This is a genomic window from Paenibacillus sp. FSL R5-0378 (genome assembly GCF_038009285.1).
Classification (GTDB): Bacteria; Bacillota; Bacilli; order Paenibacillales; family Paenibacillaceae; genus Paenibacillus_AQ; species Paenibacillus_AQ favisporus.
The window spans coordinates 978,187-1,034,967 of the sequence record NZ_JBBPAY010000001.1 but is presented as its reverse complement, the minus strand read 5'-3'; the positions used below and the strand labels follow the sequence as shown (position 1 = coordinate 1,034,967).

Below are 56,781 nucleotides of genomic sequence, written 5' to 3'. Positions count from 1 at the left end.
TCCCGCATATGCGGCAGCACGGCCCCGATCCCATAGAGCACACCCTTCACGTTTACATCGATCATCCGGTCCCACTCTTTGATCTTCTTCTCGTGCAGATAAGACAGCGGCATGATCCCTGCATTATTCACCAGCACGTCGATTTGTCCGTATGTGTCAAGGGCGAGCCGGGCCAGCTCCTCCATCTGCGACTGCACGCTCACATCCGTCACTTGGTACACCGCCGTGCCTCCTTCCTGCTCAATCGCCGACTGTAGCTGCTTGAGCCGTTCTCCGCGCCTTGCTGCGAGCACCATTTGGGCTCCGCTTCGGGCGAGGACCCTGGCCGTAGCTTCTCCGATACCGCTGGAGGCTCCTGTTAAAATAACCACTTTTCCTTGCACCGCGTTCATGATCATGGGGACCATCCTTTCTTTACGGGTAAGATGGTTCCCAGTATAGGACCTTGAGCGCGCTCTAGGTCAAGGCTTTCTGGTCATAGGAAAAAGACAGGTGTTTAACATATCGAATCCAGCGGTTTAGGTTTATCCCGCTTGAATTTGGCTCCACATCGTCACCATATCGATCCAGCCGCGATGCTCCGCGATTTTTCCGTCCCTAAGGCGGTACTGGCGGTACAGCGTCACATTCATCGTCCGTCCGGTCGGTGCGGTGCCGAAGAACACGCCCTGATGGGTGCCACGGACCGTCATTCGAACGAGAACCTTCTCATTCTCGGCGATGATTTCCTCTACCGTATACTGCTTATCCGGGAAGGCCTCCAGGATTTTGGCTGCAAACTGCTTCAACCCTTCTTTCGATTGATAGCTGAGCTCCCGGTAATCTTCAGTCGTAAACGTATCCGCTGCACTCAGATCGTTGCTGTTCCAGAACGCCTGAATAAAAGCTTCAACCACCTCGGTATTTTTTTGCTCCATCGTTGTCATAGGATCCATCTCCTCTAATTTATATTGGCCGTATCATACAGGTCATGTCAGGCACCAGTTTGCAGCTGGGGGAGCATCGTACCGGTGTCATACCATCCGAAGCGATGAACGATCCGCCCATCGTTCACCGTGAATTCGTGGAACTGCGTGATCCGTACCGTTTTTCCCGTAGCGGGAATTCCTGCGAATATTCCGGTGTGCTTGCCCGTGATGACCACCCTTGCGATGACCTTCTCTCCCTGGACCATCACGTCATCCACTTCGTATTGCCGGTCCGTAAATGCCTCTTCCAGTTGACCGATGAATGCTTGCCCCGTTTGGCTCAGCGTCCCTGCCTTCCATGCCTCTTCGATCCATTTTACTGCCGCTTCCACCTGCTGCTGCCGCGTTGTGCTCATAGCGATCCGTCTCCTTTTTTGTTGGTCATATTCAAAATACTCCGGCGCACTCGTCTAATCGTTGCAAATTCATAATGTTACCATTTGGTCACGTGTTGTGTAAAAAAATATGCTGTCTATCCGGTTACCACTGCCGTCTCAGCTGAAAGCAGCCGGGTCATCTTTATAAATTGTTCGATAACTGTGCTGACCCTCTCTCTCACCCCTGCATCCAAAGGCGCGCCATCCGGGCCAAATTCATTCGAACCGTACCCTACGGAAATCCATTCCGGGCAATTGACGCCATGCAGGTTGCGGACGATCGTCTGCAGATGCGTCAGCGAGCTGATGCCAAGCGGCCCGCCTGCCGAGCTTACGGAAAGAACCGGCTTGCCTTCCACATGTCCCGGCGTCAAATAATCCAGGGCATTCTTCAGCGCTCCCGAGATAGATCCGTGGTATTCCGGTGTGGCCAAAATCAGCGCATCTGCATGAATGATCTCATTTTGCAGACGTACAGCCTCCGGATTTTGCCCTGCTTCCGGCGAATACAGCGGCAGCTGGAGCTCCCTCATGTCCACGAACGAAACCGTAATTCCGCTGCCGGCCAGTTGGCTTTCCAAATAACGAAGGAGCCTGGTGCTTACGGATCCCGCATCGTTGCTTCCGGCAATCAAAGTCATTTTCATTTCCTACATCCTCCTTTGGATTCCCCGGCGCTGCATCAGCACTTAAACACCTGCCGGCTGACAAACGATTTGGGGTATGATAATATGTGACTATATTGTCACTCTTGATGGGATTATAATACGTTACTATATGGTAACATGTCAAGGGCATTGCTCCACTTTTTCAATGCACGAGGTAAAGGAGGTGTTACGATTGGAGGACAATCTAATATTTAAAGCCCTCGCCGACCCCACGCGCCGCACCCTTCTGGACCTGCTGCAGGCGCATGACGGACGGACGCTGAACGACTTGTGCGCCCCGCTCGACATGTCCCGGTTCGGCGTGATGAAGCATTTGAACCTGCTGGAGGAAGCCGGACTCATTACGACTAGGAAGGTCGGCCGGGAGAAGCTGCACTACCTTAACGCCGTGCCCATCCGCCAGATATACGAACGATGGGTCAGCAAATACGCCGAACCTTGGGCGGCAGGATTAACATCACTTCAATTCGAATTGGAGCGTGAGACGCAAATGGAAAACAGACCGAAGCATGTCAACCGGATCGCCATTAAATCGAGTCCCGAGCAGGTGTGGCAGGCGATTACCGACCCGGCCAAAACGTCAAAGTTTTGGTTCAATTGTGCCATTCAATCCTCCTGGGAAATCGGCTCTTCCTTTGAACTGCTGGGCCCGGAGGGGGAAAAGAAGGTCAAGGGGGTCATCCTTGAACTGGATCGCCCGCATAAGCTGGCCGTGAGCTGGCAGTTTGTCAATCTGCCCGGTACGGAGAACGATGCGCCTTCCCGCGTCACGTGGGAGATCGCACAGCACGCGGAAATTCCCGGCGTCACGCTCGTTACGGCCGTCCATGACGATTTCGAACAGGCGCTCCCTACCGCGGGCGTGCTGGAGAACGGCCTGCCGCTCGTCCTTTCGGGAATGAAAACGTTCCTGGAAACAGGGTCTACGCTGGCGGATATGTAAGGAGTTTCAGCAAGCAGCGAAGCGGCGTACAGGTATCACGAAAGCATACTCCGCCTCGTATTGCCGGAATTAAACATGAAGCTTTTTCAAGGCCCAGTCGCGACTGTCCGCGAGTGGGTTTTTTCATGCCATCTGATCGACAAGCATGTTAATCCAAGCCCATAGGCGGCAAACTTCTCCGTACTTCTCTAACTTTTGTGCTTCCAAGGCGTTGTTATAAATAGATGTCAACGAGCGTCCTTTATAAGCTGTGTGATCTCCACCCTGCTTATATAGCAGATAACCGATAGCGATGGAGAAGGGAGATGAAATGCTATGATGAGTGGTGCTAGCATGATAGGTATGGGCGGCGTGGTAGCCGTCCTGATAATGTGGGGAGTTATTTTAGCAATTTTCTTTTTGCTGGTCCGGCTGGCCGTGGATAAATCCAATATGCGTACCGAGCTGCGGCATTTGCGCCGGGAGGTTCGAGAGCTGAAATCCTTGGTTCAGAACCAGCGGAACGATTCTATCAACCATGTTGAGAATTTCACCTATAACCATCCCGAAGATGATTAATAAAATAGCTTGTAAAAAAGGATGCCAGCTACAACCGGCATCCTTTTTGTTTTATTCAAACCAACGTTTCTCCGCTCGGCCTTCCCGCATTCTGCAGCAGCCACTCGTCCATCTGTTCGATATTCATCGGTTTGCCGTAGAAATATCCCTGCATCACGTTGCATCCGGATGCGCGGAGAAAATCGATCTGCTCCCTCGTCTCCACGCCCTCAGCTACCAGCTCCAGATGAAGCTTGAGCGCCATATCGATGATGGCGCCCACGATCGCCCGTTTGGAGGGTGAATCGCTTTCCCGGACAAACAGCTGATCGATCTTGATCGTGTCGATCGGAATTTGATCCAGGGATCCGAGCGAGGAATACCCCGATCCGAAATCGTCCATCGATATCCGCACTCCGATCTCGCGCAGCTCATTCAGCTGCCGGATCATATCGGGCACATCGTACAGCATCGTCGATTCGGTGATCTCCAGCTCCAGGTACCGGGCCGGAAGCCCGGTCGTCCGAAGCGCATGTTCTACCATGTACAGAAGGTGCTGGCTTTCGAACAAACGCACAGACACATTGACCGACACGATCATCGAAGGCATGCCTTTGTCGAGCCACACCTTGTTTTGGCGGCAGGCCTCTTCCAGGATCCACCGGGTCATCGGGATGATCAGTCCCGTTTCTTCGGCGATCGGGATGAATTCATCTGGTGAGACGACGCCGAATTTGGGGTGCGGCCAGCGCATCAGCGCCTCGAGTCCGACGGGAGTATCCGTCTGGGCATCCCACTTCGGCTGATACACGACATAGAACTCCTGGCGTTCCGACGCTCCACGCATATCCTTTTCCAATTCCAGCCGGCGCAGCAGCCTTTTATCCATGTCGTCATCAAATACGCAGTACCGGTTCTTGCCGGCATTCTTGGCATTGTACATGGCCGTATCCGATGTTTTCAACAGTGACGCCCGGTCCGTTCCATGCTTGGGCGCCAGACTAATGCCAATGCTGGCCGTAATGTACAGCTCATTGCCCTGCAGGACGAACGGTCGGGTGACGACCTCCAAAATGCCGGACGCAAGCTCCTCTGCCAAGGCCTGACCGCAGTTTTCCGCAACTACGAGAAATTCATCACCGCCTAGGCGAAACACCTTCTGGCCTTGCTGCAGATACCCGCTTAGACGTCTTCCCACCTCCTGAACCAGCATGTCGCCGATGTCATGGCCCAGCGTATCGTTGATCGTTTTGAATCGATCCAGGTCGATAAACAAAACGGCGGTTTCCTTCGAGGTGTCGACTCCCTCGCCAAGCAGCCGGTTCAGGTCATGCCGGTTAGGCAGCCCGGTTAACGGGTCGCTGTAGGCCATTTTCTCCAACACGTGACGGTCGAAAAACATCGCTCCCCACGAAACCATCAGGATAAAAAACGTCGTGATCGTCACACCGGCCAGCAGTAAAAGGTTCATTTCCCCGGCATCGGTAGAAATAATCGCATTCGGGTTCCCGCACCAAAAATCGGCCGCCTTCATGCCGGTAAAATGCATGCCGCAAATGGCCAGTCCCATGATCAGAGCCGAAGCCCACTTCCACCAGCTGACCTCGGTATGATCGCGAAAGCGGAGGAACAGCAGCAGCGCCACGTAAGAAGCCGCCAGTGCAATGGCTGCCGAGAGCAGCCAATAAGACCGGTCATAGATAATCTCGGCCGGAAGACGCATCGCGGCCATTCCGGTATAATGCATCGCCACGATGCCGCTGCCCATGCAGAACCCGCTCAAGGCAAACTTGCCCCAGTTCACGCCTTTGGACAGCAGCATTTGGAATGCAATAAAGGACGCCACAATGCTGCACAGCATTGATAGCAGCGTAATCGGAATGTCGTAATTCACAGGCACGTTCAAATGGAAGGCAAGCATGCCGACGAAATGCATGGACCATACCCCGCTGCCCATGACGCAGGAGCCGGCTACCAGCCACCATTTCTGCGTCCTGCCCCGCGACCTTGATATTTTGGCCGCTAAGTTGAGAGCCGAATAGGACGCAAATATGGCGATGATGAACGAGAGCATAACGATCCATAAATTATATGATTCATGTAGCAGGACGATGGGGCTCACTCCTTGTTGTCAGCGCAGTAAAACTCATAGAGCAAGTATAAAGGAGCGTCCCGCCAAAACGAAAGAAGTATTTTAGCAAAATTCGCTAATTTTCGCCCACCTTCTGCACGAGTTTTACCGCCTATCGACACGGCTCTGTGACCCCGATAGCCTGCTGTCACTCCCCAGCCGGATAGGTTTCTAGCAAATGCTTTACCGACTGCCGGATCAGCGCCTTCAGCACGTCTGCATCGATATCCGCAACCTTGTTGATATAGACGCAGCCTTTGCCGGAGGTATGCTTGCCCAAATTCTTCAGGAGGGCTTCACGCTGTTCTTCTCCAGGGGCGAAATAGAGGCTGATCTTGGCTTTGCGGGGTGAAAAGCCGACGAGCGGCGCATCCCCTTCGTGACCTGACGCATACTTGTAATGGTACGAACCGAAGCCGATGATGCTCGCCCCCCACATTTTCGCAGGATACCCCGTCGTCTCTGTAAAAATGTCCAGCAGCCAATACGCATCCTGCTTCTTGCCGGGATGCTCCACCTGTTCGATGAAGTCGAGCACACTGTCATCGGTTTCTTTCGTTTTCAGCTCATACATGGTCACTACTCCTTTAGGCAGGAAAATAAAATGGCCTGCCCGTTTACCCGGGCAGACCAACGGAATCGGTTTATTTTACCGAATAAACCCCTTCCTTGTAGGTCAAGGTGTACACCAAACCTTCATCCGTAAGCTTTGCCGTTTGAATCCGGTCGGATACCAGGCGGGCGCTCCCCTTCGCGTCAATCTTGTATATTCCAGGATCGTAGCCTTCCGACAGGTAGTAAATCGCATTCTTTCCAATGTAGTACGAGCTTACCGGCTTGTCGCTGCGCTTGATTTCCTTGCCAGTCGCGAAGTCATATTGGTACAGGATGCCCGGATCGTAGGAACTGCCGGCATCGTTCGAGGTGTAGTACAAGCTGCCATTCAACAGCTGGGCATTAAGCACCTTTCTGGAAATCACGGTTTTTGGCTCCGCTCCGTTCACATCGGTCTTGGCCAAATAACCGGTCGCACCGTCCACATAATAAATCTGGTTATCCACCATCCAGAACGGACCGGCGGCAGGAGTAAGCTTCACCTGCGTCTGGTCAGACGGGTTGACTTTGTACACCGAGCCCTCATCCTTCGGGTCGCTGTCTTTGTATCCAAGCACGTACACAAAGCCCCCTTTGACGTAAATGGCATCATTAACGCTGTAGCTGGTCCCGCCCCCGTCATGCTGCTTCCGGTTGATGGCATAGACGAAGTCGTCCTGGCCGATCGCCTTATTCTCCCCAGTCTTGAGATTAACCCGGCTTAAGTTATCGACCGTTTTGCCCATAATGTTAAAGTCGGCTTGATACAGGAAATCACCCGACTTGACAGGCCCGATCAAGCTTTTGGCACCCGTTACCTCTTTCAGGGCACCATTGAGGACTCGATACAATGTCTCCGATCCCATCGTAAGATCGCCGCTATGAAGGTTCACGTACAGCTCATTGTCAATCATCGAGACATTCTGCAGCCAACCATCCGACGGCTTCCAATCCGCGAGCGAGCTTACCTTCCGAACTTTATTGTTGGTCAGGTCCAAAGCATACAGAACCCCTTGGTTGCTCACCGTCGATACAAAATATAGGTCATGCCCGATAACCTTCGCACTGTGCAGTGCCGGCTCCCCCGGAATGTTAACCTGAACTTCCTTTTTGCCGTCAGCCTTCCGATATAACCGTTCTAAGGTGCCGCTGCTTTGATAGATCTGCTTATAATAGTACAGCGCGTCTCCGTATTTAGTGATCGGCGTCAGTACCTTTTCATCCGCCACCGGCTTCCGGGTGTCCTTTAGTTGGGTTAAAATGCGGTTTTTGACAGCCAGCGTTTCGGCACTCTTCTCGTCAACGACTTCGTCTCCCATCACGATCAGGCCGTCCAGCCACTGAATATTTTTGCCCAGCGCCTCCGCTGCGCTTCTTAGGGGCAGAACGACCCGGCCACCGATTTTCTGCGGAGCCACGTCCATCTTTTTGGACTCGTTATTCACCAGCATTGTGGTGCTGTTCACTTTGAACTTGATCGTTTTCTTCAACCCATAGTTCACAAAAGTAACGTCATCCGGATTTTTCGCTTCCCAAATCGTTTGCCACTCACCCTGGGAGCGGAACTGCGAAGCCAGCGTTCCCATCAGGCGGATCGGCACCAGGACCCTTCCACTGCGCTGGACGATGTCATAATCACCGTAAAGGTCGGTTTTCTCCCCGTTAATAAAAGCTTTTCCGTGATAATCATAAGGAATGATGACCATCTTGTCGAAGGTTTGGCTTAGAGGCTTGGGAGCCGCCTTCTCCGCGGCAAAAGCCGGTACCGCCCCGCATACCAAAGCCGCAGACAGCAGCAAACTCGTTAACTTGAATTTTGTCGACATCGAAACTTCTCCTTACCCTCAGAAATTTTATCTCATCTCAGACGAACCTAGCTCAATCGATCTGCCAGGGACCGCCTAGATTATAGACGTCCGGAGAAAGGAATATGTTTCTAGTTCTGTGCTAAACTCCAAAATTATGCGCCTTCGATGACCTGCTTCACCAACCGTTTGGGCGCCGCCAGCAGATACGCCTCCTTGATCAGCACGGCCAGCTCGTCCCAGTCCGGGACGGATGATTTATCCACGGAAACCCAGCCGTGGTGCCCGATATAAGGCGTTTTAACGTAGCCTTCCTGCTGCAGCAGCAGGAACTGCTCTTCCTTGGTCGATTTGAACGAAAGGCTCGGAACGCCCTCGTTCTCCCCCATCATGACAAACGTTTTGCCTCTGACTTTCATGACGTTGTGGCCAAAGCCGTCAATAATCTCCTCCACCTCCGGCAGCGGACGGCAGATGCCCCTCACCCGCTCGAGCATGTCCAAGCCCTGCTTCGATTTCATCCCAAGCCGCCTCCCTATCTTCTCCGATACAAGTCCATCGTTTTATAGCCCGCCGCCAGAGCCGTTTTCATATCCTCGCGCCGCTTCTCCCGGGTCTCCTCTTGTACCGCGCTGTAAATGTACCGGGCCCAATCCCGGCGGTATCCCGGTGTGAGGGACTGGTAAAAGGCAAGCACTTCCGGAGAATCCTGCAGATCCTTCTCCACCTCCGGAATCAAGGCTTCATAATCGCCAACGGATTGGCTCGGTTTGGAGGACGGCTGCTTTTTGCTTGGCTTCTCCGCTTTGAGACCGACGACCGTAAACACGTCGTTCAATCCGACCATACGCGCAAATTTGATGCTGCTTGTCCCAATAAATCCATTCTCGTCCGCGCCTAACCCTTCCAGAAGCTCGTCCCTGTGAATATAGGTAGAGTAAACCTTGTTTCCCTTTTTCGGATATGCTGCGTACAAATATCCCCCTTCATTCAGATGATTGCCGTCAATCACCTTCCGCACAAGCCCCTGCAGTGACTCCATATCGAGCACAAAGGCGAAAATCAGATCGTAACCGCCGTCCTTCAGCTCGGTATCGTACGACTTCAGACCGGCCAGCAGATCCTCCCCTTCCGGTTGATGCAGTACCGCCGTCTTATTATATTTTTGCAGGTTCAACTTCTCCACGATTGTTTTCGCCATTCCCAAGGACCTCCGTAAATCAATCTATTATATTTAATATTCTGTACTTTTTTTGTATATAGTAAAGCGAACATTCGGGGAAAAAGCAACCTCCCATCGGCAGCGCCCAGCCACACCACGGCAAAAAGAACCCCCATTAAAAATGGGGGCTCTTCGTTACCCGTGCATATCACCGCATATTCTCGCTACTTCGTGCCGGTCATTAAATCGAGGATGTGCCTGTAGCAGCATTATCCGAGCTGCCGGAGCCCGACGTTCCGGACTGTCCGGTACTGCTTGTTCCGCTGCCGGACGCGCTGCCGCTGGAGTTACCGGATGTGCTGCCGCTCGTACCGGAGGCGCCGCTTTGACTGCTCGCGCCCGATCCGCTACCGTTCGCTCCTCCTCTGCCTCCCGGACCCCGGCCTCCGCCGAAGCCGCCGCCAAATCCACCGCCACCAGTGGTTACGCCGGACTCGTTCACATACGTGACCGTGTCACCGAGCTTGAAGCTGACGACCTTCGTGCCGGCGGTCAGCTTGCCGCTCGTGTACAAGCCATCCTTCAACGTGCCTGTCGAGGTGCCACCCGTGTAGAAGGCGTAGGTCTCTCCGGACTTCAGATCCGGCGTGGAAATGACGATGGTCTGGATGTCTTTAGCCGGTGCAAAGCTCAGGACCGGTGTGCCTGCGCTGTCGGCCAGCGTCACCAGCGTGCCCGCCTTCAACGTGCTCGGGAACGTCATGAGCACCGAGCGCTGCGACGACGATTCCGATGGTGCTTGGGCCATACCGGCGCTGCCCGCGGCAACCAGCAGACCGCCGGACTGCTCGAACGTACCGTCATAATCAAGGGCGCCGTTGCCGCCCGATGTCGGACCATTCACGATCGCGGTGCCTCCGGTCATCGTGATGGAGCCGTTGGCGTCCAGACCGTCGCCTTGCGCATTCACCGTCAGGTAGCCGCCGCTGATCGTCAGCTGTGCGGTGCCGGCGCTTCCGCCAGGGCCGCCAGGCATCCCTTGGCCATCCGGACGCTGCTGGGCGCCGTTTTGGTCAGCCGAGCCGCTTTGCGCCGCCTGGCTGCCCGCATTCGCCTGTGCATCGGACTGCGCCGAGCCCGTACCAGACGACGAGCTGCTGCCCGTTTGCGCAGACGTTCCGGACTGCGCCTGATCGCCCGTCTCTCCTTGGCTGCCGGCCGCTTGATCCGGCGCCTGTCCCGGCATGCCTGCCGGCGGTTGTCCGCCGAACATGCCGCCCGGGCCTTCCGAGCTGCCGCTGCCGTCGGAAGCATTTACGCCGTCATCGCTCGCGACGACGTTCACTTCGCCGCCGGCGATGCTGATATCCGCCGCCTCAATACCTTCGTAGCTGTTCTTGATGTTCACTTTGCCGCCGGAAATGACGATCGATACGTCGCCGTGAATGCCGTCATCACCGGTCGCAAGATCCAGCTGGCCACCGGAAACGAGGATGCTGCCATTGCTGTGCACCGTATCGTCCGCCGAGTCGATCGTGAACGTGCCGCCCGAAACAGCGATGCCTGCCTCTGCCTTGAGCCCTTTCGAACTCGTGGACTCGCTTTCCTCATCCTCCGTCTGCGTCGCATCCGCGTCTGTTCCACTGCTGCTGTTCGTACTCGCAGCGGTGTCATCCTTCACCTGGGATGCGGAATCCTTAGCCGAAGCCGATGCCGAGGTGCCGTTCACCGAATCCGCAGCCGTACCGCTGTCTGTGCCTTGGGCCCCGGACTCACCTCCCTGTCCGTCCGCTCCTGACTGGCCGCCGAAATCAGGGCGCTGCATCGGCATTTCTTCCTCATGCGGCTCGGCGTTCGCGCTGCCGCCGCCGGTCACGACATCATAGGTACCGCCGGCGATCAGCAGAGAAGCCGCCGCCTGGAAGCCGTCGCTGCCGGATTCAACATGGAACGTGCCGTCCTCGATAAGCAAATACCCTTTATCGGTCTTGTCTCCGTCATAAGTCGTCTTGAAGCCGTCCCCGCCGGCGTTGACGTTGATCGTGCCCGCTTTTACGGCGGCCAGATCGCGGCCGACGATGCCGTCGTCGGCTGCGTTGACGCTCAGCGTGCCGCTGACGATTTTCAGATCGTCTTTGCTGGTGATGCCGTCCTTGTAATTCCCCTGCACGGTCAGCTGGCCGGTGCCATTAATCGTCAGATCGTCCTGGCTGAACAGGGCCGCCGTCGGCGCCTCATCGGACGTATCCGCATACTTCGTGCCGTCCGACAGTGTGTTCTGCGTCCCTTCCGGCAGCGTCAGCACCGTTTTGCCGGCTTGCTTAACCTGGATCGCCGGGCTGTCCGAGCTCGCGATTTGCGCTCCGTTCAGCACCAAACGCACGACGTCATCTTTACCTGCATTGACCACAATACTGCCGCCTTGCAGCTTGCCGCTGATCACATACGTTCCGGCCGAGGATATGGTTACATCGCCTCCGCCGGACTTTGCGCCTGCGCCCGTCACGGTCGCGTCCGTCCCGTTCAGCTTGATGACCGTGGAGTCACCGGCTGACCAATCTACCGTGGTATCGTCGGCGTCATACTCCACCAGATCCTTGATTTTCAGGCTGGCCAGCTTCGCGTTCGCTTCGCTCGCATTCACTGTCGTCGTTTCCGTCGCCTCGGTCGCCGTGCCGTCCGCCGCTGTCGTCGTATTGCTCGCCGCATTGGTCGTGCACCCGGAGGCCAGCATGGCCGACAGGATCAGAATCGCGGCAAATTTCGTCTTATAGGAATGTTTCATCGGATCAACCTCTTTCGTTTAATATTCCTGCACCGCAGGGTTCATCGTCAGCGTAATGTCCAGATTGCCGTTGCGGGTCCGGATCGCATCCAGAAATTCCTTCTGGTTCGTCTGCGGCCCCATTTTCACCGAGTAGACCACCTCATAGAGGCTGCCGAGCTCGGTGGTCTTGACCTTTTTCAGCTCATACTCGACATTGTGCTTGCGGAAAATCTCCTCAAACGCCTCCTCATAACCGAGGTTCTCAGGAATGGTCACCTTCAGCGTTTTGATCGCGTCTTTGCGGGTGCCGAATTTAATCAGCTTCAAAACGTACATCAGCGCGCAGAGGATCACTGTAAACAGAACCGCATACCCAAAGGCGCCAACACCGGCGGATAACCCCGCCGCCATAGAGAACAAAACATAGGAGATGTCCTTCGAGTCTCCCGGCGCACTCCGGAACCGGATGATCGAGAAGGCTCCGGCCAGGCTGAACGCCCGGGCGATATTGCTGCCAATCAGCATAATAATGATGGCTACGATCGCCGGCAGCACCATCATCGTTAGGGTGAAGCTCGGCGAATAGGCAGGCTGTGTTTTCATGTAAGTGAAGCTGATAATGGCACCCAGCACGATGGCGATAGCCAGCGTCAAAAGCGCATGAGATAACGATAAGGTCGTGTCCGCAGCGGACGAACTCAAAATAGAATCGATCATAAAACAACTCTCTCCCTTTCCACAACTGGTGCATTAGCATGGCGTATCGATTTCTTATACTCGTTCCCGTATTTGGAGAAGCTTGTACGGTACATCTGATGCTCGGAGAGCATTTTGGACAGCCAGACCGGAATGGTCTTCTCGGCCTTGACCTCCATCAGCCACTGTCCCCGCTCCATCAGCTGATCCCCGTAATCCCCGGCCTCTAGTGCAAGATCGTAACGCCGCGAGCGGATGTTGGTGTCGAAGGTAATCCGCAGATCCCGGTTCCCCTTACAGAACAAGGCAATGCGGTCGTATGCCAGATACACCATCGGTTTCAGCTCGTACCGGCTCAGAAAATACTCGATTTCGCTGACCACCTGGCGGTTCATGCCCTTCCGGAACTCCGGCGGCACCCCTGTCCGGACGAATTCGTATGCCTCATGAAGCTTGAGCGAAGTTCTTCTTTTGTTCACCAGGCCGAACACCTTCTTCTTCAGCTCCAGATATACTTTGGCATCGCTCTCCGGCACGCCGTACGACCGGATCCGCAGCTTTTCCCGGTACTTGGGCTTGGCCAAACTCGTTCGGATGAGCGTATGATGCTCCGTATCGTAGTACAAGTTGCTGATAGTGTAGAACTTGTTATCCTTGTTGTTTTCATCCGGTTCCATATATGCCATCAGGTCGTTGTAAATGTTGTAAAAAGCCTTGGTGTCCATCAGATACTTGTTCTCATACCGGTTAAACACTTCAATAGCCATCGTCATGTCGCTCCTTTCGTTTATACAGGTTCACCCGGGCTCATCGCCCTTCATGTTTGTAGCTTAATGGCTTAACCTTTAACGAATCTTAAACATTGCGATAACATTCCGTTTACATGCCGATTACAAAACAAGCTCACCATTGTACAATAAGGGACAAGCGAAGGAGCTGAGGTTCAGGTCCGCCCGGCCGCAGCCCAAAAGGCTGCAATTCAAGGCGTTAAAGGTTGATTAAAGGTTCGCTTCTTATAATTAAGGGACAATAACGCTGCACTAGAGGTATGAAGGAGATTACGATCATGCGGATATTAATTGTGGAAGACGAGGTTAACCTGGCCGAGGCACTGACCCAGATTTTGAAGAAAAACCATTACTCCGTCGATGCCGTCCACGACGGCCAGACGGGACTGGATAACGCCCTCAGCGGGATCTATGATCTGCTGCTGCTCGACATCATGCTGCCGGGGATGGACGGAATTACGCTGCTGAAGACGATCCGGGCCGAAGGCATTGCAACGCCGGTCATTATGCTTACCGCCAAGGGCGAAATTTCGGACACGATTACGGGGCTGGACTGCGGAGCTGACGATTATGTCGCCAAGCCGTTCTCGACGGGCGAGCTGCTTGCCCGGATCCGGGCGGCGCTGCGCCGCAAAGGCGAGGTTGTCCCCGAGGACGGCCTGAAATTCGGGGATATCGAGCTGAACACGTCCACGCTCAAGCTGAGCTGCAACGGGAAGGAGCTGAAGCTGATTTTGAAGGAGTGCGAGCTGCTCGAATTGCTGATGCTGCGAAAGTCGGCGGTGACGTCCAAGGAGCAAATGATCGAGAAGCTGTGGGGTTTTGATTCCGATGCGGAGCACAATAACGTGGAAGTGTATATTTCGTTTTTGCGGAAAAAGCTGGCGTTCCTGAACGCCTCGGTGCGGATCAGCACGATCCGGGGCGTCGGCTATGTATTGGAGGCGACTTCTTAATGTTCAAGAAGCTGCGCAACCGGTTCCTGCTGATGAACATGGTCATCATCACCATCATCATGCTGGTCGCCTTTGCCACGATTTACGTCATTACCTATCAAAACGTGCGCCGCGACATCGGCATGGAACTGGAGCGCGTCTCGGAGTTTTATCACAAGGACGGCGGGCCCGGAAAGCAAAGCCCGGGGAAAGGCTCCGGGCAGGGCGGGGCTTCGCTGGCGCAGACCGGAAGCGGCGGCAAAACGGGCAGCCTGTCCGGCACGGGCGGCAGCGCCGCACAGATTCAGGGATCCGGAGGCATCGGCGGAGAGCTGCCCGCCACGGGAGATACCGATCTACGCCACCCCCGGGAAGGCGGGCAGATCCCCCCGCCGGAGCTGTCGGTATCCTTCGAGCTGAAGACCGACCGGGAGTGGAATCTCCTGTCCAAGAATACGAGGTTTGATATGGAGGATACGTTCTATGAGACGGCCAAGGAAGAGGCGGCTTCCAAGCCCGTCCGCAACGCCCAGTTCACCCTCGAAGGAACGCGCTGGGCTTACAGCGTGCAGCAGACTCCCAGCGGCTATTCCATCGTATTCCTGGACGTGACGGCACAGCTGAAAATCATTACCAACCTGATCTACACCTTTTCCATCGTGGCGCTGGTCATGCTGGCGGTCATCTATCTGACGAGCCGATATTTCGCCAACCGGTCCATCGAGCCGGTCCGCGAAGCCTTCGACAAGCAGAAGCAGTTTATCGCAGACGCCTCACATGAGCTAAAGACGCCGCTTGCGGTCATCAACACGAACGCTGATGTCCTTCTGGCCAACAGTGACGAGACGATCCGGTCGCAGTCGAAATGGCTCCAGCATATCAAATCAGAGACCGAGCGCATGAAGACCCTAACCAACGACCTCCTATACCTGACGCAGATGGACGATGCGCGGGGCCTTATGATCTTCGTGCCGTTTGATCTCAGCGAAGCCGTCGAAAGCGTCATTCTTACGATGGAAGCGATCATTTTCGAAAAGGAGCTGTCTTTCACTTACGACATCGAGCCGCGTCTGACCCTGACCGGCAGCAGCGAGCAGATCAAGCAGGTCGTCATGATCCTGCTGGACAACGCCGTCAAATATACCAATCCACGGGGCTCGATCCATCTGAGCCTGAAGAAGCAGCATAACCATCTGCTGCTGCGGGTGACGAACACGGGTGAGGGCATCGCCCCAGAGCATTTAGACAACATCTTCGACCGGTTCTACCGCGTCGACGCCTCCCGCTCCCGCAAGCACGGCGGATACGGCCTTGGCCTGGCGATCGCCAAATCGATCGTCGAGCAGCATAAAGGGAAAATATCCGTGAAGAGCGTGCCGAACGAGAAAACGACGTTTGATGTGCAGCTGGGGTGAGCAGTACAGCCATGGAACAAGGGACCGGTAAGTGACCGACTATAACGATAGCGAGATAGAATAAAGGCACCCGCTAGGACATTGGGGTGCCTTTATTACATATAAAAAGTATAAGCTTCGGAGACTCCAACGCAATCCTTGCTCACGAAGAGAAGCCGCCATGCCACAGCCTAATGCCGCTACTTCTGCCCGTCCTTCTCCGCCAGCTGCTGCTGGGCCAGCCGGATCATCTCGCGGACCATCGAGCCGCCGATTTTGCCTCCGACATGGCCGACCGATTCCGTCGTGAGCTCGCCGTTGCCGTCCGGACTGAGCGGCACGCCGAGGTCTTTGGCCACTTCGTACTTCACGTCATCCGGCCGGTTCGGGTCCACGTCATACCCTTCGCGCCGCATGACTTCTGCTTTAAACGTCTGCATGTCCCTGGCAACCCCTGGCACCGCGTATTTTCGGTTTCTTCTGGACATCCTAGCTTCATCTCCCCACTTGTTTTCCCTTAACATGCCCGGAGACAGCCAGGTCCATCCTCCCTAAGCGCTGCCTGATCCTGCCTTCCTGTATGATGGCTTTAGTATGGGATCAAACCAGAAGGCATCTTTTTCGCTTAAACATTTGCATAGCCTGCCAAGTTAAACCGCTGTCCTGCCCTTTTTACACATGCGGCGAAAGCAAGGAACGCTTGGCTCTGGAACTGCTCCTTCCGGGACACCAATCGCGTGGTCACAAATTGGTATTGTTCGGGGACCGGATACATGCGAACACCATCTTCATCCGCAGTCGCAGTCACAGCCATCCGGGTCAGAAACGCACTGCCGATTCCCGCACGTACGCAATTTAGCATGGTCTCCAAAGTGCTGACCTCGATCATATTCATACCTTGTTCCTCTTCGCTATGGAGCCAATCTTCGTTCGCAGCACGCAGTGGGCAGCCCTTCGGAAACACGACCCATGCAGGATTCCCCGTCTTAGCAAATGCTTCTGTTCCTTGACCAGCAGGGGTTAGGAGCACCACTTCTTCCTGTATTTCAAAAGCGATCTGCAGTGAGGACAGTTCAAACTCCCCGGTCAAGAAGGCGCCGTCCAAGCGCCGATCCAGAACTTTCTCGTAATTTTCCTTCGAAGTTGCAGTCACCAAAGACAAGCTCACCTCAGGGTATTGGGTCTGAAATTCGGACAGCGCCTGAATAAATGGGGCCGTTGAAGCTATCGTCTCCACCACGCCGATCGACAGTGGACCGCAAGGATAGTCAGGCTCCTTGACAGCCTTGGCTGCCTCCTCGGCCAGCATGAGAATGTCCGTCGCATATTGATACAAAACAAGTCCTTTCTCGGCGAGGACGACTCCCTTCGGTGTCCTAAGAAACAGCTGCGCCCCCAACTCCGATTCCAGCTTTCGCACCCTTGTAGTGAGGTTGGACTGTACATAACCCAGCTTCTCAGCTGCGCGGGTAATGCTGCCTTCCTTCACAATAGCCATAAACACTTTCAAGTCGGTTAGCTCCATCCCCCAAAACCTCCGGTTCAATCCCATCAATTTTTTTAATGAGCTCATCTATAGCAATCATTTTACGGTATTGAACAGGCAGGATACAATCATCTCAGGTCAACAGCCAGGTGTAAAAGAAGGTCCGCTATCAAAAAAATAAAGGGAGGTTTTTAAATATGAAGCAATATCCGAACCTTTTTAACGGTTATATGCTAGGTACCCTACCGCTTCCGAATCGGGCGGTTCTGGCGCCGATGACACGCACCAGTGCAGAGCCGAACGGAGTGGCTAACGATCGTATGGCACGTTATTATTCCCGTTTTGCAAAAGGGGGATTCGGCTTGATCATCACGGAGGGCTTGTACCCGGATGAGGAATTCAGCCGGAGTTATCATCATCAGCCCGGTATCGCCAGCATAGCACAAGCTGATTCGTGGATACCGATCATTCAGGCCGTGCACCGGGAAGGAGGGAAAATCATTGCCCAGTTGATGCATGCAGGCGCGTTAGTCCAGCATGATGCTTTCACTCCGATCGCACCGTCTGCGGTGCAGCCTGTTGGAACGATGCTGGAGGATCATGGGGGCAGCGGCGAGTTCGCTGTGCCAAAGGCTATGACGCTGGCAGAGATTCGAAGAACGATCGAAGGCTTCAAGCAGGCCGCTCTCCGCGCGAAGTACGCCGGATTTGACGGTGTGGAGATTCATGCCGCCAACGGCTATCTGCTCGATCAGTTTATTACGGATTATACAAACCGGCGCACGGATGATTATGGCGGCGCGACAAGCCGGCGTATCCGCTTCGCCGTAGAAGTCCTTAGAGCCATCCGTTCCGCCGTTGGCCCGGATTATTTGGTCGGCGTTCGCATTTCGCAAGGGAAGGTGAACGATTTTGACCACAAATGGGCTCATGGAGAAGAAGATGCAAAAATCATCTTCGGGGAATTGGCCGCAGCTTCCGCCAGTTACCTTCATACGACCGAGTATAAGGCATGGATGCCCGCCTTCTCGGATGAGGGGCCGACCCTTGCGGAGCTCGCCAAACGATACAGCGGCCTTCCCGTGATCGCCAATGGAAAACTGGGTGATCCTGAAAGGGCCGAACAAATGCTGATTGCAGGAGCAGCCGATCTGATCGCCGTCGGAACCAGCGCACTGGCCAATCCGGATTGGGTGAACAAGATACGGGAGGGGGGCACGCCGCGAGCTTTTGATCACCGTTTTCTCCAGCCGATGGCCACATTAAAGGAAGAGGAAGTACTGGGCTAACACTTGTTCCTACAAAAAAAGGACCAGCTCCGCTGGTCCTTTCTCATGATCTTATATCAGGTTCCGCAGTAGGTCCGATACCGGAACGTCGACTCCGGTACGACGGCATACTCGGCCTGTTCCGGCGTATGCGCATAAGGATCGGCCAGAACCTGCAGCAGCTGGTGCATCACTTCGTAATCGCCGTCCTGCTCCGCCGCCTCCAGCGCTTCCTCCACCCGGTGGTTCCTCGGAATGACCGCCGGATTGCTGTCCCGCATCAATTGATGCGCAGCCTCCTTGGTTTCGGACTGCCGGCCAAGCCTCTCCTGCCAGCGTGCATGCCAAGCCTCGAATTCTTCGATGCCATGCAGCGGCGTTCCCTCCAACCGGTCAAACGTTAAGGCAAGAAACGTATTGGTATAGTCGGCGCGATGCGTCTTCATGAGGTCCAAGAGTTCTTCGATGAGCGCCTCGTCCTCCGGTTCTTCACGGAAGATCCCAAGCTTCGCCCGCATCCCTGCAAGCCAGTATTCATTAAATAGACCGGCAAAAGTCTCGACCGCATTCTCCGCCATCTTAACGGCCTGCTCCTCGTCCTCATGCAGCAGCGGCAGCAAGGCTTCCGCCAATCGGGCGAGATTCCAGGAGCCGATGTACGGCTGGTTGCCGTAAGCATACCGGCCCTGTGAGTCGATGGAGCTGAACACAGTGGCCGGATCGTAGGTATCCATAAAGGCGCACGGACCGTAGTCGATCGTTTCCCCGCTGAGGGTCATGTTGTCCGTATTCATAACGCCGTGGACGAATCCAACCAGCTGCCATTTCGCGATCAGAGCGGCTTGGCGCTTGATCACTTCCTGCAGCAATATAAGGTAGCGATTTTCACCGGAAGCAAGGTCAGCATCGGGATAATGCCTCTGCAGGGTGTAATCGGCCAAAGCCCGCAGGTCATCCGTCGTGCCTGCTCCCCGAGCGAACTGAAACGTGCCGACGCGGATATGGCTGGCCGCCACGCGGGTTAAAATCGCGCCCGGCAGCTCTTCCTCCCGGGTAATCGCCTGGCCGGTGGACGTCACCGCCAGGCTGCGGGTCGTCGGAATGCCAAGGCCATGCATGGCCTCGCTGATGATGTATTCCCGCAGCATCGGCCCCAGGGCCGCCCGTCCGTCGCCACCACGGGAGTATGGCGTGCGGCCCGCTCCTTTGAGCTGAATATCCACTCGCTTGCCCTCTGGCGTAACCTGCTCGCCCAGCAGGACCGCCCGCCCGTCACCCAGCATCGTAAGATGGCCGAATTGATGCCCTGCGTATGCCTGGGCGAGTGGCTGCGCCCCTTCCGGAATGCGGTTTCCCGCCAGTTCCGCAGCTCCTTCATCGCTCATGAGCGCCTGAGCGTTTAAACCGAGCGACGCCGCCAGCGGCTCATTGAATGCCACGATCTGCGGCGAACGCACCGGCACCGGATCCTGCCGGGTATAAAACAGATCCGGCAGCCCGGCGTAGCTGTTGTCTAAGTGCCATCCCGCCTCCAGTTTTCCTTGTGTATCCGTCATAAAGGTCTCCTTTTTCAGTCCTAGTAAAATTATTCTTCGCATGATGACAGCCTGATTGTCTTATGGCCAAGGCCGGTTCCACTGCTTCATATCCTGTGCCGTATCAAATTTATTATGCGGCCCAGAACTTCAGCGGCCAAACGATGCCTGGTTCTTCCATTATAAAAGAACACAGCGGCGGAGGCCACGATGCGCTTCGACCGGCTGGGCGCAAACAGCCCCGCCATTCGCGTTGAATGACGGGGCTGGCTATACAGGGTGGCCGTTGATCGGCGGATCCGTTGGTCCTCCCCTTTATCCTTTGATTTTAATGATACCGGACTCTCGCTCACGCTCTTTGTCTTCTTCTTTATCCTCACCGACGAGGTCCCTGGCGGACGACTTGAATTCGGAGAGCGTGCGTCCCACCGCACGGCCCAGCTCAGGCAGCTTGGAGGGCCCGAACAAAATCAGCACGACGACCAGAATCATCATCAACCCGGCAAATCCTACGTTTTGAAACATCGCCAATCAGCTCCTTCTCATTTGTCATGGAGAACACTCCGCCTTAGCGAAATCATTGCTCCAGCCTCACTTCTTCTTCGAATCCGGCTTCACCGCCACCGCTTCGATCTCGATCAGCCAGTCGGAACTCACCAGGCTCGCCACGCCTACCGTCGAGCGGGCCGGCTTTACCGGATTGGCTTCGGTATTAAAGAACTGCGCATAGGCATCGAACCAACCCGTATAGTCAAACGTGCCGCCCTTCTGGGCGTCAGGAGCGATGTATACCCGCAGGTAAACGACATCTTTCAGGCCAAGGCCCTGTTCCTTCAGCTGCTTTTCGATTTCCTTCAAAATGCCGATGCCCTGCGTTTTCGTATCCCCATAGCGTTCATAGACCGTCTTGCCGTCCTTGTTCAGTACCGGCGGGACGGTGCCGCTCGTGAACAAGTACGATGCGCCTTCGTGAACGACCACGCCGCTGGATATGGACGACGAAGGGCTTCCGTAAAATACCGGCGCCGGCGCCGTCTTGATCGGCTTGGCCGGTTTCGCCGGGGTATGGTCGGCGCTGTCGGCATATGCCGTGACGCTGACGGTGCCAAGCAGAACTGTCATCAGCAGCGTCGTTTTCATTTTTTTCATCATAAAAGACCAGCCCCTTCTAGATATGGATCTATGATTTCATGACACGCTGATGGATGTCGGTGACCACTTCGCGGGCGGACTCGATCGCTCCGGCCTGCCAAGCGGTAATGTAGCTGATATGCTCACCGGCCAGGTAAATCCGGTTGTCAGGCTTGCACAGTGTCGGATAGTACGTTTTGCGGTCGTTTGCTGAGTAAGAAACCCATCCGCCCTCTTGGTACTTGATCGTTTTCCAGTTGATCGAATAGGAGGATTCGAACTCTTTTGGATACTGCGGATGGATTTTGGCCCCTTGTGCCAGCGCCAGCTTCTCCCGCTCCGCGTACGACATCGCTCCGAGCTTGTCGGCAACCCCGCCGTAGGCATAATAGCCGAGGAGGACTCCCTTTTTCCCGAAATAATCGGTCGGCGGGTAATAAATCTGCGTAATGTCCATATTCGTCAAGCTGCTGCCTCCGTACAGGTGCTCATCCTCTTCCCAGAAGCGCCGCTTGAACTGCAGGCCGATCTTTCCGGCAGAGGCGTAATTGATGCTCTGAATCGCCTTGGACATTTCGGGGGAAAAATCAGCGGGGATCTTCTTCAGCACGGATAACGGAATGGTGCAGATGCAGTAATCCCCTTTGACCTCCTGCTCCCGGCCGGATGCCATGTCGGTGTACACGATTCTCACGCCCGACGAGGACTGGCGGATCTCCTTGACCTCGGCCCGGAATTTGATCCGATTGCCAACCCGCTTCTCGAACGCCTTCGCAATGGCGTCCATCCCGCCGATCGGGTGGAACATCATCATCTGCTGGTCGTATTCGTACTCATTGCTGAAATACTTACCGAAGCCGGAGTTGATGATCGACTTTAGATCGAACGGATCGCGGAGAACCCCGGCATCAAGCCTGCTCCCCGGCTCATCCTTGTATCCGCCGCGCTGCGAACCTTTGTAGAACAAATCGGGGTTCAGGTCCCCCTCCACCTTTAAGTAATCGACGAGCTTCATCTTCTCTTCAGCCGTTAGGGGAAGATCGAGCGCGTTCTGGTCGACCGCTTTGGCGAGCATTTCCGCGACGTAGCCGCGTACGTCCGCTTTGGCCGCCCGCTTCGGCACCTTCTGACCGGATAAAGCGCCGACGTTTTCGTTGTAGTAATAGCCGCTTTCGTTCACGTTGTTGAACGGTTCGATCGCAACGCCGAATTTCCGGCAGTACTCCAGGGTGACATGGAACTGCGGAATGCGCATTGGGCCGGCATTGAAATACAAGCCCTTATCGAAGCGGGACGTTTGGGTACCCGAACCGATTTCCGCCTCTGACGTGCCGCCGCGAATAGTCCAGCATCGGCCGCCAGCCCGGCTTTTTGCCTCGAGAATCGTGCAGTCGTACCCGGCCAATCCCAGTTCGTACGCTGCGGTCATGCCGGCGATTCCGGCGCCGAGAATGATGATTTTTTTGCCGCCCCGTCCGCTTAAGTGCAGATCATTCGGGCCCGGCGGCTCATATTCGGCGGCCTTCATCGTCTCCGGCGACAGCAGTCCCATCGTTCCCATCAGGCTGAAGACGGCAACGGATCCCCCCACTTTGCCGACGGTCGACAGAAATTGTCTGCGGGTCATCTCTTTCGGTTGCTCCTTGATTGTCACCTCGATCACTCCTTCGCTAGTGGAATGGAACCTCTTGAGGCGATCTTAGCAAAGAAATTTAGTTTTCGGTGAATTTGTGTAAGGATTTCTTACATGGATTTTTTATTTTTAAAAACCGATTGCATTTTTAATGGGTTTTCCTTAAAATCATGTCATAATTCCTTCCATAAATATCTGTTTGTGTGTTTCTTCTCTTTGTTTTATCTTCTTCTAGGTTTCAATCCTGGCTGTTTCTGCAATGGTCCGGGGTTAACTATACTTGCACAGGAGGTAAAAAGCATGGAGAGCAAGGTGATGAGCATTGGGATCGTCTGCGAGCTGACCGGCTTGTCGGAACGCCAAATCCGGTATTACGAGGAACGAAAGCTGATCTTCCCGGAGCGGACGAAAGGAGGTAACCGCCGATATTCTTTTGAAGACGTAAAGGCCATTCAGGACATCTATCAAAAAATGCAGGAGGGATTTAATACGCTGGAGCTGAAGGAAATGAAAAAATCGAAAACGCCGCGCTGCACGCCGGCCTTCCGGTAAACGGACATGACTTGGGAGGAGTGATCTTCGCCTATGGAAGCGAAAAATACGATGACCCTGCTTGGGCATATCGCCGAGCTTAGAAAACGGCTCCTTCGAATCGCTGCCGTATTCATCGTCAGTATGGCAGCCGGCTTGTTTGCAGCCCCTCATATTCTGACGCTGCTGCGGACGCATTCCCCGCTCCACGTCGCATGGAACGTCTTCTCTCCATGGGACGGACTGCGGATTTATATGAGCATTGCCGTGGTACTGTCGCTGCTGCCGACCATACCCTTTGGCATGTACCAGATTTGGCGGTTTGTCTGCCAGGGACTCAAGCCTGGAGAGCAAAAGGCGGCAGTCCGCTACATACCGTTCGCTGCATCATGCTTTCTGGTGGGCGTGGCCTTTGCGTATTTCGTCGTCTTTCCGATGAGCCTGCGCTTTACAGCCGGCATCAACCGTCAGATCGGCCTTGTGGAGACCTATGGGGTATCCCAGTACTTCGGGTTTATGTTCAATATCATGATCCCGCTCGCCATTGCCTTCGAACTGCCCGTGATCGTTATGTTTCTGGCGCGGATCGGGATCTTAAACCCGTCGATTCTAAAAGGAATGAGGCGTTACGCGTACGTCGTTCTGGTTGCCGTGGCTGCACTGATCTCGCCGCCTGACCTCGTCTCCCATCTCATGGTGGCTGTTCCGCTCATCGCCTTGTACGAAATCAGCGCTTGGCTGACCGGTTGGGTGCATCGCAAGAAGCAGCGTGCGAAAGAGGCATTGGAGCATGCCGTCACGGATGGCTCCTATTCGGCAACCTAAAAGAACGGAAATGGAATTGCCCCCCATGACATAAAAAAGGAAGCTGGCTTCCCTGCGAGGGAGCAGCTTCCTCTTGATTTTTTGGCGCGATATGGCAGGGATTCCATCCCCGCTCACGCGTTCATGGCTGCTTTGTTGTCACAGGCCCTAGGCGTTAACTAGTCCGCGGACAAAGGTTTCAAAATCGGGCGCGAGCCGGGTGACCTTACGCCCGTCTGCCTGTTCTACATGCACAACCTCAGGCTCTCCATCGTTGCCGGAGCCACGGTAATCCAGCATAACCACGCCGGACTCCTGCGGGCAGTCGCAAATGACGACGCCGAACTCCGGATAACCACCGTTCTCGATGATAGACCGGCTGCCGGAGGCCCCGCAAAGCGACTTGGCTTTGTCCCGGCCGATGCCGAACATGCCGTTAATCCGGACCCCGCTTGGCGCTCCATCGGCGGCTTCACCCAGCGGGAAGTACCTGCTGCGGGGAATGCCCCCGTTATGTATTTTCATCATCTGCACATAAAACGCCGGCAGCTTGAACACCAGCTCCTCCTGCACGGAATCGATCAGATCTTCCGTCGGCGGAGCCGAAACATACGATTCCGCATCGGGATCGGCGTCGTTCCAGAAGTTGTTGATATCGAAACCCTCATTTGGCGAGCCATACGGCACATCTAAATTGGCTTCGTCCGATGGGATGGCATTCACCGAAGCCACGGCCGCCGCGGCACCATCCGTTTCATCGGTTTCCCCGGATTCATCCGAGCCGCTGTCTTCCGCCGAGTCGTCTGAATCTAAATCTTCATCCGTCTCTTCCTCGAATTCCCCGGCCTTCTTGGCACGGATCCATTCCAGAAACTCCAGGGTATCCTCATCCCCAGGCTCCAGCTCATCAGCACGAGTAAACTCCCGCTCGGCTTCATCATACTGCTCCAGGTAATAATAGGCCAGTCCAATCCGGTAATGCCAAAGCGGATCTTCCGCCCCTTCCTCGGCAACGGTCAGAAACTGCTGCACCGCCTCCTCGTAGCGTTCCAGATTGTTCAGCGCCCGGCCTAAATGGCCGACCAGCTCATAACTCCGCTCCTCCGCAGGAATTTCCGTTACGGCCTCTACGATGCGTTCGTATTCATCCTCTTCATGCCATGTCTCCAGCTGCTCCAACAGATCCTCGCTCATCCTCATTCCCCCTGCGATATACTCTTGCTGTGATTATAGCATTTTCCGGAGGCGGTTCTCCAGGGCGCGGCAGCCTCAAGGAGTTGCATAGCATTTATGAAAAAAAAGCGCCGTATCGGGCGCCCAATGATTCTACAGCGGCGGCTGCTGTACCCCCAGCTTCACCCATCCTTCCTTCGATGGCCCGTAGACGGCCGGTATGCCCAGTCCCGCTTGACGCATCAGAACCGTCGCTTGACCCCGATGATGCGCAATATGCTTGATCAGCCCCATCAGGATGGAGGCATTGGATTCCATTCGTCCAAATGCGTTCTGTACCTTGCGAAGTGACTCATCGGTCCACTGCTCTTCCAGTGCCTTGGCGGCCGCCGAGCTGACCGTGCGGAAGGTATCCGCAATCTCTTTAGCGGAAGGGACTTCACCCGGATTTGCGACCTTATCCATCGTGACGCCGAATTCGTTCAAATAATCGGGGATATTCGAGACAAAATGCCAGACGATCCTGCCCAAAGTCCGTCCTTCCGGATAGACCTGCTGCCCCAGCGATTCATCCGTCAGCGCATCCAGAACCCCCTGCGTCAATTCGGCTTCCTTGTTCCATTCCTGAATAAAATCCTGCACCGTCACATACATAACATTCTTCCTCCTTTTGATGATTAAAATTTCTTACGACCAGCCTCTGCTTCCTTTCGGCCTTTCATACGTCCATCTTAGCCCATATTGGTGACAGGGATTGTCATAGTTGCGAATTTTATTAAAAAAATCACGATCGCAAAAAACCGACACATGATCGCCATGAGCCGGTTATCGGTTAATCTCTTTACGTTTTTCGGTATATCCGAATCTACACCATATATTCCGCCATAATTTCCTCGATATCATAAGGAGTTACCCCTTGTTCCACAGAGAACAACGCATCGGCCTCCCCCGGAGTATCGGTCAGCACCCCGCGGGCCTTGGCATGGAGCATGAACAGATCATACAGATCCGGTTTCCGCAAAGTCGTCATCGCTTTGCCCATCAGGACCATCCCTTTTTGGTTCCCCTCGACGTTGTTGTAGTAGTACGGATGCCGAGTTAAAGATAGGTCCGCCCAGATCACCGTGCGTTCCACCAGATCCAAGATTACGGGGATGGCAATCTGCGTATCGGCGGTGACATCGATTTTGTTCGCGACCGTACCAGGCTCGAAAATTTCACCGGACCCGGGCTTCTTCCGCATCATCCAGCCCGTAAAGCACTCCGGCAAATCGCAATACGGCTGGCTTGTGAACGAATGCAGCGTTGCCACAATATACCGTCCGCCATAATCGACGATGGATGGAATGTGCAGGTCGATGAACTCACACGCGCCTTGAGGGGCCGAAACGATATCTCCGCTGTGCACGGCCCGGTACTTGGACGACCGTAAGTTCGTATACGAAATATGCTCCACATACTGCCAGTCGCGATCGTACATTACGGCGGAAAGGTCGATGTCCACGCGGCCCGTCGGCTTACCGTCCACCAGGCCCTCTTTCCACCAGCTGAAGAAACGGATCGTATCCCCTTCCGCCATCGGCACCCGGCTGCCGCGCACGATCGTATGCAGCGCTTTGCTGGCAGAACGCCCGGAGAACGGTACGAGGTAGCTTTGGAGCCGCTTGTCGACATACACCTTCCCGAGCGGCGGCAGGGAGGAGAAACGCCCAATCAGCGCCTGCTCGCACAGCTGCACGATGTCCCGGCATGCCTCCTCGTCAATCTCCGGCAGGTTGTTCCGAAGGGCAAACGCTTTGGCGACATTCCCTTTTGGAAAAAAGACGCGCAGCTGCTGCCGTTCCCGGCGGCGGGCAAAATGGTTCTTCACCTGCAGCAGCACCGGCGTCGATACTTCCTTAACCACCTCGCCAAAAGCCAGCACGACATACTCCGTATGCTCGGTGGACCGGAGCAGATGATCGAGCCTTCTCGCCAGTTCGCCCGGGCGCTGCATCAGGAGATCGATCAGCGTCCAAACGTTCCGGAATTGGAAGGCCAGCTCCACGCTTCCGTTAAAGGTCGTGAACGGCTTGTCGTTCCGCAGGACGTCAAAGGCTTCCTCGCACCGCCTGAAGCGATGCTTATATTCGGAGGGATGCAGAATTTCGCCCAGCCGAATCCAGCGCTCCTTGTACCGCAGCATATCTTCCGTGATGGATGGGCACTTCTCGAGCAGTCCCAGCAGCAGCCGTCGCTCACGCCGTTTGAATTTGCGGAAACGCGTCGCCTCGGCCAGACTGACGTCCCCATCCGACCATGCGGCTGCCAGCCGAAGGACATCGGTCGCTGTCCGAAAGTACCGTCCGATCTGCTCCAGATTGGCTTGGTCATGCTTCATTAAGGACGCTGCGACGAATGCCGCATTTTCCTTGAACGGGATGTCGTCCGGTAGAAGCACTTCCAAATCATCCGCGCCGGCAAACGCAATGACGTCATCAATATCCTGTTTGTCACGATCGGAGATGGAGCCTTTGGCTTGAATCAACCGGGAGATCAAGCTCATGAATTCCGCCCGGCTCCCCAAACCAATCACTTTCAGGTTACCTTCATCCTCCAGGGGCAGCCGGTCCGCTTGCCCGTACGCCGGTACATCCAACGTCAGGTAATGATAAATCGCATTCAGATACAGCTCGGCATCGCTATGCTCCATGACCTGCATCGGAAAATCCGGGTACATAGGTTTGAACTTCACATGAGCCCCGACCATAACCTGTAAATCCGCGACCAGCTGTTGGTATAATGCTTCAAACTGCACTTTAGATAAGTCCTTTACCGCGCGCAGCAGCGCATGAGAAAAGGTATATCCCAGCGCTTCAATATTTTTCAGGGCGGATGCCAAATAGGCCTTCGGGAGCGGCTCGCCTCCCTGCCCTTGTTCCACGATCAGATGATTGGCTCTTCGTAAGTAGATGGTATTGATATTCATATTAAAGAGTCCAGGAAACCCATGCCCATAATTTTTAATAAGGGTTTAAGAAGGAAGGAGCATGATAGCCTGGACGCCTCCTCTCTGAATCGGAATCCTTCAGGGAAGCGGCGGCCCTATGTTCGCCAAATGAAGTTAGAAGGAAGGACCGCCATAGCCTGAAGGTCAAGGGCTTCGGATTTTGCTGAACCCGAGCCTTTGATATCCCCATCTTCCCATACTCCGCAGCGCGCCAACAGGGCGAAAGTATTACGATGTATGAAAAATCACACAGATTCGTCCGGATCATCCTCAGGCACCCATTATGGTTTCTACAGCTCACCCTCTAGAAAACGAATAAGATACGTACCGGGCTGCTCGAGGAACTCTCCCAAACGGCACAGGTCCGAATAGTGGTCATGCTCGACGTCATAGCAGCCGATCCATCCTTTTTTCTTCGGATTCCACATGAGCTGAAGATCCGAATAGTTGTCTATGTCTGCCGATAGGCGCAGCAACTTCTGCCCCCCCACCTTGATCGGGATCGTGTCGGTCAAGGTGAAGAAGTCGATATGCCGGATATCGTACTCATTGGGGGCTAACTCAAGACGCAGACGGTCACCGGTTAACCGATCGACCAGCTCCTCCGGTAATTTATACGCTCTCAGTTCATGCTTCTTATTCGCCACGTCATGAAATTCCGGCGGTTCCAGCGATTTTAAATAATCGGCCAGAACTGCGTTCTTTTGGCTGACCGCGATCGTATACGGCCGTTCACCGTCCTTTTCCGCTAACGTCACATCCGCGCCCCGCTCGATCAAAAACTTGACCATGTCGAAATTTCCAATGCGCGCGGCTACGGTTAACGGCGTCGCTTCGTAAGGATAGACTTGATCCGGCTGGTTGTAGTTAATGTCCACCCCCTGATCGAGCAAGTAATTGAGGGTTTTATAGTCATGATCGGACACCGCCTGGCGAAGTACAGCCCCGCCGTGCAGCTTGATATCGAGGCCCAGCTCCTGAATGAGCGGGATGTTGCTTTTGTTGCCATAATAAGCCTGCGAATACGCGCCGGAGCCCACTCGATTCAGCATGTCCATTCTGGCACCCTGCGCGTGGATATAGCGTACCATCTCCTTCTTCCCATAACGGACAGCCCGTAAAAAAGCCGGACTCTGTGCGTTATTGAGGTTGACGCCGTGCTCTACCAGCAGCTTAACTACATCCAGCCGTTCCGCGATCACGGCAAGGTCAAGCGGACTTAACGCATTATACCGGCTAAGTACGATACCCTCCTCAATATCCCAACCCTCCGCGATAGCATTCCGCAAAGCCGGAATATTCCCTTGATAGATATGCATTGCGATTTCTGGAAGCTCCTTGAATTTCCCGATATCTTTCAACTGAATCATGGTTTCCTCTCCCCTGTCCAAATGGTTAAACTTTAGTTCAACCTATGTAGATGATTTATTTGTAAATCGTAGACGGATCCCCCTGCGCTGCATTAAGCTTAATATATATTACTTGGGGTCATTTACCTGAATTATATTAAAAATGGAAGCGAGGTGCATGCCATTGACGACCATTGTTATGATCATCATTATCTTTTCGTTACTTACCGCTTCACTGACGATCACTTTTGCCATCAAGACAGTAACCCGTCAACGTAAAGGGCTATCGCAGCGCAAAACCATCCTCACAAACGGCACATCCGCCCAAGCCGTCATCAATTCCATTCAACAAACGAATGCGCAGCTCAATAATCAACCGGAGGTGCTGCTTGATTTAACCGTCACCAAGCCGGATGGCGAATCTCATCATACCATCGTCAAAACGTTTATCCCGATCGTGAATATTCCCTCCTTTCAGAAAGGCTGCGTCGTTGAAGTGAAGTATATGACGATCGCAGGCGAGCCAAAGTTTGAAGTCGTCGGTGCTTACGTACCCTGACTGGTGTCCTCTGCCAATGCAAAACGGCCCTCATCCCTTGAAGCTCAGGGTGAAGGCCGTTTTATTTAAGATTATAGAATTTATAAATTTCAGCGAAGCTGAACCATTCTATAATCGCAAGAAAAACTTCAGTTAAACGCGGTCTGTCTTCTTGAAGGTACGTCGATAGACGTTTTTCTTATCATATCGCTATATTTACATCACGTTGGCCGAATGCAATCCACGGTTGAGACCGAGCGTGCGTGCCGTCGACGTATGAATTTCGCGGATCAGCCCCGGATTTTTCATCAAAGGCGCGCCATAAGACGGAATCATTTCCCGAATCTTCGGCTCCCACGCCTTCGCATGCTGAGGGAAGCATTTTTCGATGACCTCGAGCATGACGGAAACGGCGGTGGAGGCCCCCGGAGAAGCCCCCAGCAAGGCAGCAATGGATCCGTCCGAGGCGGTCACGACTTCCGTACCGAACTGAAGCGTGCCTTTGCCGCCCGCTTCCGTATCTTTGATGACCTGCACGCGCTGGCCGGCCACCAGCATATCCCAATCCTCGCTCTTGGCGTTCGGGATGAACTCACGCAGCTCTTCCATACGTTTTTCCTTCGACAGCATCACCTGCTGGATCAGGTACTTGGTCAGCGACAGGTTCTTGGCGCCTGCAGCTAACATCGTGAGCACGTTGTTCGGCTTGACCGAACCCAGCAAATCGAACATGGAACCGGTCTTCAGGAACTTTGGCGAAAAGCCCGCAAATGGTCCGAAGAGCAGCGACTTCTGATTGTCGATAAAACGGGTGTCCAAATGCGGCACCGACATCGGCGGCGCACCTACTTTGGCCTTGCCGTACACCTTGGCATGGTGCTGCGCTACCACTTCCGGATTGTTGCACACCATAAAGAGTCCGCTGATCGGGAATCCGCCGATATGCTTCCCTTCCGGAATGCCGGATTTCTGAAGGAGCGGAAGGCTTCCGCCGCCACCGCCGATAAAGACGAACTTCGCCGTATGGCGTTCGACGCTGCCGCTGCTCAAATTGCGTATTTTCAATTCCCACGCGCCCTCGCTGTTGCGTTTAATATCGTCCACACTGTGCTTGTAATGAATACCAACGTTTTTGCTCTTCAAATGCTCAAACAGCATACGCGTTAAAGCGCCAAAGTTGACGTCCGTTCCCGAGTCCATTTTGGTGGCCGCGATCGGTTCATCCGAGGTCCGGTCCTTCATAATGAGCGGAATCCATTCCATCAATTTTTTCGGATCGTCGGAGAACTCCATCCCTTGAAACAGCGGGTTTTTGGACATCGTCTCAAAACGTCTCTTCAAAAATGCCACGTCTTCTTTCCCCTGAACCATGCTCATATGGGGGAGCGGCATAATAAAGTCCTGCGGATTGCGAATCAAATTGCTTTTGACCAGATAAGACCAGAACTGCATGGAAACCTGAAATTGCTCGTTGACGCTAATCGCTTTGCTGATATCTATGGAACCATCCGGTTTCTCGGATGTGTAGTTCAGCTCGCACAAGGCGGCATGCCCCGTTCCTGCGTTATTCCATTCGTTCGAGCTTTCCTCTCCCGGGCTTGCCAGCTTCTCAAACACTGTAATTTTCCAGTTCGGTACTAATTCTTTCAACAGTGTCCCCAAAGTCGCACTCATGATACCGGCACCAATTAAGATAACGTCTGTTTCGGTTTGTCTGTTGCTCATAATTACCGTCCTTACACGCTAGTATTTGAAGAAAAGATGTAGGCGCTCTCAAGAGGCAAGCCAGAGTGCGACCCGGTTATCCACCTTTTCTGATGAATGATTACCTAATTCATAGTATAGCACTATTCTGTGGACTGTTAAATGATTGTCGTACGTATAACTCGGAAATAGACAAAAAACCAAAGGCCATCGCCCGGCAGCATACCGGAATCGCGGCTTTGGTCATGGGATCGTCTCCTAATCTGGTGAATTTGCCCACTCCTCTGCGGTAAGCACCTCGGCCTGCTTCGGAAATACCTTCTCCGTTAAGATGCGATGAACCTCGGGGGTCTAGGTATAGGCTTGTGCATAAGGGGATTCAAATCAGGAGTGGAATCAGCCAAATTCTCTTGGTTTGGCAGCGTATAAATAAGTGTAATACTAAGGTAAACACATACTAGGAAAAGGTGAACAAAATGACAAATCCAACTCCGGACAACCAAGAAGCGATCGAGAAAGTACGCGATTTGATTAAGGGCATCGACACGGCCATGCTGACGACCGTTTCGGAAGAAGGGCTGGTTTCACGTCCCATGAAGACCCAGGACATCGAATTCGACGGCGACCTGTGGTTCCTGACCAAGAAAGACACTGAGAAGTTCCATGAGCTGCTGCAAAACCGGCAGGTCAACGTAGCCTATGCCGGCAAGTCCTTCGTCTCCATCCGTGGTAAAGCCGAGCTGGTGAACAGCACCGAAAAGCTGAAGGAATTGTGGAACCCCGTTTACGAGCAGCTGCTGGAAACGAACTATGACGATCCGAACCTTGTGCTTATCAAGGTGCAGGCTGAAGCAGCCGAGTACTGGGATGCCGGCAACAAGTTCAAAATGGCCAGGTTCCTGTTCCGCAGACTGATGGGTAAAAGCAACGAAGGCACCAATATGAATCGAACTGTGGAATTGGATTAGGATAAAAAAAACGGACGCCGGTTCTTAACCCGCGTCCGTTTTTATTTTCAGATCACAGTGCAGTCTCCGCCCGTCCCTGTCCACACGAGCGTTCAGCCCTAAGTCTACTGCCCCTGCTTCGCCCGGTGAACCGTCAGCGTGACCCGGTTGGTCTCACACATGAAGGTAGAGAGATGCACCGGCTCATCCTTGGCGTCAAAGGCCACTTTTAAAATTCGGAACAGATTCGCCCCGATGTCGCATTCCAGCAGCTTGGCATACTCCTTCGTCGCGCCGATCACATCGATCTCTTTATCGTTGCTAACGATTTCCGTTCCGTAATCCTCGGACAAAATTTTATACGTCGATTCGTTCGTAGTAATCTTCTTCTCCAGGTCGGGAAAGCGGGTCAGCGAATAATGCGCGATGTCATAAAACAGCGGACGGTCATTGACGTACATAAGCCGCTCCAGCTCGAGCACCGGGCTGCCCGCATCGATGCGAAGATACCTGGCCACGTCTTCGGTCGCTTCGATCACGTCGCTTCGGAGAATCCGGGAATTCGGAATCATCCCAAGCTGATGGCTGAATTCGGAGAATCCGCTTACAGACAGCAGCTCATTATGGAATTTGTTGGAGGCCACAAACGTCCCCCGCCGTGGAATCCGGGTCAGCGCCCCTTCCCGGACCAGCTCCTCGATCGCCTTGCGGATCGTAATCCGGCTCACGCTATAAATATCGCAAAGCTCAGCCTCTGTCGGGATCTGCTCATCCGGTTTGTAGCGCCCCTGCTGTATATCATTCTTCAACATTTGCCTGATCTGCATGTACAGCGGCTGAGGGGTTGAAGGATTCAAATTCATTGAACATTCATCCTTATCCATCAATGATCAAATTTGTATCTCTCTATTATACATTGATGGCTACGTCCAGTCACCATGCAGCAAAGTAGCTGATCGTCTTTGCGGCTTTATCGGCGCCCTGCTCCAGGCAGGCTGCGACCGGAAGCCCTTTCAGAATACCGTATATAAATCCGGCAATAAATGAATCACCCGCTCCCAGCGTATCGACTACCTCCACCTCCGTAATTCCGTGCTTGTAGAACCGTTCTCCATCGTAGGCCAAAGAACCGTTTTCTCCAAGCGTGGCTACGACGATTTTGGAGCCCCGGTCCTTGATCTCCCTCATGAGGCGGCGGATATGTTCGTCATCCTGTGTATAGGACAAGAACGGGTAGTCCACGTATGGCGTCAGTGTCGTCAGCAGCTCATGATCCAGCTTATCGGCAAAGTCGAAGGAAGTCAGCAGTCCTTTTTCCTTAAAATTATGGAAATACGAATCGGCATGGCCCCAAATCGCGGAATGCACCAGCTGGAATGACTCCGTAAAGCGCAGATCCTCGGAGTTCAAGGCGAAATCAGCCATCACGCCTTCTTCATAATCGCCCAGCTTTCTTTCGCTGCCTACCATATCGACGTAGGTCACCGCCGTACGGCCTTCTTGGACCGAGACCCTGGACGTATCTACGCCCTTCCCCCGAATCGCCTGAACCATAATCTCCCCATACCGGTCGTTGCCCACCCAGCCGATATAGGCTGTCCCCGCACCCAGTTCGGTCAAATAGACGGCCACGTTTACCGGATTTCCTCCGGGACAGGCTTTCCCCGAGGATCGGTAGACATCCATACAATTGTCTCCGACTGTAACGATTCGCATCTTGTCTCACCTTCCCGTGTAAGGAAGGAGCTCTGCCGGGATAGGCAGCGCTCCCCGTACGTATTAGTATTCCATCTTGCGATAGTATCGTCTCAAAGTCAGCGGATGGTTTCTTTCGCGTTCCAGATAGACGCTGATCCGGCTCAGCAACGCCCAGTTGATACTCACGGCAAAATGCTTCCGGAACTCATCGCTGATCCCTTCCATCGCAAAATCTTTCGTGTCGATCACCGTCAGCCGTTTGGTGACCTTCTCGGCAAATCGTTCCACGCGGTCCGCCAGCGGTCTCGTTTCATCCTCACCCTTCAGCAGAATGACGCTTGTATCTTCTACGACAAGCTCCAGGGTACCGTGGAAAAACTCAGCCGCATGGATGGACTTGGCCGGAATCCACTGCATCTCTTCCAACACGCACATGGCATAGGAATAGGTGTTGCCCCACAGGTTCCCCGAGCCGACCATCATATGGTAGTTCGTATCTTTATGCTCAACGGCAAAGGCCTCGGCCCGCTTATCAAACGCTTTGACGGCATCCAGAATGGCTTGCGGCAGCAGGGCGACTTCCTTGGTGAATTGCTCATAATGAGGGAACTCGTTATTGTTATGCATGAACCGGAATACGACCATGTACAGCAGCATGAAGAACGTATCGAAGGAGTGCTTCTCCGACCCGGTCGTAATGCAGTGATCAACCAGCTTCGTGATCGGCGTGTCCGGCTCAGCCACCAGGGCAAAGGTCGTTGCACCCCGCTCTTTGCAGTACTCGATCGCCTCGATGGTCTCCTTCGTCGTTCCGGATACCGAGGTGAAGATGCACACGGAATCCTTGCTGAAATGCTTGTTGTTCATCACCAGAAATTCAGCGGCGATTTCGGCGTGCACGTCGATCTTGGAGCTCGATTTCAGGATATATTCATACGGATACATCATCGCGATGGTACCGCCCGCGCCGATCATGAAGATGTTGCTGTAGCCTTTGCTGCAGATCCCGTCGACGATGTCCTCAATCTGGCTTCGGTAAGCGAGGCCTTCCTTTTCCACCAATTTTAGAAACAGCTCTTCGTCAAAATTAAACATGTAGCGTTCCCTCCTGTGCTGGAGCGGTTGCCGCCCCTCTATTTGTTATGTCTTGTATTATAATTAGATATTACTAAACTTACAATTCTTTTTTTGCGGGTTGGGCCATCATTGGGGGGCTGCTGTCCTGGTGTCGATGGCGTCCGTATTTCTTTTCCCAATAGTAATAGACAGGCAGGCCGGTGACGATCACGATCAGCGCCGCAATCATCCCCTCGAGCGGAGCCCAGGTGAAGGTCCCCCACGCCAGCCAGGCTGCGCCCAGGATCGCCAGCACCGTTGTAATTCTCCAGAAAGGCATGCGGTAGATCGGCTTGTAGTCCTCTCTTTTCCGGCACTTATAAATCGCAGCAAAGTCCAGGATGTTAATCACCAGCTGAATCAGCGTAAAGTAACCCAGCAGTGCGGTTAAATCGCTGAAAAAGACGAGAATGCAGGCATACGTAACTTGGGCCAGAATCGAGAAGCTCGGCGTTTCGTACTTGGGATGGACTTTTGCAAAGCGCTGAAAGAACAGCCCGTCCTTGGCCATGGCATACTCAAGACGCGGCTGGAACATGATGCACGAGCTTAACGCGCCGAGGATGACGATAATAGCTGTGACCGCCACGAAGGACGAGGCGATGCCAGAGAACCCCGGAATGTAGCTGACCGCATCGGACACGGCGGCGCTGGAGCCCATCAGCTTGTCAAACGGCATTAAACCGGTAATGCAAACAGACAGCAGCGTGTAAAGACCAAGAACGATCAGCACCGAGCTGATGAGTGCCTTCGGCAGCACCTTCCCCGGATTCCGGATTTCCCCTGCCATAAAGCAGATTGACGCCATTCCCGTATACGCCCAGGTTGTGGCCGACACTCCGCCGATCAGGCTGCCGCTGTGCGTTCCCGCCGCAGGCGTATATGAAAAATGATCATAGTTCATATACATCAAGCCCAGCGCGATGACGATGAGGAACGGAATGATCTTGAGCAAAGTAATGATGACTTGAAAGCGGCCGCCCTCCTTTACGCTGCGGTAATGAATGGAGGTAATGAACAAAATAATGGCAATGCCCAGGAGCTTGCCCGCAATCCCGCTAAAGAACGGGAAGAAGCTTGCCAGATAAGTGACGATCGCGAGTGCCATGATCGAGATGGACGGAGGATCGAGCGCCCAGAACGTCGCCCATCCGTACAGGAAGGCAAGCGGCCGCCAACCCGCTTTGTTCAGATACACGTAACCGCTTCCATTTTCCGGATAAGCAGTAGACAGCTCGGCCAGCACCATAACCTGCGGGATGGCAATAACGCCGCCGATAATCCAGGCCAGGATAGACATGGAAGGCAGACCCGCAGCCCTTGCCACATCCCCGGTCGAGACGAAGATTCCGGAGCCGATCGTTGTTCCCACCGCTAAGGCCAAGGCTGACCAGAAGCCCAGCTTTCTTGTAAGTGTGCCATTACTCATCGTGAGTTCCTCCCAATCCGAATGATCAGATGCCCAGTTCCCTAATTTTTTGAATGGATTGCTTAACCGTCTCGTGCGGGTGTTGATAATAACGGTGTCCCATAATCTCCAGCGTGCAGGTCCCTTGGTAGCCCTGGCTTTGAAGGTCGGTGACATACCTTCTCCAATCCAGAGTCCCGTCGTCCAGAGCCAGATGCGCATCCGAAGTTCCGTCGCCGTCGATCAGATGAAAATGACACAGATCCGGCAGTACGGAGAAATAATCCTCCGGCGTTTCGCCGGCCAGATGCATGGCTACCGAGTCGATCATTCCCTGAAGCGCCGGGGACCTTATCTCATCCAGCAATTTCCGGATTCCCTTGACGTCCGTCATCAAGTTCGACTCGAAGCGGGTCAAGGGCTCCAAAGCAAGCGTTACGCCTTCCTGCTCCGCCACCCGGGCCAGCCTGCCGATCGAATCGGCCGCGTACGTCCATGACTGGTCCTCAGACAGATGGAAGTCTCCGATCCCTGAGGTGACCAGCATCATGCTGCAGTCCAATTCCAACGCGGCGTACATATTTCGATAAAATAGTCTACGCTCTTCTGCCGCAGATCCGGATCGGATGCCGCCAGATTGTAAGGGTACACGCACTGTTCCGGCGTATAGCAGACCACCTTCATCTGCCTGGAGCGCAGTTCCTGACGGATGCGCCTTACTTGGCTGAGGCCGCCCCGATACACATAGAAATGCGGCTCACCTGCCCACAGCTCGATGCGATCCACCCCGAGCTCCGTCATGGAATCGAGAAAGTGTTCAAAAGGAAAATGCCTGTACGTAATATTCATGCCTGCAAGATCCATCGCTTCACCTCCAAAATGATAGCGCTTTTAATTGTTATGTCTTGTATTATAATTAAGTAATACATAATGTCAACCCATTCGTTTAAAATAAAAAAATCCCGCTGTGGCACACGCCCTAGAAAGGGGGTGCTGCGGGATATTTAGAGAAAAGACTATAGCCTTAGCGGTATTCATAACTTACATCGACATGACTCGACTCAGTTTGGCGGATCAGCAGCCGCCTCCTGTTTTTGCTGTGAAATATAGTGCTCTCCCACTTTCATGATCTGCTCCAAAATGGGCTCCAAACGCTGGCCAAACTCCGTCAACGAATATTCAACTTTTGGCGGCACGGTCAAAAATGCATATCGCTGTACGATACCGCCTTCTTCCAACTCCCGCAGCTGCGTCGTCAGCACATGCCTGGATACGCCGGGAATTCGCCGGTGGAGCTCGCCGAAACGGCACGTTTGCTGAAGCAGCTCGTAGATAATCTTCGGTTTCCATTTCCCGTTGATCAGCTGCAGTCCCACATCTACCGGACAACCAAATGTTCCATCCTGATAAGGCATCTTTTCCTCCTGCTGGTCAGGTTTTTATGACTACGTCATCTATTTCTGCGTACTTCAATACCGGTGAAGGATCGTATAAGCTACCTGTATATTTCCATTATACGAAAAGAGGCGATCTTATGAAGCCACCATTGAACTTCAATCCGGTCATGCGGCCTGAGGATATGAATGCTGCTTTTGCCGAGGCCTTCAACTCCGGCGATATCAACGTGCTGCTTTCGCTATACGAACCAAACAGCATTTTGATGAACCCAGCCGGTGGGCTTGACCAAGGAATCGAAAAAATCCGCGGAACGCTCGAGGATCTGCTGCAGCTGCATGGCCGCATGGCATCCAGGAACATTTACTGCATCCCATTCGAAAATATCGCTTTGCTGCGTGCCCATTTCATCCTTCATACACAGGATGGGAACGGCAATCCGGCTCAGGTGGAAGGACATACGTCCGAAGTGATAAGACGGCAAACCGACGGAAGCTGGCGGTATATCGTAGACCACCCTTCAGGCTCCGAAATTTTGGAACGAATACGTTCATGCTGAGGATTTTCGCAGGAGGTTATGCCCGCTTCATGTCGAAAACCTCTAAAGCAGCGTGTTAGCGGCGAGCAAGCGCATGCAAGCAGAATGATTAAGGAACCGAGGAACAAACATATGACACTTCAATCGCTATTTAACGAATATTTGAACATCAAATTCAATAGAGGATTCGAGCTTGAACAAACGGAAGGCTTTGTATACGGCCTTTTCGAGGATGGCAGCGCCGAATTATTTTTTGCCGATCATGATGACGAACCGTTTGTGGAATGGGCAGACGCATTACAGCCGAAAGATCCCCGGTACACGGCTAACCCCGACTGGAGCCCGCTGCTCTCGGGTTACTTTCCGGACCTCGATGTCTACGATGAGCAGATCCTCTATTTTCTCCTGTATACGATCAATTCGACGACGTCCATTGCAAGGCCCCATCCTTACCGTGCAATGAATGATTTCATGAAACATTACTGCTTTTTTCAATTGGGACAGTTGACAGATGCGGCCCGGTTGAATGATGTGCAGAAAGAGCAGCTAAGGGACTTTTTCTTCTTTTTCTACCTTTATGCCCACCCGGTTAACGAGGAAACCCTGTACGGCTTTTCTTTCCGCGGCCGGGATTTGGTTCATACGAAAACAGGTATCCGCGTAGAGCACTATTTTTCCTTATACCACGATTACTACTGCGACAAGCACGATGAGTATAAGGATCGATGGCTAATCACTCCTCACGAAATTCAGGCCGGTAAACACCTCACGCTGGAGCTGCTAAGATCGATTGAGGGTAAATCATCCAGGCTGCTTATGCCTTCAGAAGAAGGGTTTGAGACCGTACTGCGGCTGATCAATGACGTGGATGAGCTGCTCCGGATGCACTCGGAACATCAAACAACATTTTTCGATTTGCTGCGAGACGCTCTTTTGGATGCCGGAACCAACCCGTATCGAGAATACGGCTTCCGCATGCTGCTTCAGAATTATGTCTGTTATATCCTTTATTTTCAGTTTAATGACATTCATGATTTGGTCGATCATCTCAAGGACACCCCGTTAGCGTGCGGAAAAATCGTCAACATGCTCTTTGCGGACGCCATTTTTATTCAGAAAATCATGCGGCAGCGCCGGATCGATATCGCGGAGTACCAGGACGTAACCGGATTTTTTGGAGAAGAAACCCGGGAGATGTATTTGTAAGGGAATTCCTTTTTCATTAAAAATTACCCATATTTTGACAGGTTGTCTTCTTTCTTCCTCTGGAATACACTCTTTTTTGAAAACGCATTCATAGAATCATGCCCCGTGATTTCGTACCGTCATTGATTTTACGTAAATCAAAAAAAGGAGATGTATCGTGTGAAGAAAATGAGATGGACCATCAAGTTACTGCTAGCCCTATTGCTCGTAGTCCCGACGCTCATGAACAGCCACCCCGCGGATGCCTGGAACGGAATGCCCATGTCCAAGCTCCATGTGAGCGGCAACCAGCTGGTGAACAGCAGCGGGCAGCCCGTCCTGCTAAGCGGTTGGCATCAGCCCTCGGGCTCCTATTGGACCTACCAGTCCAGCAGCTACTATCTGGACCGGAACGGAGGGAACCGGCATGCGGCAATTCTGGACTATTTGAAGGATATCACCGATACCTTTACCGGTACCTCGGCCAAGTACGGCAGCAGCCACGGCTGGTATATGAATCAGGTTCGGCTGTTTATCGACCGGGAGGATATGGGCGACGTAGCCGCCGGGACGTATAATTTTGCCGGTTTGCAGAGCGTTACGCAGGACGTCATCATTCCGTATATTGCCTATGCCAAGACAAAGGGCCTGTATGTCACGCTGGGTCTCGATTTTACCCTTTCAAACAACCAGGCAACCACCCCATCCAATCTGAACAAGTTCAACGAAATCTGGGGTTACCTTGCCTCCCAACCGGCGATCAAGAGCGCGGACAACGTGATGTTCGAACTGATCAATGAACCGGTCCTGTCCGATGTCAACGGGCAATGGGGCGGAAATCCCTCTCAACCCAATTTCGCTGACTACTGGAACTCCCTTAAAAAATTTCAAAACTCCCTCATATCCACAATACGCAGTAAAGGTGCTGACAACGTGATATGGGCCGCGGGGCTTGGCTGGGATCAATACTACCAGCTCTGTGCATCCAGTCCGCTGACGGATCCCTTGAACAATGTCGGGTATTCCGTTCACTGGTACCCAGGGTACGGTGCCCATGACGATTATGCGACTCTGCAGCAGCAGTGGGATACGAATATTAAGCCCTGCGCCGATCAATATCCCATCAACATTACAGAGACCACCTGGTTCAAGACACAGCCCGGCGATTCCTCTTATTGGGAGCTGTTCAACGGGTCTAATGAAGGTTTCGGCAAAAACACGAAGGCTATTTTCACAGCGGCTGGCAATGTCAGCATGACTGCGCATATGAACGGATTTTTGCTGGAGCCCGGCACAAGAAGTTCTTTCGCCGATCCGACCGCAGGCCTCAAATATGACGGCAATACCGCACGGGACGGCATGGCCCGCTTCCTCTTCGAATGGTATTACGAACGCGCGCAGTTGAACCCTTGGAACGGTATATGGAACGGAGTCCTGTCCGGCTCGACGTATAAGATCGTGAACCGCGCATCGGGTAAAGCAATTGACGTGCCGGGCGGTCAGAATACCAACGGGCTGCAGCTTCAGCAGTGGTCAGACAACAATGCAACAGCCCAGCAATGGGTGGCTGATGATCTGGGGACTTACAACAACGTGTACAGGCTGCGAAGCGTCAGCTCGGCCGACCAAAAAGTCATGGATATCCGAAACGGAACGAAGAACAACGGCGAAGCAGTCCAACTCATGCAGGACTTGGGAAATACCGCACAGCAGTTCAGATTGATCAAACTGAGCAATGGGTACTGGAGCATCCTCAATGTGAACAGCAACAAGGCCGTCGAAGTTGCCGGATCCTCCTCAGCGGATGGAGCGAAGCTTCAGCAAAATCTCTACCGGGGCGATCTGAACCAGCAATGGCAGCTGGTGAAAATCAATTAGTGCCTGATACCGAATATCGTGATGGTGTTTCACTAAAAAACGAGCGCGAGCCTTCATAGGCCCAACGCTCGTTTTTTAGATCCCCGGGACGCTGAGTCATCTGGGGCAATCTTCTCCTCATTCCGAACAGGAACACCTCCAATCACGCAAATTCATATACTTCTCGCCCCACTCATCCAATTGATCCAATATCAATTTCAGCGACTTTCCCAGCTCGCTCAGTTCGTAGACTACTTTCGGTGGAACCTGATTGTAAGACGTTCTCGTTACGATGCCGTCTTCCTCCAGCTCCTTGAGCTGCTGGATCAGCATTTTTTGCGTAATCTCGGGAATTGCCTTTTTTAATTCGCTCGTTCTTTGCGGTCCGTCCCCACAGTTCAAATGGCATAAAATCAATAGCTTCCATTTTCCCCCGATCACTTGAAGCGTCGCCTCTGCGGGGATGTTAAACGTCCGTGTGGTCTGCATTTCCATGGGATTATCACCCTCCTGTCGATTCCGATGAACGATTATGGCCAGCAGTGCCGTGTCCAAGCTCATCCTCTATGAATACGTTGTAGGAATTTCATTAGAGAGGTGAGAGCATGATTCAACTAAGCGGGATCGTAGGCGGAAAAACGCCGGTCAAAGTAGGGCCGCGGAAAACACTGCTGCTGCAGCAAATCGTCATTCGGGTGAAAAAGGGAAGGAAATTGGTATTAAATAACCTTAATTTTTTGTTCAATAATGAAGCCTTTGCGATTAAAATCGAGGCCCAGCCGTCTCCGGGAAAGTTTGTTGCCCGAGGCGGTGCCGGGGATTTAACGCCAAACAAAGTGTTATTTAACAACAACACCGGCGAAGATCAAATCATTTTCCTCTTGGTCAGCGCCGTGAATACTTCGAGAACCTCCACGGAGCTCAGCCGCTCGGACAGCTGGCGTATGACTCTCAAGCGGTGATTATTCAGGTTGCGGGGGAGAGACGAAGTACCGTATCAAAAGACAGAATTTAGCTCTTTTCGGCAATTAGCCGGAAGGGGCTTTTACTTGTTTCAAGAGGTTTCCCTCTTAGATACGCGCTTCAAGTTATTTTAACTTTAATTAAGTAAGCTGATCCATAATAGATGACTATATCCAAGTGAGTTGACTTCTTACATTCGGTAAGTGACCTTGATACAATATCGTTGAGGCATCAATGGAAATCCAGGGGTGTTCTAATTAGACGATATTCGGAGGGACGGAGATGATCACAAGCATTTTGCGGTTTCAATTCAAAGATGGCGTCAATGAAGCGGAAATACAGAGGGTCCTTTCGATTATCGAGCGTACAGCCAAGGCGGAATCAGTCGCGTTTTATTCCCTTGGGCGCTATTTCGGTGATCCTCAGGAGGGATTCACGCATGCATATTGTGTCAGCATCCCTGACTTGGCGTCGCTCGACCGGTATTTTCGTGAGCCTGCCCATCGCGAAGGGGATTTTCAGTTCATCCCTTTATTATCCAAACTGTCCCAAATGACGGTGTTGAATGATCCGGACCCAGATATTTTGGCAAAAATCGCCGCTTGCCGGAACGCTGCGGTTGACCCGGAATGGATGGCGTTGTTTGACCGGATCGGCCTAACATGACCATTCCTTACAGCCTCCCGGCTTTCTTTAGTATCAGTTCTATACACGCGGACTCGAGGCAGCAACCGCCTCATTTCGTGAAGTACTTAGAGAGCATCCTTAGCCGTACGGATCATCATCCATACGGCTATATTGGTGCTTATTCTATTTCGATATATGAGTTACTTCCAAATCTCTTCCGCGATTTCTTTAATGAAAGCAAGCTTGCGCCATTGCTGCTCCTCGGTCAGGTGGTTGCCTTCTTCCGTAGAGGCGAAGCCGCATTGCGGGCTCAGGCAAATCCGGTTCAGGTCGACGTACTGTGTCGCTTCCTCGATCCGTTTCAGGATGTCCTCTTTATTTTCCAGCTCACCGAATTTAGAAGAGAACAGGCCCAGCACGACCTGCTGATTGTCCTTCAGGAAGCGCAGCGGCTTGAAATCGCCTGCCCGCTCGGTATCGAACTCCAGATAGTAGCCGGAGTAGTTATCGATACCCAGGAGCGTTTGCGCGATCGGCTCGTAGCCTCCTCCAACTCCGGCGTAAGTCGATACATAATTACCGCGGCATACATGCGTGGTGACGACGAGGTCATCCGGAAGACCGGATACCACTTCCTCATTCAATCTTGCAAATTCATTCGCATATTCTGCCACGTTGACGCCGGCCTGCTTCATAAACGCCATAAACTGTTCGTCGCAAAGCGCTCCCCACGTGCAATCGTCGATTTGGAGGCTGCGGCAGCCGGCTTCATAGAGTGCAAGGATCGCTGCTTTGTAGGCTTTGGCAATATCCGTAACAAGCTCTTCCCGATTCGGATAGATGGCTTGCGTGCTCTCCTGATTTTCTGCCCTGTCCAGCTCGAACAGGAACTGCGCGGCCGCAGGAATGGATTGACGCGCAACGACATCTTCGCCAGCAACCTCTTTTAAAAACGCATAATGCGATACAAACGGATGGCTGCTGTAACCCACTTTACCAGTCAGGCGGGCGGTTTCGGGTCTGGACTGTGCACCGTTAAATTGGTAGCCTTGATCAACAATGGTCCGCTCTACACCATCCAAACCCCAGAAGAAGTCCAGATGCCACCAAGAACGGCGGAATTCGCCGTCGGTGACCGCTTGAAGCCCTACTTCTTTTTGCTTCTGCACGAGCTTGATGATCTCGGCGCTCTCTACTTCTCTCAGCTGCTCAGCGGTGATTTCACCGTTCTGGAATTGGGCTCTGGCTTCTTTCAACGCTTGGGGGCGCAAAAAGCTGCCGACGATATCATATCGAAACGGAGTAACGGTTCGTTTTGTAGGTTTGGTTTGTGTGCTCATCGGCTAATCTCCTCGGAAAATAATATTAAAATCACTATAGCATAACCCCTTGGGTATAACGTTCTACTAAAAGGTTATAGCCTGTTATAGCTATTAACTATAGCTGATTTTCTTTTTACAGGATGCCTCTGTGCTTGCCCTATTAGGTGTTTTTCTTCATTGTAAAAAACTTCAAGTTCCCGTATTCTTAATCTTGTTACAAGCTTTTTGCATCATGCACGTAGGAACGGAGACTTTGACCGCCATGAAATCATCCTTCTTAACCCGGCCTTTCTATTTCCTGTGGACCACCCAGACGGCGGCAAACGCCGCGGATGTGCTCTACATTATGGCGCTTACGGTGCTGGTATTAAACCAGACCGAATCACTCATATCGGCGGCGTTTATGCCGCTGATGCGCAGCGGCGCCCAAATGCTGAGCGGCCTGATCGCGCCGCTGCTGTTGAACCGCTTCAAACTTCCATCCCTGCTGCTCCTCTCGCAGACGGGCCAGTTTCTGCTGTTCGTAGGCTTGGCCGTTTACCTGCAGCTTACCGGAAAGGACGCTGTGTTTGTTCTGGTGTTTGCGCTGGTCTTCGCCATGTCTTTCCTGGACGGGTGGACGGTTCCCGCCCGCAACGCGCTTGTTCCGCGGCTCGTCGCACATGAGCAGGGCCTGCTCAAGGCCAACAGCTTGATCAGCGTCAGCGATCAGGTGGTACAGTTTGCCGGCTGGGGGCTCAGCGGCGTTATTGTCGCCTTGCTTGGACCCAGTCCAACACTGTTGGTGACGGCCGTCGTCTACGGGCTGGCAGCGGCTTTTACACTAGGCGTCAAGGAGCCGGCGGAAGCCCATCTTGAACAGCAGCCGACCGACGCAGCGCCTGACGACAGCTTAGCAGCGGCTCCAGCTTCCAGATGGCACACCTTGACCGAGGGCTGGAAAATCATCTGGCAAATGCCGCGCCTGCGGCTGCTGACCTTCATGGACATCATCGAAATGCTGGGCGGTTCGGTATGGGTCGGCGCTTTTACGCTGGCCTTCGTTCAGACTGCGCTTGGCCAAGGCGAAGAGTGGTGGGGCTTCATTAATGCGGCTTATTTTGCGGGGACAGTCGGCGGCGGACTGCTGGTTCTGGCCATTTCACGTGCCATCGGCAGCAGCCTTCTGGCCGCCATGCTGATCGGCATGGCGGGGTATGGCATCCTCACCGCCATATACGCCCTCAACACCCAGCCCCTTATCGCGCTCATTCTCGTCCTGCTGATGGGCCCATTCGCTGAGCTTTCGGTGATCAACCGCCGCACCTTGATTCAGCGCAGCGTTGACAAAGGGGTGCTGCCGAAAGTGCTGTCCGCCCAAGCCTCCTTGCTGAATCTGGTGTTCTGTATTTCGCTGCTTGTGATGGCTGCCCTTGCCGAATGGCTCGGCATTGTGAACCTATACTTGTTAGCAGCAGTCCTAACCTTGCTGGCGCTGGGAGTCGGCCTGATCGGCCGTCAGGCTTTCCGTAACGAATCTGCTCCCGGCGCACGAATGTAAATTCCGCTAAAAAACCACTCCATGATCTGGAGTGGTTTCTGTCTTTTATATGCTGATGGAACGGTATCGTCCAAACCGCTGAGATACAGTTCATATCCTCGGGTGTTTTTTTCATGCTTGAATGATGATTATTATTCCTTAGGCATTTCGTTGAAGAAAGCGACATCCTCCATCGGCAGTCTTAATGTCGGGTGTCCGGGATTTGCCGCCTTGCCGATGGCGATAAGCATAATAGGAGCGTATCTCTCTGGAATATCGAACGCTTCTGCAAATTTAGCATGATCAAAGCCGCCCATCGGAACTGTATCATATCCTTTGGCACGGGCGACAAGCATAAGCTGCATGGATACCAATCCACCGTCAATAGATATTTTCTGGAGAACAGTCTCTGAAGGCATGCTCGCGAACATCGTTTGATAGCGTTCCACAAAGGATTGAGCAGTGTCTGCAGGCATGTAACCCGCATCAACCGCCATTCCGTAAATCTTCTCGGCCAGTTTATAGCCCTCCAGATCTCCGAGTACCGCAATGACAGCCGAAGCTTCGATCACTTGCTGCTGATTGAAGGCAATCGGATACAGTTTTTGCTTCAGCTCCTGCGAGTCGATGACGAGGAATCGCCACGGCTGCAGATTGGCGGCTGAAGGAGCCAGCGCAGCTTGCTGCAGGATTTCGTTCATTTCCTCCCGCGAAATTTTCACTTCGGGATCATAGCTGCGGACGGACCGCCGTTCCTGAATAACGTTGAAAAATGGCTGCTGCTCCACGGTTTGTGACAATTGTGAAACGGACATGTTTCTCTCCTCCTCGTAATTACTGTGCTCAGTACAGGCACAGTATATCTTAAAATAAAATGCAGTCGGGCCACCAACTGCAACTTACATGAACACAGTATATAACGTTTCGGCTCACATTGCAATCCGGTAATTATTATTGCATCAAATCGGCTAACGTATGCTGCTTGAGCAATTCGATCGTCTGATTCTGCACTTCTCCCATAATCGCTTCAAGCTTTTGTTGGCCCGAAGCGCATTGCTCCTGAACCTCTTGTTCGCAGCAATCCGATTTTACAGCCAAATATATATCCGCCAACGTAATTTGATCCGGACGGCGCTTTAGATAGTAGCCCCCGTTCCGTCCTTCTCTCGCTTCGACCATTCCGCTATGCGTGAGCTGCGCCAATACTCTGCGGAGGAATGTGGCATGTGATTGGACATCGCAGGCTATGGCCGCGCTGGAAAGCATTCCTTCGCATTTGGCAAGCAAGATCAGGGCATGTACGGCAGTGGCGAAACGCGGCGGACCAATCTGGACGCTCCGGTTAGATATCATTTAAATCCCTCCTGTTTACAGTGTATCGCAATCTCACAACATGTGTCTGTATCAGCAATACTTTCTTTTATCATATCAGTTCTTTCCTCAAACATAAAACTCGCGATGAACGGAGTGGATGTTTGCGGGATAAAGCAGGCGTCATGTTGATGTGTTTAGGTATCCCATTGTTGGTGCTCCCCCAAACTTTTGGTTTGTGGCAAGCTTCACGACCCCGCCTATAACGGCAAGTTTAAAGGCCATCCTTTTTAGGGATGGCCGTTGTTATATCGCTTGTTTGACTATCGTCCTGGAAAGTTGTCCCGTCACCGAACTTCAAATGGATGCTCGCGGCCGGTGGGGGCTTCATATGACTCTCAGGCCGGCACGCCCATCAAGCCCTTACTTCGACTCGATACGGCCCAGCGGGTTGGCCCCTTCTTCCAGAATCGTGCAGGCTGCCGCCCAGCTGGAATCTTCGATGCCAAGCACGCTGCGCAGATAAGCCCAAGTGACCCGCTGGAGCAGGGCGACCCGTTCGGGGTTCTCGTCCGTCGTCTCCGTGACGTTGTACCCGGGAATTCCGCCCAGCGAGTGCTCTCCCCCGAAAAGAGTGAGCAAACTCTTGCTGCCCGGGCTCAGGAAGTACGGATCGGCGAACCAGTCCGGGCCCCGTGTGGACAGCCGGGACTGATCCTGGTCCCCCGCGACCACGAGGGTCGGCGTATTCATGTCCGCGAAGCTCGGATTCATGAAGGGGAAGTGCTCGGCCGCGAATGGGCTTAAGTCGGCTCCGCCCTTGCCCGTCGTGGCAAGCAGCAATCCCGCCTGAATCCGCGGGTCGGACATGTCCTCACCCGGCTTACCGTCGGCATCAAGGACACGGGCGCCGAGCAGCGTGCTCACCGTCTGGCCTCCCCAGGAGTGTCCGGCTGCGGCAATGCGGCTCCGATTGAGGCGTCCGCTGAGACCAGGCACAGAAGCCTCAATCAGGTCAAGCTGGTCGAGGATGTGCTTCAGGTCATCGACCCGAATGCGCCAGATCAGCGGTGTTCGGGAATCTTCAGGTGGAAGATTCAGCGTTCTCGAGTCAAGGTGGGTAGGTTGAATAACCACGAAGCCGTGTGCGGCCCAGAAGTCCACCAAGGGAGCATAGCCGTCCATCGACGAGCCAAAGCCATGGGAGAAAACAATGATGGGCAGATCATGCCCCGTTGCGGGCGCAGACACCCGCACTTGCAGATCCTCACCCCGTTCCGGCGCGGGCAGCACTACCGGTTTTACCGAGATGATCGGAGTAGATGTATTAACGTTGATTTCCATAATTAAAGTTCCTTTCGTTGAGAGAGATTAGGGGTGGTTGATATCAACCACTAGAAGCTGCATTACCACGGGAGTGGGCCGTCCTCGTTCGAAAACGTGCCTGTCGGACCGTTCTCATCGAGGAGCGCCATTCGCACGGGTTCGCGTGCCCCCTGTTCGACGGTGCGCGTGCCCGCGAAGTTGTTGAGGTCCGTCCCGGTAAAGCCCGGGCATGCTGCGTTGACCTTGATGCCCGCCGACTCGAGTTCGATGGCGAAAGCAAGCGTCACGGCGTTGAGGGCGGTCTTCGACGGGCTGTATACGGCACCGAACATCGGACGATGCGGATTGGCCGGGTCGGCGTTGAGCGTCAACGACCCCGCTTCGCTGGATACGTTGACGATGCGTGCCGCCGGCGCCTCACGCAGAAGCGGCAGCATCGCTTGGGTGACCGCGATAACGCCAAACACGTTCGTCTCGAACACCGAGCGCACCTCGTCAAGAGAAGCGACGCTGGGCCGGCACGATTCCGCGATCTCCTCGAGCGGCCGGTCCGGATTGCCCGCATGCGAGATGCCCGCATTGTTAACGAGCACGTCGAGTCGGCCGAGCTCTCGGCGGATATGCTCTGCCGCGGCGTCGACGGAGGCCTGATTCGTGACGTCGAGCTGGAGGGCGCGTGCGTCTGCTCCTATACTTTTTGCTGCCTCCTCCCCATTCTTAAGGCTGCGCGACCCGACGAGTACGGTGAAGCCGTGTGCAGCGAGATCTTTGGCAATTTGATGGCCGATTCCTTTGTTGGCCCCGGTAACCAGGGCGACGGGTTTATCCTGCATCTAAAAAAATCTCCTTTCGTGCATTGAAGTATGGTATTTGTAAATGCTCCAGGCTGATGCGCCAACTTCGTATCCAGAATGGACCATCGGGTTGATACGTCAACCTAATGGGTAAAAAACTCGGTTGCATCTCAACCTATCATGTGCGATCACATTTGGTTGATGCGTCAACCTGGTATCTACTGTAACATGTTGTGGTTGATGCGTCAACCATGATATGATGTTTCTATGGATAAGAACGAGCTGAATGAAGAAGAAATGCGAATATGGCATATGTGGAAGGGCTCCTTCCAGACCATCTTCGGCCGCGTCATCAAGGAAATATCCGAGCAGACCGGGCTATCGGAAGGTGATTATGGTGTTTTGGACCGGTTAGACCTGTTTGGGGACGGCAGCCTTCGCCAGCAGGAATTAGCCGACTCGATGGACTGGGATAAGAGCCGATTGTCACATCATTTGACGCGGATGGAGAAACGTGGACTCGTGAGGAGGAAGCCGCTGAACACGGATCGTGGCGTTCAAGTCATCATCACTCCCGCCGGCAAATCCGTGCTGGAAGATGCCCGTCCTATCGCCTCCAGGGCCATACGCAGGCATTTCTTTGATCAATTAACCGAGCAAGACATCGAGTCGATTACTAGGCTGGCGGAGAAGACAAGGTCTTCGTCTGGTAAAACCCCGCCGCCCTGACCACGTTTGTTAATGCTATTCGTGAAACAGATGACTACATCGATCAGTAAAGAACGTGCCCATCACCCAAACGGTGAAGGGGCCTTCTACTTTCTGTAAGTCCTGACCCCTCTCTAAGGTGTCTATAGGCGAATAAACAAAAAAGGAGCTGCCCGCGGCAGCTCCTTTTCTTATGTGGGAGAGTACTCCCATCCTCTTTAGGTGGGAATGAAACGATCGAATTTCCTTCTAGCTGGAACCGATCAGTTATTGGTATTGCGGCTAAACTGATTCACGGCACTAAAGAGCGCTTTTACCGACGACGTCATAATATCAACGTCAATGCCGCATCCCCAATATACACTGCCGTTGGAAGCCGTGATCCCGATGTAAGACACCGCTTGGGATTTCGAGCCTATTTCCAGAGCATGCTCCGTATAGACCAGATCGGAATAATCCAGCCCAAGCTCAGTTTGCAGCGCATTGCTGATCGCATCGAGTCTGCCGTTTCCGTTGCCGGCGATTTCCTTGACTTCGTTGCCGGTACGAATCGTGACGATCGTTTGGAAGTCTTCGTTGTCCGTCATGCGGTATTTCACAAACTCGACAGGCGTTTGGATATTCACGTATTCCTTCAAGAAAATAGCGTAGATCTCCTCAGGCATCAGTTCCTTCTGCTGCTGATCCGATACGTTTTTAACGAAGTATCCGAAGTTTTCGCGCATTTTCGCCGGGAGGTCAAGTCCGTACTTCAGCTGCAGCACGTATCCGATTCCGCCTTTGCCGGACTGGCTGTTGATGCGGATAATGTCGCCTTCGTATTCCCTGCCGATGTCCATCGGATCAATCAGCAGATAAGGGACTGACCAATGCTGCGGATCCTTTTCCTCGCGCCATTTCATTCCTTTGGCAATGGCATCCTGATGCGAACCAGAGAACGCGGTGAATACCAGCTCGCCTCCGTAAGGATGTCTTTCGCCCACTCTCATTTTGGTCAGCCGTTCGTACACGGAAGCAATCGCCGGAATGTTCTCAAAATTCAGCTTCGGATCGACTCCGTGAGAGTACATGTTGAGCGCCAGCGTCACAATGTCCACGTTCCCCGTCCGTTCCCCGTTTCCGAACAATGTGCCTTCGACGCGCTGAGCTCCGGCCAGCATGCCGAGCTCGGCGTCCGCCACGCCCGTGCCTCTGTCATTATGCGGATGAACCGACAGAATGACATGTTCCCGGAAGTTCAGATGCTCGCTCATATACTCGATCTGGCTGGCGTAGACGTGAGGCATCGACATGGATACCGTAGCCGGAAGATTGATAATGACCGTATTCTCTGCGGTCGGCTGCCATACATCAAGCACACTGTTGCAGATGTCCAGCGCAAACTCGATCTCCGTGCCGGTAAAGCTCTCCGGCGAATATTGGAACTGGAAGTTCCCTTCCGTCTCCTGCGCGCACTCCTTCAGCAGCTTGGCGCCGCTCACAGCGATATCAATAATCTCTTCCTTGGATTTGCGGAATACCTGCTCCCGCTGCGCCACGGAGGTGGAGTTGTACAGATGGACGACGGCTTTTTTCGCGCCCTTCAGCGATTCGAACGTTTTGCGGATGATGTGCTCTCTCGACTGGGTCAGCACCTGGATCGTCACGTCGTCCGGGATCAAATCCTGCTCGATCAATGTGCGCAAAAAGGCAAATTCCGTTTCCGAAGCTGCAGGAAATCCGACCTCGATCTCCTTGAATCCGATTTCTACAAGCAGCTTGAAGTATTCCAGCTTCTCCTCCAGATTCATCGGAACGATCAACGCCTGATTGCCGTCACGAAGGTCAACGCTGCACCAAATCGGCGCCTCCGTAATATATTCCTTCCGGGTCCAGTTCAGGCTGGTCTCCGGCGGCATAAAATATCCTCTGTCGTATTTGTTTACATTTTTCATGGATACCCTTCCTTTCGTCGATTCCTATGCTAATCTGCCAAAGATCGGAGGCGCAAAAAAAGCCTTTCATCTCCATTACAGAGACGAAAGACTTTAACATCTTACGCGGTACCACTCCGAATTCATGCCAACGCCGGCATGCACTCTACGGATACGGTTTGCATACACAGACAAACCTGGATCCTCCTGATGATAACGGTCAGGCTCCGGCTCCACCTACTTTACTGTTTCAGCGAGCAACTCCAAGGTGAGTTCCAATTTTCTCCACGGCTGTTTCACACCGGCCAACAGCTCTCTGTTCGCTTAGAAAACCGTACTATTCCTTTTCAACGTAGTTTAATTATTAGGATTAATGCTATATCACCGACACGATGGTGTCAAGTGCAATCTACAACGTATTGTTCTTCCGTGAGGGCTTTTTTATTTGGCTGAATGCTGCGATATTTAATTTTTATGTACAAAAATAGTGGGTGCGGCGGTTTTTAACCATCATTATCGTTCGTGTTCCCTTCCAATTTATGCAGTAACCTATAATCAGGGTTTACTTCCCATGCTTCAAAGGAGGCACAAAGCATTTAGCATTCATGGCGTCTAATAATCTGGAGCGTTGCTGTGGTCTTGTGATGTATTCCCCAATATTGGATTCATCCATTTTTATATCGATCATTTCCCCATTCGTAAACCACTCAAGGCAGTAGTGAATCCCCTTTCCAAAGACTAAATGCTGGCTTTTTCCCTCAAAATATTGAACACTTCGGGGTCATAGTACATTAATTTTGTTATCCATACTCTCTACCGAAGTCCTCCATCTTCTCAAGGATCGGCAGTAATTTATTCCCCTTGTCTGTAAGCGAATACTCTACCCGAGGAGGAACTTCTGGATAAACATCACGTTTAATGACTCCATCTTGCTCCAACTCTCTAAGCTGCTTTGTGAGAGAGCCTTGCGATAAACCGCCAAGAAATTTTTTGATGTCCGTATAGCGACGCGTTTCTCCTCTTAGATACCATAATATAAAGTATTTCCAACGTCCTGAAAGGACATATTGGGTAAAGGATATCGCGTACATATCCCTGTTTTCATCGATGAACGCTTTATCAAATCCTTCATTACAGACCCTCATTGATATCCCCCCTGAAGGTACAAAAAGTTGTACTATGTTCATTTATATTGCCCTCTTTGCGGACCCAACGAAAAATTTTATGATAGTGTCAATGTCACCGGGACAGAACAACATTGGCCAATATTTAGTTAGCAGTCTTAATGTAATTATAGCAAAAAGGTGATTCAACTCTGAGCCTATACAGCTTAAAGGAGAGTAGGGAACACGCAAAAACATGTGAGTTCCTTATCAATACGGAGTTATTATATCAAATAAATATGGAGATGGATTACATGAATGAAACCATTTCACTGCTTCATAATCATGCATCTGTGCGATCTTTTACCAATAAATCCTTGACAGAAGAACAGCGAGAAGCAATCTTTAAAGCAGTCAGTCAAACTTCATCTTCCAGTCTTCTTCAAGCCGTTTCGATTATTCGAATCACAAATCCTGTTCTGCGAAAAAAAGTGATGCAACTCAGTATGGATCAACCCTATATTGAAGAAGCAGCAGAGTTTTGGATTTTTTGTGCAGATTTCAACCGTAATCATCAAATTGCCCCAGTGGTGGATATTGAATATATTGAATTTCTGTTGGTTGGTACGTTCGACGCTGGACTAATGGCACAAAATGCCTTAACAGCAGCCGAATCCATGGGACTTGGCGGTGTATTTATCGGGGCTGTCAGAGCTAATATTAACGAATTATCTGACCTGTTGAAATTACCGAAGTATGTGATACCTTTGGTGGGATTATGCTTGGGTACCCCGGCAGGAGATAAACCTGAACTTAAGCCGCGGCTGCCTCAATCCATGGTCTTGCAAGAAAATCAATATCAACCACTGGATCAAGAGAAATTAGCCACCTATGATGAAGCCATGTTGAAGTATTATGAGAGCCGTCCGGTTATGGCTCCCTTCACAGTGAAAAAAGTAAAGGGATGGAGTGACCATATCCAAGATCATCTCCAGAGAAGTACTCTCCCTCAAATGATGAACTATTTGAACAAGCAAGGATATGCGAAAAAATAAACGGTTAAGGCCGAGGTAAGTTAACTACATTAGCGCTGCAGAATAATAGGGATTTTCGCAACCGCGATTGCAAAGCGGTTGCGAAAATCCCTCTTTCAGTTCGGCATCGTTCTGCGCCAACAGCTCCGGCAAATTACAGCCGGACCTCCGACTGTGGCGGTCGTCCCTTATTAGCCGTTTCTTCAAGAAACTCCCTGCAGATCGCCTGATCAAGAGGTTCACCTAATTCAACATTTCCACCCGGCATCTCCCATGTATCTGAACGCCAATGGGTTCTAAGCAACAATACCTCACCCTTCTCATTGGTGAGCAAAGCTGACACCGCCGCAATGATTCGGCGATGCCTTTCTATCCCCCCAAGCCTTAAAACCGGCTGTTCGAATTTTTCCGCTTTTCTGCCGGCAGGATGGCTTCGACTACGTCCCAATGCTCGGCGATCTTTCCGTTCTCCACGCGGAACAAATCGTAAAAAGCCGTAGGCTGGCCATCAAACAAACCTTCGCTTACCGTAAGCACAAAATCGCCTTGGCCAATGACCTGATGGAGCTGAGTATATTGAAATTCAATATTTCTCTCCGATAGCGCCTGGAGTGCCGCATGCAGTCCCGAAAGGCCATCCCCAATATGCGGACTATGCTGGATGTAACGATCCCCGTCAAAATAGGAGTTCAGCAGCTCCGGATGTTTCCCAAACAAAATGTTCTCAACATAGCTTTGGACAAGCCCTTTGTTCGCGTCCGTCTTATCGATATCCTGAACCGTGACCGGTCCGTCAATCATCGTATGGCCGCTTGGCGTCTTCTCCACCATCTCCTGCAAATTGTCCCAATGCTCGACGATGAGTCCATGTTCAAAACGGAAAATATCAATCCCGATCTTAGGACCGAAGAATTCATATACGGAATGGAGGACCACCAAATCCCCGTCGACCAAAGCACGTTTAATGCTGACCTTCGTACCGTTTTCCTTTAAATGAGCCAGCGCACCTAGCATGGCATCACGGCCATCAGGTAAGGCTTGGTTGTGCTGAGTATATTTATCCGGATGAACGTAAGCCGTAATCGCTTCGGGGCTGCCGCTCTCCAAGCTTTCCAGCACAGCGGTTGCCTTAAGAACAAGCTCATTATGATCGTTGAATGTCATCGAAATATCCTCCCTTTGATATCGAAAGTTAAAATTAACGTTTGCGCTTGATGGACCGGTCCTGATCTCGCACCATTTATCGTCATCAGATAAATAATGAACACGATGTTGTTTATTTATCTTGTGCTCATTATAATAAGGAACCATAGTACCCTCAATATTCAATATTTTGAGTTTTGCAGGATAAGAGGCATTTCGCACGGATTTGTCGCTTAACGCCTTAAATTTCTTGTAGGAGAGCGAAATTCATATGAACAAAAAGAAGACCGATCTAAGAATTGTGCGCACGAAACAATCGATCCGAAAGGCATTTTATGAGCTGATTCAGGAAAAAGGATACGAAGCGATCACGATCCAGGATATCGCCGACCGGGCGATGATCAATCGAAACACGTTTTATCTTCACTACCAGAACAAGCCGGATTTATTAGATACATGTATGGACGAGCTGTTAAGCGAATTGCAGCAGACCGTCGTGCTTTGCCCATTTCATATGAACCCTTTCCGTCTGTCCAGACTGGAGACCGTCATGCAAGCCGTTCTGGAACACATTTCGGGGAGTATTACTTTGTACTATGCCATGTTGGTGGAGGAGAGCAGAATCTATCCGTTTCGAGCAAAAATGGAGGCGATCATCAAAGGCAAACTGGATGAGGGGTGGAGTCCTGCGCAGGGGGATTCGCCGTTAGCGGTATCTAAAGAATTGCTGCTTGAATACCTCGTATCGGCTTTCATGGGGATCGTGATTTGGTGGATCAAAAACGACCGGCCCCTGTCCGCGGCTGAGGTATCTTCCCAGTTCAGTAACATCGTGACCTATGGTCATTTGAGAGCTGCCGGCATTGCCGTCGAGGAGTAGGATCGCGAGAGCAGAGATGTGTTGTAGGCTGGCGTTCTTAAAAAGACAAAGGACAGGAGAGCATGGTCTGCCCCGCCTGTCCCGTTTA

At 52.8% G+C, this 56,781-nt stretch carries 55 protein-coding genes, 2 pseudogenes and 1 other annotated feature (1 of these 58 only partly in view); of the genes and pseudogenes, 18 read left to right on the top strand and 39 right to left on the bottom strand.

The window, feature by feature from the left end:
• The 4 genes from MKY74_RS04585 to MKY74_RS04570 all read right to left on the bottom strand — a co-directional run.
• A protein-coding gene (locus tag MKY74_RS04585) for an SDR family oxidoreductase (RefSeq protein ID WP_076172587.1) crosses the window boundary here: on the bottom strand, positions 1–392 show its 5' portion. It extends 349 nt beyond the left edge of the window; only the first 392 of its 741 coding nucleotides appear in the window; it begins with the start codon at positions 390–392; its stop codon lies beyond the left edge, outside the window.
• A 132-nt stretch (positions 393–524) separates the two neighbouring features.
• A complete protein-coding gene (locus MKY74_RS04580; RefSeq protein WP_076172244.1) occupies positions 525–926 on the bottom strand; it encodes an ester cyclase in 402 nt (133 codons plus the stop codon).
• Between the two features lie 47 nt (positions 927–973).
• Positions 974–1,324: an ester cyclase gene (locus tag MKY74_RS04575; RefSeq protein ID WP_076172246.1), complete on the bottom strand. Its 351-nt coding sequence runs from the start codon at positions 1,322–1,324 to the stop codon at positions 974–976.
• A 116-nt stretch (positions 1,325–1,440) separates the two neighbouring features.
• A complete protein-coding gene (locus MKY74_RS04570) occupies positions 1,441–1,992 on the bottom strand; it encodes an NADPH-dependent FMN reductase (RefSeq protein ID WP_076172248.1) in 552 nt (183 codons plus the stop codon).
• Positions 1,993–2,185: 193 nt separating this feature from the next.
• Between MKY74_RS04570 and MKY74_RS04565 the strand changes: the two genes are divergently transcribed.
• Positions 2,186–2,956 carry an ArsR/SmtB family transcription factor gene (locus MKY74_RS04565; protein ID WP_244169312.1) on the top strand — a complete coding sequence of 257 codons (771 nt, stop codon included), beginning with the start codon at positions 2,186–2,188 and terminating at the stop codon, positions 2,954–2,956.
• A 315-nt stretch (positions 2,957–3,271) separates the two neighbouring features.
• A complete protein-coding gene (locus MKY74_RS04560; protein WP_144025447.1) occupies positions 3,272–3,514 on the top strand; it encodes a hypothetical protein in 243 nt (80 codons plus the stop codon).
• A 55-nt stretch (positions 3,515–3,569) separates the two neighbouring features.
• Here MKY74_RS04560 and MKY74_RS04555 read toward each other — a convergent pair whose 3' ends face one another.
• The 8 genes from MKY74_RS04555 to MKY74_RS04520 form a co-directional block, all read right to left on the bottom strand.
• Positions 3,570–5,615 carry a bifunctional diguanylate cyclase/phosphodiesterase gene (locus MKY74_RS04555; RefSeq protein WP_432206614.1) on the bottom strand — a complete coding sequence of 682 codons (2,046 nt, stop codon included), beginning with the start codon at positions 5,613–5,615 and terminating at the stop codon, positions 3,570–3,572.
• Positions 5,616–5,772: 157 nt separating this feature from the next.
• The gene (locus MKY74_RS04550) at positions 5,773–6,198 is read right to left on the bottom strand and encodes a DUF1801 domain-containing protein (protein ID WP_076172256.1); all 426 of its coding nucleotides are present in this window, start codon (positions 6,196–6,198) and stop codon (positions 5,773–5,775) included.
• Positions 6,199–6,268: 70 nt separating this feature from the next.
• The gene (locus MKY74_RS04545; protein ID WP_076172259.1) at positions 6,269–8,044 is read right to left on the bottom strand and encodes a DUF5050 domain-containing protein; all 1,776 of its coding nucleotides are present in this window, start codon (positions 8,042–8,044) and stop codon (positions 6,269–6,271) included.
• A gap of 134 nt (positions 8,045–8,178) precedes the next feature.
• Complete coding sequence (locus MKY74_RS04540) at positions 8,179–8,544, bottom strand: MmcQ/YjbR family DNA-binding protein (RefSeq protein WP_076172262.1); 366 nt, start codon at positions 8,542–8,544, stop codon at positions 8,179–8,181.
• 14 nt (positions 8,545–8,558) lie between these two features.
• Positions 8,559–9,224, bottom strand: a complete 666-nt coding sequence (locus MKY74_RS04535) for a YdeI/OmpD-associated family protein (RefSeq protein WP_076172264.1) — start codon at positions 9,222–9,224, stop codon at positions 8,559–8,561.
• A gap of 202 nt (positions 9,225–9,426) precedes the next feature.
• Positions 9,427–11,970 carry a carbohydrate-binding domain-containing protein gene (locus MKY74_RS04530; RefSeq protein WP_076172266.1) on the bottom strand — a complete coding sequence of 848 codons (2,544 nt, stop codon included), beginning with the start codon at positions 11,968–11,970 and terminating at the stop codon, positions 9,427–9,429.
• Positions 11,971–11,988: 18 nt separating this feature from the next.
• Entirely contained in the window at positions 11,989–12,669 is a 681-nt protein-coding gene (locus MKY74_RS04525) for a DUF4956 domain-containing protein (protein WP_076172268.1), read from the bottom strand.
• A complete protein-coding gene (locus tag MKY74_RS04520; protein WP_076172270.1) occupies positions 12,666–13,415 on the bottom strand; it encodes a polyphosphate polymerase domain-containing protein in 750 nt (249 codons plus the stop codon). The genes MKY74_RS04525 and MKY74_RS04520 overlap by 4 nt, the downstream gene beginning before the upstream one ends.
• A gap of 299 nt (positions 13,416–13,714) precedes the next feature.
• On the opposite strand from MKY74_RS04520, the gene MKY74_RS04515 reads away from it, so the two are divergent.
• Together MKY74_RS04515 and MKY74_RS04510 are read left to right on the top strand one after the other, a co-directional pair.
• Positions 13,715–14,392, top strand: coding sequence for a response regulator transcription factor (locus tag MKY74_RS04515; protein WP_076172272.1), 678 nt, complete (start codon positions 13,715–13,717; stop codon positions 14,390–14,392).
• Entirely contained in the window at positions 14,392–15,786 is a 1,395-nt protein-coding gene (locus MKY74_RS04510; protein ID WP_076172274.1) for a sensor histidine kinase, read from the top strand. Before MKY74_RS04515 ends, MKY74_RS04510 begins: the two co-directional genes overlap by 1 nt.
• Positions 15,787–15,965: 179 nt before the next feature.
• Here MKY74_RS04510 and MKY74_RS04505 read toward each other — a convergent pair whose 3' ends face one another.
• On the bottom strand, positions 15,966–16,253 hold the full coding sequence (locus tag MKY74_RS04505) for an alpha/beta-type small acid-soluble spore protein (protein WP_076172276.1): 288 nt from the start codon (positions 16,251–16,253) through the stop codon (positions 15,966–15,968).
• A gap of 137 nt (positions 16,254–16,390) precedes the next feature.
• Positions 16,391–17,290, bottom strand: coding sequence for a LysR family transcriptional regulator (locus MKY74_RS04500; RefSeq protein ID WP_076172278.1), 900 nt, complete (start codon positions 17,288–17,290; stop codon positions 16,391–16,393).
• A gap of 158 nt (positions 17,291–17,448) precedes the next feature.
• On the opposite strand from MKY74_RS04500, the gene MKY74_RS04495 reads away from it, so the two are divergent.
• Positions 17,449–18,540, top strand: a complete 1,092-nt coding sequence (locus MKY74_RS04495) for an oxidoreductase (RefSeq protein WP_076172280.1) — start codon at positions 17,449–17,451, stop codon at positions 18,538–18,540.
• A 56-nt stretch (positions 18,541–18,596) separates the two neighbouring features.
• Here MKY74_RS04495 and MKY74_RS04490 read toward each other — a convergent pair whose 3' ends face one another.
• From MKY74_RS04490 to MKY74_RS04475, 4 genes are all read right to left on the bottom strand, one after another.
• The gene (locus MKY74_RS04490; RefSeq protein WP_076172282.1) at positions 18,597–20,075 is read right to left on the bottom strand and encodes a protein adenylyltransferase SelO; all 1,479 of its coding nucleotides are present in this window, start codon (positions 20,073–20,075) and stop codon (positions 18,597–18,599) included.
• 294 nt (positions 20,076–20,369) lie between these two features.
• Positions 20,370–20,579, bottom strand: a complete 210-nt coding sequence (locus tag MKY74_RS04485) for a twin-arginine translocase TatA/TatE family subunit (RefSeq protein WP_076172284.1) — start codon at positions 20,577–20,579, stop codon at positions 20,370–20,372.
• A gap of 66 nt (positions 20,580–20,645) precedes the next feature.
• Positions 20,646–21,206, bottom strand: coding sequence for a RidA family protein (locus tag MKY74_RS04480; protein ID WP_076172286.1), 561 nt, complete (start codon positions 21,204–21,206; stop codon positions 20,646–20,648).
• 28 nt (positions 21,207–21,234) lie between these two features.
• Positions 21,235–22,839: a flavin monoamine oxidase family protein gene (locus MKY74_RS04475; protein WP_089549535.1), complete on the bottom strand. Its 1,605-nt coding sequence runs from the start codon at positions 22,837–22,839 to the stop codon at positions 21,235–21,237.
• A gap of 279 nt (positions 22,840–23,118) precedes the next feature.
• Here MKY74_RS04475 and MKY74_RS04470 point away from each other — a divergent pair, with 279 nt between their 5' ends.
• A complete protein-coding gene (locus MKY74_RS04470; protein ID WP_076172288.1) occupies positions 23,119–23,370 on the top strand; it encodes a MerR family transcriptional regulator in 252 nt (83 codons plus the stop codon).
• A gap of 33 nt (positions 23,371–23,403) precedes the next feature.
• Positions 23,404–24,174, top strand: coding sequence for a twin-arginine translocase subunit TatC (tatC, locus tag MKY74_RS04465; protein ID WP_076172290.1), 771 nt, complete (start codon positions 23,404–23,406; stop codon positions 24,172–24,174).
• Positions 24,175–24,321: 147 nt separating this feature from the next.
• On the opposite strand, the gene MKY74_RS04460 is transcribed toward tatC, so the two are convergent.
• The 4 genes from MKY74_RS04460 to MKY74_RS04445 all read right to left on the bottom strand — a co-directional run bounded on the left by MKY74_RS04460 (position 24,322) and on the right by MKY74_RS04445 (position 29,685).
• Complete coding sequence (locus MKY74_RS04460) at positions 24,322–25,347, bottom strand: SMI1/KNR4 family protein (RefSeq protein ID WP_076172292.1); 1,026 nt, start codon at positions 25,345–25,347, stop codon at positions 24,322–24,324.
• Positions 25,348–25,479: 132 nt separating this feature from the next.
• Entirely contained in the window at positions 25,480–25,980 is a 501-nt protein-coding gene (locus tag MKY74_RS04455) for a DinB family protein (RefSeq protein WP_076172295.1), read from the bottom strand.
• A gap of 211 nt (positions 25,981–26,191) precedes the next feature.
• Positions 26,192–28,294: a TerD family protein gene (locus MKY74_RS04450; protein ID WP_076172297.1), complete on the bottom strand. Its 2,103-nt coding sequence runs from the start codon at positions 28,292–28,294 to the stop codon at positions 26,192–26,194.
• Between the two features lie 311 nt (positions 28,295–28,605).
• A complete protein-coding gene (locus MKY74_RS04445) occupies positions 28,606–29,685 on the bottom strand; it encodes an ankyrin repeat domain-containing protein (protein WP_076172299.1) in 1,080 nt (359 codons plus the stop codon).
• A gap of 157 nt (positions 29,686–29,842) precedes the next feature.
• Here MKY74_RS04445 and MKY74_RS04440 point away from each other — a divergent pair, with 157 nt between their 5' ends.
• Complete coding sequence (locus MKY74_RS04440) at positions 29,843–30,223, top strand: hypothetical protein (RefSeq protein ID WP_244169313.1); 381 nt, start codon at positions 29,843–29,845, stop codon at positions 30,221–30,223.
• Between the two features lie 195 nt (positions 30,224–30,418).
• Here the strand turns inward: MKY74_RS04440 and MKY74_RS04435 are convergent, their stop codons facing one another.
• Positions 30,419–31,927: a malate:quinone oxidoreductase gene (locus MKY74_RS04435; RefSeq protein ID WP_076172301.1), complete on the bottom strand. Its 1,509-nt coding sequence runs from the start codon at positions 31,925–31,927 to the stop codon at positions 30,419–30,421.
• 455 nt (positions 31,928–32,382) lie between these two features.
• Here MKY74_RS04435 and MKY74_RS04430 point away from each other — a divergent pair, with 455 nt between their 5' ends.
• Complete coding sequence (locus MKY74_RS04430; RefSeq protein WP_076172303.1) at positions 32,383–32,874, top strand: pyridoxamine 5'-phosphate oxidase family protein; 492 nt, start codon at positions 32,383–32,385, stop codon at positions 32,872–32,874.
• A gap of 104 nt (positions 32,875–32,978) precedes the next feature.
• On the opposite strand, the gene MKY74_RS04425 is transcribed toward MKY74_RS04430, so the two are convergent.
• The 6 genes and pseudogenes from MKY74_RS04425 to MKY74_RS04400 form a co-directional block, all read right to left on the bottom strand.
• The gene (locus MKY74_RS04425) at positions 32,979–33,716 is read right to left on the bottom strand and encodes a GntR family transcriptional regulator (protein WP_076172305.1); all 738 of its coding nucleotides are present in this window, start codon (positions 33,714–33,716) and stop codon (positions 32,979–32,981) included.
• 70 nt (positions 33,717–33,786) lie between these two features.
• A complete protein-coding gene (gene frlD / locus MKY74_RS04420) occupies positions 33,787–34,569 on the bottom strand; it encodes a fructoselysine 6-kinase (protein WP_076172308.1) in 783 nt (260 codons plus the stop codon).
• A gap of 63 nt (positions 34,570–34,632) precedes the next feature.
• The gene (locus tag MKY74_RS04415; RefSeq protein WP_076172310.1) at positions 34,633–35,646 is read right to left on the bottom strand and encodes an SIS domain-containing protein; all 1,014 of its coding nucleotides are present in this window, start codon (positions 35,644–35,646) and stop codon (positions 34,633–34,635) included.
• 79 nt (positions 35,647–35,725) lie between these two features.
• Positions 35,726–37,096: an amino acid permease gene (locus tag MKY74_RS04410; RefSeq protein WP_076172312.1), complete on the bottom strand. Its 1,371-nt coding sequence runs from the start codon at positions 37,094–37,096 to the stop codon at positions 35,726–35,728.
• Positions 37,097–37,121: 25 nt separating this feature from the next.
• Positions 37,122–37,939 (bottom strand): annotated as a pseudogene (locus MKY74_RS04405) (TIM barrel protein).
• Between the two features lie 197 nt (positions 37,940–38,136).
• On the bottom strand, positions 38,137–38,490 hold the full coding sequence (locus MKY74_RS04400; RefSeq protein ID WP_076172314.1) for a winged helix-turn-helix transcriptional regulator: 354 nt from the start codon (positions 38,488–38,490) through the stop codon (positions 38,137–38,139).
• Between the two features lie 119 nt (positions 38,491–38,609).
• Between MKY74_RS04400 and MKY74_RS04395 the strand changes: the two genes are divergently transcribed.
• The 3 genes from MKY74_RS04395 (at position 38,610) to MKY74_RS04385 (ending at position 42,071) form a co-directional block, all read left to right on the top strand.
• Complete coding sequence (locus tag MKY74_RS04395) at positions 38,610–39,029, top strand: YybH family protein (protein WP_076172316.1); 420 nt, start codon at positions 38,610–38,612, stop codon at positions 39,027–39,029.
• A 111-nt stretch (positions 39,030–39,140) separates the two neighbouring features.
• Positions 39,141–40,214 (top strand): hypothetical protein, encoded by a 1,074-nt coding sequence (locus MKY74_RS04390; protein WP_076172318.1) that lies wholly within the window; start codon positions 39,141–39,143, stop codon positions 40,212–40,214.
• 150 nt (positions 40,215–40,364) lie between these two features.
• Positions 40,365–42,071 (top strand): RICIN domain-containing protein, encoded by a 1,707-nt coding sequence (locus MKY74_RS04385; protein ID WP_341011705.1) that lies wholly within the window; start codon positions 40,365–40,367, stop codon positions 42,069–42,071.
• 117 nt (positions 42,072–42,188) lie between these two features.
• On the opposite strand, the gene MKY74_RS04380 is transcribed toward MKY74_RS04385, so the two are convergent.
• Positions 42,189–42,545, bottom strand: coding sequence for a winged helix-turn-helix transcriptional regulator (locus tag MKY74_RS04380; RefSeq protein WP_144025448.1), 357 nt, complete (start codon positions 42,543–42,545; stop codon positions 42,189–42,191).
• Between the two features lie 110 nt (positions 42,546–42,655).
• On the opposite strand from MKY74_RS04380, the gene MKY74_RS04375 reads away from it, so the two are divergent.
• Both MKY74_RS04375 and MKY74_RS04370 read left to right on the top strand, forming a co-directional pair.
• Complete coding sequence (locus tag MKY74_RS04375; protein WP_076172322.1) at positions 42,656–43,012, top strand: hypothetical protein; 357 nt, start codon at positions 42,656–42,658, stop codon at positions 43,010–43,012.
• 283 nt (positions 43,013–43,295) lie between these two features.
• A complete protein-coding gene (locus MKY74_RS04370; protein ID WP_076172354.1) occupies positions 43,296–43,679 on the top strand; it encodes a Dabb family protein in 384 nt (127 codons plus the stop codon).
• Between the two features lie 161 nt (positions 43,680–43,840).
• Here the strand turns inward: MKY74_RS04370 and MKY74_RS04365 are convergent, their stop codons facing one another.
• On the bottom strand, positions 43,841–44,980 hold the full coding sequence (locus MKY74_RS04365) for a 5-methyltetrahydropteroyltriglutamate--homocysteine S-methyltransferase (RefSeq protein WP_076172357.1): 1,140 nt from the start codon (positions 44,978–44,980) through the stop codon (positions 43,841–43,843).
• Positions 44,981–45,224: 244 nt separating this feature from the next.
• On the opposite strand from MKY74_RS04365, the gene MKY74_RS04360 reads away from it, so the two are divergent.
• Positions 45,225–46,502, top strand: coding sequence for an MFS transporter (locus tag MKY74_RS04360; RefSeq protein ID WP_076172359.1), 1,278 nt, complete (start codon positions 45,225–45,227; stop codon positions 46,500–46,502).
• A 131-nt stretch (positions 46,503–46,633) separates the two neighbouring features.
• On the opposite strand, the gene MKY74_RS04355 is transcribed toward MKY74_RS04360, so the two are convergent.
• The 4 genes from MKY74_RS04355 to MKY74_RS04340 form a co-directional block, all read right to left on the bottom strand.
• A complete protein-coding gene (locus MKY74_RS04355) occupies positions 46,634–47,296 on the bottom strand; it encodes a nitroreductase family protein (RefSeq protein WP_076172361.1) in 663 nt (220 codons plus the stop codon).
• Between the two features lie 136 nt (positions 47,297–47,432).
• On the bottom strand, positions 47,433–47,834 hold the full coding sequence (locus tag MKY74_RS04350) for an RrF2 family transcriptional regulator (protein ID WP_076172363.1): 402 nt from the start codon (positions 47,832–47,834) through the stop codon (positions 47,433–47,435).
• 381 nt (positions 47,835–48,215) lie between these two features.
• The gene (locus tag MKY74_RS04345) at positions 48,216–49,136 is read right to left on the bottom strand and encodes an alpha/beta hydrolase family protein (RefSeq protein ID WP_076172365.1); all 921 of its coding nucleotides are present in this window, start codon (positions 49,134–49,136) and stop codon (positions 48,216–48,218) included.
• 62 nt (positions 49,137–49,198) lie between these two features.
• Entirely contained in the window at positions 49,199–49,951 is a 753-nt protein-coding gene (locus MKY74_RS04340; RefSeq protein WP_076172367.1) for an SDR family oxidoreductase, read from the bottom strand.
• 228 nt (positions 49,952–50,179) lie between these two features.
• Between MKY74_RS04340 and MKY74_RS04335 the strand changes: the two genes are divergently transcribed.
• Positions 50,180–50,641 (top strand): MarR family winged helix-turn-helix transcriptional regulator, encoded by a 462-nt coding sequence (locus MKY74_RS04335; RefSeq protein ID WP_076172369.1) that lies wholly within the window; start codon positions 50,180–50,182, stop codon positions 50,639–50,641.
• Between the two features lie 242 nt (positions 50,642–50,883).
• Here MKY74_RS04335 and leuA read toward each other — a convergent pair whose 3' ends face one another.
• Entirely contained in the window at positions 50,884–52,554 is a 1,671-nt protein-coding gene (gene leuA / locus MKY74_RS04330; protein WP_076172371.1) for a 2-isopropylmalate synthase, read from the bottom strand.
• Between the two features lie 76 nt (positions 52,555–52,630).
• Positions 52,631–52,893: a binding site (T-box leader), on the bottom strand.
• A 440-nt stretch (positions 52,894–53,333) separates the two neighbouring features.
• Positions 53,334–53,678, bottom strand: a complete 345-nt coding sequence (locus tag MKY74_RS04325) for a winged helix-turn-helix transcriptional regulator (protein WP_076172373.1) — start codon at positions 53,676–53,678, stop codon at positions 53,334–53,336.
• 272 nt (positions 53,679–53,950) lie between these two features.
• Between MKY74_RS04325 and nfsA the strand changes: the two genes are divergently transcribed.
• Positions 53,951–54,691 carry an oxygen-insensitive NADPH nitroreductase gene (gene nfsA, locus MKY74_RS04320; protein WP_076172375.1) on the top strand — a complete coding sequence of 247 codons (741 nt, stop codon included), beginning with the start codon at positions 53,951–53,953 and terminating at the stop codon, positions 54,689–54,691.
• Between the two features lie 157 nt (positions 54,692–54,848).
• Here nfsA and MKY74_RS04315 read toward each other — a convergent pair.
• Both MKY74_RS04315 and MKY74_RS04310 read right to left on the bottom strand, forming a co-directional pair.
• Positions 54,849–55,043, bottom strand: a pseudogene (locus tag MKY74_RS04315) (NUDIX domain-containing protein); the annotation flags it as partial.
• Between the two features lie 11 nt (positions 55,044–55,054).
• On the bottom strand, positions 55,055–55,834 hold the full coding sequence (locus tag MKY74_RS04310; RefSeq protein ID WP_076172377.1) for a nuclear transport factor 2 family protein: 780 nt from the start codon (positions 55,832–55,834) through the stop codon (positions 55,055–55,057).
• Between the two features lie 250 nt (positions 55,835–56,084).
• Between MKY74_RS04310 and MKY74_RS04305 the strand changes: the two genes are divergently transcribed.
• Positions 56,085–56,693, top strand: coding sequence for a TetR/AcrR family transcriptional regulator (locus MKY74_RS04305; RefSeq protein ID WP_076172379.1), 609 nt, complete (start codon positions 56,085–56,087; stop codon positions 56,691–56,693).
• The last annotated feature ends 88 nt before the right edge of the window (positions 56,694–56,781 follow it).

Coding starts and splice junctions, on each gene's coding strand:
- MKY74_RS04580 (WP_076172244.1), bottom strand. CDS start 926: ATGACAACGATGGAGCAAAAAAATACCGAGGTGGTTGAAGCTTTTATT.
- MKY74_RS04575 (WP_076172246.1), bottom strand. CDS start 1,324: ATGAGCACAACGCGGCAGCAGCAGGTGGAAGCGGCAGTAAAATGGATC.
- MKY74_RS04570 (WP_076172248.1), bottom strand. CDS start 1,992: ATGAAAATGACTTTGATTGCCGGAAGCAACGATGCGGGATCCGTAAGC.
- MKY74_RS04560 (WP_144025447.1), top strand. CDS start 3,272: ATGATGAGTGGTGCTAGCATGATAGGTATGGGCGGCGTGGTAGCCGTC.
- MKY74_RS04550 (WP_076172256.1), bottom strand. CDS start 6,198: ATGTATGAGCTGAAAACGAAAGAAACCGATGACAGTGTGCTCGACTTC.
- MKY74_RS04545 (WP_076172259.1), bottom strand. CDS start 8,044: ATGTCGACAAAATTCAAGTTAACGAGTTTGCTGCTGTCTGCGGCTTTG.
- MKY74_RS04540 (WP_076172262.1), bottom strand. CDS start 8,544: ATGAAATCGAAGCAGGGCTTGGACATGCTCGAGCGGGTGAGGGGCATC.
- MKY74_RS04535 (WP_076172264.1), bottom strand. CDS start 9,224: ATGGCGAAAACAATCGTGGAGAAGTTGAACCTGCAAAAATATAATAAG.
- MKY74_RS04530 (WP_076172266.1), bottom strand. CDS start 11,970: ATGAAACATTCCTATAAGACGAAATTTGCCGCGATTCTGATCCTGTCG.
- MKY74_RS04525 (WP_076172268.1), bottom strand. CDS start 12,669: ATGATCGATTCTATTTTGAGTTCGTCCGCTGCGGACACGACCTTATCG.
- MKY74_RS04520 (WP_076172270.1), bottom strand. CDS start 13,415: ATGGCTATTGAAGTGTTTAACCGGTATGAGAACAAGTATCTGATGGAC.
- MKY74_RS04515 (WP_076172272.1), top strand. CDS start 13,715: ATGCGGATATTAATTGTGGAAGACGAGGTTAACCTGGCCGAGGCACTG.
- MKY74_RS04510 (WP_076172274.1), top strand. CDS start 14,392: ATGTTCAAGAAGCTGCGCAACCGGTTCCTGCTGATGAACATGGTCATC.
- MKY74_RS04505 (WP_076172276.1), bottom strand. CDS start 16,253: ATGTCCAGAAGAAACCGAAAATACGCGGTGCCAGGGGTTGCCAGGGAC.
- MKY74_RS04500 (WP_076172278.1), bottom strand. CDS start 17,290: ATGGAGCTAACCGACTTGAAAGTGTTTATGGCTATTGTGAAGGAAGGC.
- MKY74_RS04495 (WP_076172280.1), top strand. CDS start 17,449: ATGAAGCAATATCCGAACCTTTTTAACGGTTATATGCTAGGTACCCTA.
- MKY74_RS04490 (WP_076172282.1), bottom strand. CDS start 20,075: ATGACGGATACACAAGGAAAACTGGAGGCGGGATGGCACTTAGACAAC.
- MKY74_RS04485 (WP_076172284.1), bottom strand. CDS start 20,579: ATGTTTCAAAACGTAGGATTTGCCGGGTTGATGATGATTCTGGTCGTC.
- MKY74_RS04480 (WP_076172286.1), bottom strand. CDS start 21,206: ATGATGAAAAAAATGAAAACGACGCTGCTGATGACAGTTCTGCTTGGC.
- MKY74_RS04470 (WP_076172288.1), top strand. CDS start 23,119: ATGGAGAGCAAGGTGATGAGCATTGGGATCGTCTGCGAGCTGACCGGC.
- tatC (WP_076172290.1), top strand. CDS start 23,404: ATGGAAGCGAAAAATACGATGACCCTGCTTGGGCATATCGCCGAGCTT.
- MKY74_RS04460 (WP_076172292.1), bottom strand. CDS start 25,347: ATGAGCGAGGATCTGTTGGAGCAGCTGGAGACATGGCATGAAGAGGAT.
- MKY74_RS04455 (WP_076172295.1), bottom strand. CDS start 25,980: ATGTATGTGACGGTGCAGGATTTTATTCAGGAATGGAACAAGGAAGCC.
- MKY74_RS04450 (WP_076172297.1), bottom strand. CDS start 28,294: ATGAATATCAATACCATCTACTTACGAAGAGCCAATCATCTGATCGTG.
- MKY74_RS04445 (WP_076172299.1), bottom strand. CDS start 29,685: ATGATTCAGTTGAAAGATATCGGGAAATTCAAGGAGCTTCCAGAAATC.
- MKY74_RS04440 (WP_244169313.1), top strand. CDS start 29,843: ATGCCATTGACGACCATTGTTATGATCATCATTATCTTTTCGTTACTT.
- MKY74_RS04435 (WP_076172301.1), bottom strand. CDS start 31,927: ATGAGCAACAGACAAACCGAAACAGACGTTATCTTAATTGGTGCCGGT.
- MKY74_RS04430 (WP_076172303.1), top strand. CDS start 32,383: ATGACAAATCCAACTCCGGACAACCAAGAAGCGATCGAGAAAGTACGC.
- MKY74_RS04425 (WP_076172305.1), bottom strand. CDS start 33,716: ATGAATTTGAATCCTTCAACCCCTCAGCCGCTGTACATGCAGATCAGG.
- frlD (WP_076172308.1), bottom strand. CDS start 34,569: ATGCGAATCGTTACAGTCGGAGACAATTGTATGGATGTCTACCGATCC.
- MKY74_RS04415 (WP_076172310.1), bottom strand. CDS start 35,646: ATGTTTAATTTTGACGAAGAGCTGTTTCTAAAATTGGTGGAAAAGGAA.
- MKY74_RS04410 (WP_076172312.1), bottom strand. CDS start 37,096: ATGAGTAATGGCACACTTACAAGAAAGCTGGGCTTCTGGTCAGCCTTG.
- MKY74_RS04400 (WP_076172314.1), bottom strand. CDS start 38,490: ATGCCTTATCAGGATGGAACATTTGGTTGTCCGGTAGATGTGGGACTG.
- MKY74_RS04395 (WP_076172316.1), top strand. CDS start 38,610: ATGAAGCCACCATTGAACTTCAATCCGGTCATGCGGCCTGAGGATATG.
- MKY74_RS04390 (WP_076172318.1), top strand. CDS start 39,141: ATGACACTTCAATCGCTATTTAACGAATATTTGAACATCAAATTCAAT.
- MKY74_RS04385 (WP_341011705.1), top strand. CDS start 40,365: ATGTATCGTGTGAAGAAAATGAGATGGACCATCAAGTTACTGCTAGCC.
- MKY74_RS04380 (WP_144025448.1), bottom strand. CDS start 42,545: ATGGAAATGCAGACCACACGGACGTTTAACATCCCCGCAGAGGCGACG.
- MKY74_RS04375 (WP_076172322.1), top strand. CDS start 42,656: ATGATTCAACTAAGCGGGATCGTAGGCGGAAAAACGCCGGTCAAAGTA.
- MKY74_RS04370 (WP_076172354.1), top strand. CDS start 43,296: ATGATCACAAGCATTTTGCGGTTTCAATTCAAAGATGGCGTCAATGAA.
- MKY74_RS04365 (WP_076172357.1), bottom strand. CDS start 44,980: ATGAGCACACAAACCAAACCTACAAAACGAACCGTTACTCCGTTTCGA.
- MKY74_RS04360 (WP_076172359.1), top strand. CDS start 45,225: ATGAAATCATCCTTCTTAACCCGGCCTTTCTATTTCCTGTGGACCACC.
- MKY74_RS04355 (WP_076172361.1), bottom strand. CDS start 47,296: ATGTCCGTTTCACAATTGTCACAAACCGTGGAGCAGCAGCCATTTTTC.
- MKY74_RS04350 (WP_076172363.1), bottom strand. CDS start 47,834: ATGATATCTAACCGGAGCGTCCAGATTGGTCCGCCGCGTTTCGCCACT.
- MKY74_RS04345 (WP_076172365.1), bottom strand. CDS start 49,136: ATGGAAATCAACGTTAATACATCTACTCCGATCATCTCGGTAAAACCG.
- MKY74_RS04340 (WP_076172367.1), bottom strand. CDS start 49,951: ATGCAGGATAAACCCGTCGCCCTGGTTACCGGGGCCAACAAAGGAATC.
- MKY74_RS04335 (WP_076172369.1), top strand. CDS start 50,180: ATGGATAAGAACGAGCTGAATGAAGAAGAAATGCGAATATGGCATATG.
- leuA (WP_076172371.1), bottom strand. CDS start 52,554: ATGAAAAATGTAAACAAATACGACAGAGGATATTTTATGCCGCCGGAG.
- MKY74_RS04325 (WP_076172373.1), bottom strand. CDS start 53,678: ATGAGGGTCTGTAATGAAGGATTTGATAAAGCGTTCATCGATGAAAAC.
- nfsA (WP_076172375.1), top strand. CDS start 53,951: ATGAATGAAACCATTTCACTGCTTCATAATCATGCATCTGTGCGATCT.
- MKY74_RS04310 (WP_076172377.1), bottom strand. CDS start 55,834: ATGACATTCAACGATCATAATGAGCTTGTTCTTAAGGCAACCGCTGTG.
- MKY74_RS04305 (WP_076172379.1), top strand. CDS start 56,085: ATGAACAAAAAGAAGACCGATCTAAGAATTGTGCGCACGAAACAATCG.